Here is a 53,249-nt window from a genome sequence, read left to right as displayed (position 1 = left end):
TGCTGACGACCGGCCAAAACACTTACGATCGCTACGTCCGCCAATTCGGCAACGACTGCGACTGGCCGGAGGTGCCGGTCGCCGCCTCCGTTCCAACACGTGATGGGCAATGCCGCGTCTATTGGTGCCGGGAGCCGGTGTTCGACTTCCCGAACTGACGGAGCCAACTGCGCGCGCCAGAAAATGCACTGCGCGAGGCAATGCGGAACCCTTGCGCTCCGCGTGAATTGATTCTGCGCATGGCGCTGCGAGGTGTAGCGGTGTGATGCCCAACAAGACGGAGGAGCGGTCATGCCCAATGATACAAGGCGAAGCGGCAGCTGCCTTTGCGGCGGCATCCAGTTTTCGGTGACGGGAGATCCCTTTCGGATTGGCCTTTGCCATTGCAAGGACTGCCGCAAGGCCAGTGGGTCGACTTTTTCGGCGTTCGCGGTGTGGCCGCTCGAGGCGTTTGAAACGACGGGTATCGTCAGCAGCTATGGCGACAGAAGCTTTTGTCCAACCTGCGGCGGCCGGGTTCCGCTGGTTCGTGAGAATGAGGTGGAGGTGACAATTGGCAGCCTCGATGAGGTCCCCACCGAAGGACTGGAGCCCAATTATGAGCTCTGGGTCAACCGCCGCGAACACTGGTTGCAACCATTGCCTGGCGCCCGGCAGTTCGAGCATGACCGGGTGGAAGACGGGTCGACAAATGATGGCCTGACAGCTGAACCGGTTTCTGAAGGCGCTGAAACGCCGTTAAGCCATTTGTCGCGACGCAAATCTGCGTAGTTGTACGCACCGCAGAGCCTTAGCCAGTCGAAGCGCAAAAAGGCCCGCCTTGGCGTCGAGCCAAAGGCGGGCGGTTGATTGTCTGGCTTGTGCTGCGGTTACCGCGGAACCATTGTTGCCCATGCCTGGCTCGACGCTCGCCGTCTTTTTGTAACCGGCAATCGATTTACCGGGCAGCGGCCAGTTGGAATTCGTCTTGCGGTTGCGGAGCGGCGCTGGTTTATTTAAAAACGAGAGCTTATATCGTTACGCCAACTATGCTGTCCAAGTATGTTTGGCGTGACATAAAGAAATCTTGCCAGCTCGTACAAAAGGACGACTTGTTTGTTTCCTTTTTTGTTCCATAGTGTGGCGAATCTTGAAGCCGAATGAGGCGGTTTTCATGCAGTCAGCGCATGGGCAGGGTGGCAGTCCGCACGTGCAATATCCACCGATTGATGGGTTCTGGACCTGGGACATCAAGCGTGACCGCGTTTACGGCGACGCCAATCTTTCTGACTATTTCGGGCTGACGCTCGAAGAGTTCTCGCACGGCGCATCCATGGAAAGATGCATGCAGAGCATCGACGCCGAAGATCGGCCACGGGTGCATATCGCGATCCGCAAGGCGGTGGAGCGGAGAGCGGGGTTCAGGGAGATCTATCAGGTCCGCTCAGACAAGATGGGGCTTCGCCGGATACTGGCAGTTGGCCAATGCTATGTGGACGGCCAGGGAGAAGCAGCCTTGTACCCCGGCTGGTTCATCGATCTGACCCGCAATGTCGATTCGGGCGAGACAGCACTTCGCGAGATCCACCGCCATATCGAACAGGCCAAGGAGATCTCACAGTCTATGGGACAGGACCTGCTGTTCTATCTTCTAGAAAATGCCCAGGAAGAGGCGCAGCAACGCCTTGACGGCAGGACGATGAGGCGCAAATCGGCTTGGAGCAGACATTGTTAGCTTTTGCGGGCAATCTCACCGCGGCCGCGGAGTTCAGCCGTCACCATGCGGGCAAAATGGCTTTGAGGCGAGCGGCGCTCCAGCAAGCTGGCGCGCTCAAGAGCAGCGTCGCCGTAAAACTCGACCAACACCGTCGCTGCGCTGGCGGCGTCGACCCTGAGCCGGCCAAGGTCGGCGTGTCCGTCCCGGCTGGACGACGCGCTGCCGGCAATGACATCCAGCATGGCCTGCATCTTGTCGGGGAAACTACCCTCGTCTTCGTGCATCGTCGCGGTCCGATTGGCGGCGTAAAATATCGACATTTTTGCAAAAAGCGCAATAGGGTCGTTGATCGAAAGCTAATACAACCTGATACAGCTCCACCGTGAGCTTTTTCGCAATCTTCATGCAAGCATAGTCAGCGCAAAGTTCATGTGCAGACATTGGGGGCACCGATGGACCAGCCGAGCAAGATGGAAAACCTGCAGTTCGCGCAAGGGATACTGCGGGAACTTCGGCAGAAAGCTGAAGCCGACGGCGAGAAGCTTCTGACCTATCTCATCGATATGGCTTACCTTGAAGCCAGTGATCGCATTCGCGCGCATTGGGTCGGCAATCACGAGCCCGAAAGCCGCAGGGCCAAGGGGTAAAGCCGAAACGGAGCGATGGCGGCGCCCTCACGGGCGCGTTTTGGATCAGGCGCCGGAGGCCATCCAGACCACCGTCAGTTGTGAATACCGGCTGAAAGGCCAGCCAGCACCTCCCTCACCCGGGTTTCGCTGATCCCGCGCGTATCCTTGACCCAGCTGGGCGTCGAGAGCGGCGGCTCGATAAAGCGAACATGGCTGTTCACCGGACCGTGCACGTAGGGGCGATTTAGCCCGTAGATAAGCGCACATGGGACGTTCAGGGCAGCGGCGGCGTGCGAAATGCCGCCGTCAACCCCCAGAAACATGGTCGACGCAGCGATCTGGCACATCGCATCAGCAATCGATGGGGTCGAGGTGAAGTCGATTGCCTCAGGAATGGCGGCGCGGATTTTTACAGCACCGGCGCGCTCGCGCGGTCCGCCGACAATCCAGATTGCCCAGCCGCGAGCATGGTGGTCTCTGGCCACCGAGATGAAGCGCTCTATGGGCCACGAGCGGAAATTTTCGATGTCTGCCGTATAGAGCGCCAGCGCCGGCCGGCCGGCGTCTATCTTCTGGCGTTGGCGCCATTCGCCCAGCTCGGCCGGATCGACCACAAGCCGGGGCGCCGGCCATTCTGTCCCCGCAGCCGGCTTTTCGCCAAGAGAGGCAATCGAGCAGACCTCCTCGAAGAGCCGCGTCTTGCGCGGGCCGAAAGCCCATAGATGTGCCAGCCAGCCGGCGGGGAAGCGATTGAGGAGGCCGAATTGCAATTCCTGTGGATAGCCGATGCGCTCCTCAATGCCGGCCAAGAACGCCATTAGCGCCGCCTTGGTGCTGCTGGTCATCAGATAGGCCGTCCCGTAGTTCTCCTTTCGCAACGCGCCGACAAGGCGGCCGCGCTCTGCAAAACCGGGCCGCTGATGACGCTTGGCAAGCGCCCAGCCTTTCCTGACATGCGGCATCAGGCGCGCCAGTGGTGCCGCGACCGGCGAGGTGACGACATCGATGGGGCGACCGGGAAATCGCTCGGCAATGATCTGGATGGCGGAGTGGCAACGGACGAAGTCGCCGACCGCCGGAAAGCCGACGAGCAGGATTGGATCGGTGGTCGTCAAGGAAGCTCTTCGCCGTCAAGGATGCGGGCATAGAGATCCAGATAGCTACGCGCCGCTTTCTGAATCGGAAATCGCGTCGCAGCCGATTCCCGGCATTGCTGAGGCGTAAGGTCGGCGACGGCTTCGAAAGCGGCCGCAAATTCTTCATCGCTCTCGAAGAAGCGCCCGCTGTCGGCATCGACGGTCTCGGGCAACGCGCCTCGCGGAGTCGTCAGCACCGGAGTGCCGCACAGCATGGCTTCGACCGGTGCGTTGCCGAACGGCTCCTCCCAGGCGATCGGATTGAGGAAGGCTCGCGCCTCACCGAGAAGGCGAAGCTTGGGCTCGCCGTCAACGATGCCGTGGAAACGGTATCGGCTGCCAAGGCTCTTGAAAAACAAACCTTCGCGGCGGGTCTGACTTCGGCCCAGCAGCTTCCAACGCGAACCACCGGCGATATCGAGACCGAAATCGAACTTTTTGGCGAGATCGACGGCGCGGTTGAGGCCTTTGCTCGATCGCGCAATGCCTGCGAGAAACAGCAGGCGGTCGCCCTTTGCCGCCGACAAACGATAGTCGTCTACCGGAAAGCCATTGTAGACGAAGGTTTTGCGTCCATGCTGGCGGGCATGATTGGCGCTGATAAAACTCCAGTTCGCAACCGGCATGGGTTGATCCGGCATAAAGCCGCGCTGTGTATTCAGCGTTGGAAATGGCACCTCGACGGGCCAGCTGTGCGTGTGGACGATTTGCGTGTCGCGCGGAATGGCCGCCCGGCATTCGGCATCGGTTGACGCATGCCGGACTTCGTAGAGCGGATGGCTGGAGCCAGGGCCGGCGACCACCACGACATGATGGCCGAGACGAACCATCTCTGTGGCCAGCCATTCGACCTGACGCTGAATCCCGCCGTAGCCCCGACAGGGGATTACGCCCTTCAAAACGAGCGTCACCCGCATTGACCTGCCTCACAATCCTCTCAAAGACGGTTCAGTTGCGTCACCGGCTGGGCATTGTCAAGGTCGCGCCCAAATCGCCAAAAGCCGCGCCCACTGTCAGCGTTGCGCCTTTGTCCCGGGTTACGAAATCGTTAATCAGCGCTTGCTACTATGCCGAATGACCAAGAATCTCGGCAATGCACCCAGGATCCTCCCCACGCAACAGCCAAAGAGTTCCACTCTTGGCCGGCTGGCGCCTGCCCTGTTTCCGCTGGTCGTCGCCGCGCTTGGATATATGATCGGCCGGCAATTCTTCGGCTTCTAGGCCACCCTCTCCGGATACGCTCGCGGCGGAAACGCCGCGAACAAACGCAAAAAACGCCACACCCTTTCGGGTGCGGCGCTCTGAACCGATACCGGTATCGGCCCGTTATGGCTGTGTTACGAAACGGCCTTTTCGCGGACCGGAAGCTTCCAGCCCGGCCTGACGAAGTGGCAGGTGTAGCCGTTGGGATATTTCTCGAGATAGTCCTGATGTTCGGGCTCGGCCTCCCAGAAATCGCCCACCGGAGCAAGTTCGGTGACCACCTTGCCGGGCCACAGTCCCGAGGCATCGACATCGGCAATGGTGTCTTCGGCGACGCGCTTCTGCTCGTCACTGGTGTAGAAGATCGCCGAGCGGTAGCTCATTCCAACATCGTTGCCCTGCCGGTTCTTCGTGGTCGGATCGTGGATCTGGAAAAAGGATTCGAGCAGCGTGCGAAAGCTGATCCTGGCCGGATCGAAAATGATCTCGATGGCTTCGGCATGGGTGCCGTGGTTGCGGTAGGTGGCATTAGGCACATCGCCGCCGCTGTAGCCGACACGGGTCGAGATCACGCCGGGATAGCGCCGGATCAGATCCTGCATGCCCCAGAAACAGCCGCCGGCAAGCACTGCACGTTCGGTGGACGTCGCCATATCATACCTCCTTTGGATTGCTCCTTAAGTAGGCATTGTCGCTGGCTTCTTCCAGCACCTCAAGTGCGTCACTTGTCGACAGCCGGCCTGAACCGCCGCACGATCACCTCGAAGACGATGTCGGAAATCCACATTGCCGAGACGCCGATCAGGAAGGCGGCGGCAAGTGTCGTGGTGTCGTCGGCCGGATCTGGAATGGGCATCCCCGTCGCCTTGAACCAGGCAACGGCGGGCAGCGTCAGATAGGCCGCCGCCAGCGCCCCGCAGATCGGCGAAGCGATCATCTCGCGCAGCTTGTAGCGATGGCGCGACAGCGCCCGCAGCACGCCGCCGGCCAGTCCGGCGGCGACGACGGGACCCTTGATGCCAAGTATGTCGAAGAGGTCGTGCATCGGCTTAAAGCCTCCATCCGCAGAGCTTTTGTCCTTTGCGGTTGTGCGCCAAGAGCGCTCTCGCCTCGGCGTCCGACAGTGCATCGACGGCCCTGGCCGACAGACGCAGCGGGTTCGAAACCGCGCAGAAGCCGCCCGAAGCCGTCGTGCAACCGGCCAGCGCCACGAGCAGCGCAAGCATCAGTCCCTTGCCCATGATTTCAGCTCCTTTCGAACAGCGTCCGCCGGCAGTGCGCCGATGTCGTTCTGCACCTGGTCGGCGACCGCGCGCGCCGCGGCTTCAGCGGCCGCCTGTCTGCCGCGCTCGGCCTTGGCGCCGGCCAGGCGCTGGTGAAAACCCCAGCAAAGGGCGCCGATGGCCGATGCCAGGAAGCCCAGCAGCGCTTTGTTGGCGAGCAGGCCGGCGAGGAGCGCGCTCACAGCAGCCACCCGGCAACGAGCCCGGCCGCGAAGCCGATGGCGTAGGGTTTGGCGGCCTCGAGATAGGCGATGAGCAGTTGTTGCAACCCTTCCATGTCAGTGCGCCCAGCCGAATTTGCGGGAAAGCCAGTGCCAGGTCTCGGTGACCGACGCGATGGCAAGACCGGCGGCGACCTCCAGTCCCGCCTGGATGTCGGGATCGGAGGAAAACGCTGCAGCGTCGTCGGCGCCGAGCAGGCCACGCGCGACCAAAACGCCGGCGCCGTAACGCAGGCCGATGCGGATGAGGACGGCGATCATGTCGAACTCCTTGCGAAAATGGATTTCAGGATCTGAAGCAGCGTGGCCCAGAACGGCAGGCGTTCGACGGGAGGCGCAGCCCCGGCCGGCGCAGGCGATGGCGTAGAGCCGGGTGCGGTGGATGGCCCGGGCGGATGTCGTGGGCCTGAGGGATCCGGCGAAGGTGCGGGAGCGGGCTGAGGGGCAGACATCAACAGCGCCTGGGAACGGACCGACCGGACGCGGTCGCTCCAGCCCTTGCCAAAAACCGGCCAGGTCGGAAGCCGTCGCAGGAATGCCAGCCGGGCGTCGCAGAGGTCGTCGATGACGGCGCCCGATGGCCTGGCGCCGACGGCGCTCAGCGTGGCCGGGCCGATCCTGCCGTCCTGCACCGCGCCCACCGCCGCCTGCAGGTTTTTCGCCGCCCTGCCCGGCCCGCTGTTCACGGCAAAGTCGAATACGGCGTAATCGACACCGCCGGGAAGTTCAGCGCCGGCCACGGCGTCCCAATAGAAGCGGCGATAGACGGTCGCCACCTGGTCGTTTGTGATCGCGCGCAGATCAGCTTTTGTGGCGTCCGCCTTCACATAGCGGCGGAAGTTGGCCAGCGTCACACCCTTCATGGTGGCGCCGCCGGGATCGGCCGGATTGTCGGACCAGCCCCCTTCCGATTTGAGGACGAGCGAAAGTGCCCACGCGAAATTGCGGTCCATGGGAGTGCCTCTTTGGTTGTGGACGGAGAAGTCGCCGAAAGCGGCTAGACTTCGGATAGCGATGGGATTATTTGCCTGTTTATGTTGAAGGAAAGCTATTTGGAATTCGCGGTGCGCTGGCATCTCTATCGCAAGTGGCATATGCCACCGCGACCAAACAGGCAGGCCGAATATGACTTCCACCGCACAATGAAAACCGTCCGTGCTGGCGGTTTGTTCATCGACCTTGGTGCCAATGTCGGAGACGTTACGAGACACGCTCTCGACTACGGGATGAGAGTAATCGCTTTCGAGCCCGACCCTGTTGCTCGACAGGTTTTGACGGCACGGTTTGGCAAAAGCAGCCGCGTGACGATCATCCCCAAGGCTATCGGCGGCTCGGCCCGGACGGCTATATTTCACCAAGCATCCAAAATCGACGCGACCCGGACAGAAGCGTCATCCCTTTTCGAAACGAAACACAACGCCAAAGGGACCGCGTTTGAGGTCGAAGTGGTCGACATCGTTCAATTCCTGCGAGGGCTTCAAGAGCCCATCGCCGTGATCAAGATGGACATAGAAGGCGCGGAAGCGGAGTGCCTCGAAGCCATCATGGATGCGGGCATCCACCATTCGATCGGCAAGATTTTGGTCGAAACGCATGAGCGGTTTTCGCCAGACCTGGCGGAAAGGATCGGCAATTTGCGCGACCGGATCGAGCGAGAAGGCATCCGCAACATAAACATGGACTGGGGCTAAGGCGACAGTATCTCCGCAGGATTGAGCCGGAGCGTCTGGACAAGCCCGACCGCGTCGGGACCGTTGCCAGTATCGACCCTCATTTGCGATCAGCCCAGACCTGGCGCGCGTCGTCGGGAGCTTCTGGCACCTCGGTCGCACCGCCGGGCGGTTCGGAGCCTTCGAAACCGCCGATGTAGATGCCATTGCCGTCAACGAAATATTTTGCCATAGGATGATAATCTTTCCATCACTTCGGGAGCGATGAAATGCTGATGTTTCTTGCTGGTTTCGTGTTGGGAATAGTTGCGTGCATAGGCGGCATTCAGGCTTTTGCCTGGTGGGTGGATCGCGGCTTCGAATCCGCAGCTAAGCCCAAGCCCTGACAACTAGTCTCCAGCTGGCAGGGGTTACATTAAATAGATTTCCGGTTGTTTTGTTGAATATTGGTATGACACCAGATCCATAACGAACACCAATATTCGTAGCGTCCGGGATGAAAATTGAAAGACCATTATTGCCGCTACCTTGTTGGTTCGTATTTGGATTTATTTTAACTTCGTCACCTATGGAGTAGCCACCTTCTGCCGTTGTGCATTGAAGAACCGCCAGATAAAGTTTGGGCTTCACGCCAAGCCCATGCGCCAGCGTCAGTGCACCGCCAACAGTAATGGTTTGCTGGGTGCTTTCAAACGACTTGGCGAAAGGCACAGTTGCCCACGCTGGCTGACCGGTTGCCAGTTGAAGTAGCTGCCCATCTGATCCTTTGGCGAGGCGCCCCCAAGTTCCCACACCTGTGCCGTAGATGAGGTCTCCGGCAACGGCCGTGCCGATGCCAGCCAAAGCCGTCAAGACTGTCGACGCAGCCTGATAGACCGAAGAAAGGGCTGCAATCGCTGTCGTGACAAACCCCGTCGTCGCAAGCTGCGTCGTGTTGGTGCCGGGCGCCGCCGTGGGCGCTGCCGGCACGCCTGTAAATGTCGGGCTGGCCTTTGGCGCCAGGCTCGACACCGCAACCCCACTGTCCTTGGCCAGCTTGCCCGTCGTCCCGTTGAAGGTGGTGATGTTGTCGGCGATCGCCGAGGCCGGGCCGACGATCAGGTCGGTCACCTTGACACCACTATCCTTGCCCACCTTGCCTGTCGTGCCGGCGAACGTGACAATGTTGTCGGTCACCGAAGACGCAGGCCCCGAAAAATCCCCCGTCCCTGTCCCGTCGGCGCCCTTGTCGCCGGCGCGGTCGAACATCAGCCAGATGCCATTGGCCGTCGTCGGCAAGGTGCCGGCGCCGCTAACACAGGCGAGCGTCAGCTTGCGGTACCGTGTCGCGGCCATCAAATCGTCGCGCAGCTTGACCACCTGGCCGTCCTTGCGGTGGTAGAGCCGAAATTCCTCAAACCAGGACAGCAGCGTCGAAAACACCTTGAAGCGGCCGGATTGCATGCGGTCGAGCATCTCCATCAGCCCGGCCTCGACCGAGACCGAGCCGTCGGCAAAGCGGGCGTGGCCCGCAAGCATGTTCAGCCCGTGCGCGGCATATTGTTTGGCCAGCGCCGTGCCCGCCGCTTCCAGCGTCTCGCGGCGGCCGTCGCGCGGCCAGGCCCAGGGCAGCCATTCGCCCCAGGGTTTGAGCGCCAGCACCTGCATGGCCGGCGTCTGCTGCGAAGCGCGGGCCGCCTTGGTGACATAGACGACATCGGCCTCCGTATCCCAGGCGAGCTCGACGGCGGCCGACGGATGGTCCCAGCCGAAATCGAGTGCGCCGATACGCGGCCAGTAGCGCGGCAGCCGGAACGGCTCGCAGGCGATCAGCTCCTCGGCAAGCGGAAAGATGCGGCCGGAGCCGAGCACCGGAATGCCCTTGGCTCTGGCTTCACGTTCATGCTCGGGATAGGCGGCAATGATCGCGGCACGCTCCTGCGGCGAATAGTGTTCGGCATCGTCGATGGTCATGAAGGTGACGTGACGGGACATGCCTCACCTCGGTCATTGATGGCCAGGAAGGGTCAAATCTTGCCGGATCTGCGTCTGTCAGCCGGCGGCCAATGGTATTCTCAATGGGACGCTAATATACATAGACGCTCCAGCAAGCAGCGCCTGCCGGATGCTTGAGGAATGCCATGCGAAGATTCATCTTCACGGCGATGTGTATCGCCGCCGCGACAGCCGCCAGTGCCCACGACTGGTACCAAGACAGGGTTGACCCACAGACGAAATTCAAATGTTGCGGTGGTTCTGATTGCCGCGCCATACCTCGGTCTTCGGTGCGGTCCAGGATCGACGGTGGTTACATCTATTTGCCGCATAATTTCATCATCCCGCCGGACCGCGTGCAGGAATCCCCAGACGGCCAATACCATATCTGTGAAGGTACCTACATCATAACCAATCAGCTGTATTTGCGTTGCTTCTTTGCGCCTCGTGTAAAGATCTCCCTACTTCTTCCGCATTGAGGTAGATACCGGGCGTCGCTGCGGCAGCACCGGCTCGCCCTCCCTCTGCGGGCGGCTCTACGTCACCCCCCCGCCCTGCCCTCCACCTCCTGCGCCGACAAAAACCGCAGCACCACATCCGACATGCCCAAGAGCGGCGTGAACGTGACAATGGTGATGCCGCCGGTGGCGTTTGTGCGGGTCAGGCCCTCGGAATAGATGTCGAGCGGCGGCTCCTCGTCGAACCAGACGCCGTGCAGCGTTTCGCCCTGCCACTTTTCGCGGCCTTTCTCAAAGCTCTTGAACGACAACACCGATTCATCGGCTTGCACGTCGCCGCCACCGCCCCAGCGCACCACGATGCTGTCGAGCGCGCCCGGCGCGCCGCGACCCATGGTGGTGTGCAAAATGGCGTCGGCGGGGATCATGCCGGTGCCCCAGGCGGCCTGCTGCTGCGGCGGGCCGACCAGCACGCGCTGCGGATTGTCGCGCGTGCCCTCGCCCGTCACGCCGGCCGCCCATAGCCGCACGGCGGTCTCGAAGGTCTTGCCTTGCCACCACCGGGGATAGCGGCCGGTGAGATGCATGGCCCATTCGGCGCCGCCGGCCCTGGTCTTGCCGAGCTGGTTGCCGGCCATGAACAGCCGCTCGCGGTTTTTGGCGCCGGCGGCGTGAAACTCGGCCTGGCGTTCATACGGCGTGTACGATGCAAGAAGATTGGTCCTGCGCCTGCGGTCCAGTTCCTGCAGCAGCGCCAGATAGTGGCGGCGTGCCGTCCGGCTGGTCGCCGAACGGACCGAGGACGGCTTCGAGGCCGCGGATGCGGCGGCGGATCTCGTCATCGCTCAGGCTTTCCAGATGGTCGATGGAGACATGTAAATCCTTGGGCAGCACCGATTGCACGATCTTCAGATACTGGTCGGGCTTGTCGGCCCTGACCGCGGCAATGACGCCAGCGCCGTGGGTGCGGAAATCGGCGCGCACCGCGTCGAGAAAATCGTCGCCAAGCGTCTTCTTCGTCCGCTTAGGGGCTGCGCCGGCGGGCGCTTTGCGGCCAGGGCGCGCACGCGGCGCCGTCCGGTCAGCCATGATCCAGGATCCCGGCGGGCTCAGCGTTGCTGGCGGCAACCTGCTTTGCCGGTCTCGCCCGCTTGATTTTGCCGGCCTTGCGCCGTTTTGCCTTCACCGGTTTCCGGGTGGTCTTGCGGTTGGCCGCATCAGCGGCTGGCGCGTGGCTGTTTTCGGCAGGCGCGGCTTTCAGGCTTGCCCTGGCAAGACCGATCGCGCTTGCGTCGTGCGCTCCGCGCGGAAAGCCGAAGCCGCCGATAGCATCGACCGGGCCGCCACGAACCATGCCGATCAGCACGCCCGGCACGACCGGCTCGACGCGACCGATACGCGCCTGCGGGGCAGCGCCTTCGAACAGGCCGATGGCGCTGACGAGCTCGCGGCCGTCATCGTCGGTGATGATGGTGGCATAGCGGTTGGACATGGGCTTCTCGCGGATAGTGCAGAATGAACCGAGGATAGCGTTCCTTCGCGCCCCCCTCTGTCCTGCCGGCATTCGGTTCTCGCAACAGATTGCCTGAAAAACAAAACCCGCCTTGGCGGCGGGTTGCTGGCGCAAATCAGCACCATGGAGAAATGATACGATAGCTGCCCTCATCCGTCAATAGGAAATAAGAAACAATTCCTAATTATATACTTGACGTACCAGCCGTACTTTGCGATAACAATCCCAAGGAGTTATCGCAATGTTCGACCTCACCAACGCCATTTATCACGACGCCGGCAAGGCTCGCGAACACTTGGAAGCCATCCATTGGCCGCATGGTCCGTATTGCCCGCATTGCGGCAATGCTCGCCCTGATCGCATTACCAAGCTGGCGGGCAAATCTACTCGCCCCGGCGTCTACAAGTGCAATGAATGCCGCCAGCCCTTTTCTGTAACGGTCGGCACTGTATTCGAGCGTTCGAAGATCGGCCTTCATAAGTGGGTGCTTGCTTCGCATCTCTATGCCTCGTCCAAGAAAGGCATGAGCGCGCACCAGCTGCACCGTATGCTTGGCGTCACCTACAAGACCGCTTGGTTCATGGCTCACCGCATTCGCGAAGCCATGAAGGAAGACGTTAAGTCGGCTGGTCCGCTTGGTGGCGAAGGCAAGACCGTTGAAGCCGATGAAACCTATATTGGCCAGCGCGAGACGCCGCGCGTTTCAGAGCAGCGCAAGGGCCGTCCCTTCACCAAGAAAGGCAAGGGTGGCGGCGCGCATAAGCGCATTGTCGTCGGTCTGGTCGAGCGCGGAGGTAAGGCCCGCCTGTTCCATTTGAATGACGCTACGGCTTCAACCGTTCGCGACGTGCTTGTTCGCAATGTGTTGCGTGACACGACGCTCTATACCGACTCGTCACGCCTCTACACGCGCACGGGCGAGGAATACGCTTCGCATAAGACAACCAATCACGCCGCTGGCGAATACGTTCGCTACGAAGGCGACGAGACGATCCACTCCAATACGATTGAAGGCGTGTTTTCCGTCTTCAAGCGCGGCATGGTCGGCGTCTACCAGCATTGCGGCGAAGCTCACTTGCACCGCTACTTGGCCGAGTTCGATTTCCGATATAATCGCCGCTCTGCGCTGAAAGTCTCGGATGCAGAACGCGCCGAAGACTTGCTTCGCATGGCTCGCGACAAGCGCCTTACCTATCGGCGGATTGGTGAAACCAGTTACGCCTAAGCAGAAGGCGCGGAAATTCCTTCGCCTACGCAAGAAACGCCGACTCGACTCCGAGTAGGCGTTTCATCATTATTTCGCCGGTCTTGTGATTCGGTCGTCACCACACCTCACGGGTACACCTCTAAAGGCGGGCCACTGCCCGAGAAAGGAGGTGATACGCATGACCAAGACCTACAAGGTCGGCCAGAGTGCCGTGACGGGTCGCTTTACCACGGTGAAAACCGCCCAAAGCAAACCCACCACGCACATTGTGCGCACGATCAAAAAGTGACGTAGCCTAGGCTACTGACCTTCCGGACGGTTGTTCTTAGCGGGATGGCCGTCCGGTTTCTGTTTTGCAGGCTGCTTGGTTAATGGCCGGTTAACCGGCTTCTTTCCTGTCCTGTGGTCGGGCGGCGTCTTCAGCAGGCGGCGCAACACCTCGTCGCCCTTTTCCTGGTCTTTGTCTTTGTGAGGTTCATTCATATGCCAAAATTAGACCCTTTCGGTCCAAAGCTCAAACTAACACGGGCAAAGCGCCACATCCGCGATCTCGCATCTCTCTTTGAGTCTTTTATCAGCGACAACCCACACCGAATCGAGTTCCACGATGACGAAGATAGTTGCCGCGTAGTGGCGGTTTTCGACCGACCCCTCCCAAACGAAACCGCCCCTATCATTGGGGATGCCATACACAATCTGCGCGCATCTCTCGACCACCTCGCTGCGCAGGCCGTCAAGGCGATCGGCAATGAGCCCACGCGGAATACCGGCTTCCCAATCTACAAAGCAGAGGCCGACTTCAACGGAGGAATTGCGAGTAAATTGGCGGGAGCGCCGAACATATTCATCGACTTTGTCAAGACGCAGAAGCCTTACAAAGCTTGCGCTGATGGAACTGCCGGAAACATTGCCTTGTGGGCACTCTCCCAACTCGACAACCTCGACAAACACTTGGTTATTTTGCCCACAGTTAGTGTCATAACCGCAAGGAATGTCAGGATCACCACCGATAACAGGAATACCCTTACGATCGGCTCGCTCAGCGTGTCTGGAAACCAGACAATAGCACAGGTCGCCGGAAAGGGTGCGAAGTACGAAGCCGACCCCAACTCTTCCTTCGGTGTACGCTTCTCCAACACGGACCTTGTTGACGGCGAGGACGTTGTTGAATTGCTCTCCGCCTTTGAGAAAGTTGTCGGTGAAATAATTTCCAGCGCTGCCGCGTTGGAACTCTGAATATGCCGGCCTGTCGGCTCGAATCATAGGAACTATTCCCTTGGTACGTCAAGTATATAATTGGGAAACAATTCCTACACCAGTCAAGGACGCAGCGGAGTTAGCGCTACCATATTTGTCGTCAAGTCATATGCATATGTGCTAAAGTGCCATGACGCCGGGGAAGTTTGTCTGATAATTTGTTCTTTGGCATCAAGGGGGCACAAGAAGTCATGTCTGACGACAAAATCCGAAATATAAATTTGACCGCCGACATCGTCGCGGCCTTCGTGCGCAACAATTCGGTGCCTCCGGAAGGTTTGCCGGCGTTGATCGAGAGCGTCAACTCAGCGCTCGCGGCCGTGGACAATCCCGTTGCTCCGCCGCAACCGGCACCGGAGCCTGCCGTCAATCGCAAGCGCTCGGTGACGCCGAATTTCATTTACTGCCTCGAGGACGGCAAGAAGTTCAGGTCGCTCCGGCGCCATCTCGGCTCCGCCCATGGCATGACGCCGGAGGCCTATCGCGCCAAATGGGACCTGCCCGGCGACTATCCGATGACGGCGCCCAGCTACGCCGCCAAGCGTTCTGAGCTGGCAAAGGAATTCGGACTCGGCATCAGGACAGAGACGCCGGACGCCAAAGCACCGGCGAAGCGTAAGACCAAGGCGTAGCGCGACGCCCCTGCGACGTTTGCCTACCGGAGGACGATCATGGTGGCCGACGAGCCAATGACGTTCGTGTCGAACGCCGCCAATGGGCGGTGCTGGTTGCCGAGAACGGCACGGTGACCCAGCGCCTGTTCGAAGCCCAGGAAGCGGCCGAGGATTTTGCCGATGGCGAGCGGACAAGGCTCGGCCTGCCCGCCAGGCCGCCGGCGGTGGATCCGCTGGCCTGAGTGATATTCAACCGGCTGCGGGATATCGCCCGAAACGAAAAACCCGCCTTGGCGGCGGGTCGCTGGCGCAAATCAGCACCATAGGCAAATCATAGCATAACTGCCTTCAGCCAGCAATCGCCGCGGATCGCAAGACGTAGCCTCGCAGGCAACCACCGACTGGCCATTAGCCGGCGCTTATGGAATCATTCCGCTCCGACTCGGGGAGAATGCAGCATGGACAAACCAGCCATGGCATCCGTGTTCAGGATGCGGCATGCGCCAGCCACTGTTTCGGGCGTCCGCAGCGTCGGCCGGGGCCAGGCCGATCCGGTCATCAGCAGAAGGCCGCTCGGCGAAGCGATCCGCTTCGTCATCGACGCCGATCCCCATTACGACATCAGCGCCGTCTCGATCGCCTTTGGCGACGGCTCGGCCCCGCGCCTCGGCAGCCGGGAGGTCAAGGCGCTGTGGGCCGAATACGGCCGCCGGTGGATGGAAGAGTAGGACCGCACCGGAACCTCGGCATTCGCCTCCCCTGGATCGGAACAGCCGCTCATGCGTTGACGCTGGAGTTTTGTTGACGCAATTCCGAACGGAAAACCGCCTCGCACTTTTCCTGGAATTGCTTTAGCCAATGGGAGCAAACGCCATGAATGTCGCCAATCTGCAACTCGAAGGCCTGCTGATGGCCGTCGCCTCGATCAACCAGGTTCTGGTCCGCAAGGGCGTGCTCACGGTCGAGGAGATCGACATCGCGCTGCGCAAAGCCGAAGCCGGCGAAACCGGCGAGGAGCGATCCAGCGGCATGTCGGAGTCGAGCCGCGATGCCGTCAACTTCCCGATCCGGTTGCTGGAGCTGGCCAATCAGTGCCAGCCGGAGACGGACATGCCGTCCTTCTCGAAACTGGCGCGCATGGTCGGCCAGATGAAGGAACCCTACAACGACCAGATGTGAGACTCTCCAGATTCAGGCCCGGCCGAGCTTGGAGGCGAGCACGCTGCCCGGGCCGTGCACGGCGGCAAACAGCAGGCCGGCGGCGAAGGGGAAATGGGACATGAAAGCGCCGAACTCGGCTTGGTTGCCGGCCCAGTGCGACGGACCGTGGAAGGCAAAGCCGAGGAAGACCACGTAGACGGAGGCGACCAGGGCCGCCGGCGTGAAGAACGCGCCGGTCAGGAAGGCGATCACCAGCAGCGTTTCGAGGATCGCGGCGCACCAGGCCAGAAACAGCGGGAACGGGAAGCCAGCGGCGGCGATGTAGCCGGCGGTCATGCCCATATCCATGAACTTGAAGGCCACTCCCATCGCGAACATGGCGGCCAGGATCAGGCGAGCGATGAGGATGGCCGCGGTCTGCCACGGCGATTGAACGGTTTCCATAGTGTCCTCCAGGGTTGTAATGGGTTTCGCTCCAAGGACGAGCGGTACGCCGCCGATCCGACATCATCCGGCAAAAATTCTTGGCTGGTAAAGCGGGACGTCTTGGCGGCGCCTGGGAATCCCGCTCAGAGCTTTGCCATCAGCTCCCGTCCCAACCGCTTCGGCGGCTCGGCGCGCAGCACCACATTGGTCGTCACCGCGCCGTAGCGGCCGATGGCATCGACGATGCTTTCGAGGTCGGGCGGCGACGGGACGACGACCTTGACCAGAAAGCAGTCCTCGCCGGTCACCCGCAACACCTCGAGCACTTGCGGCATGGCGGCGAATTTCTTCAGGCAGGTCTGGATGTGCTCGTGGGTGGTGCGCAGGCGGATCATCGCCATGGTGCCGAGACCAAGCGCGGCGGGATCGATCGCCGCGCGGTAGCCGGCGATGATGCCGCGCTCCTCCAGCCGCTTCACCCGCTCCGACGTCGCGGGTTGCGACAGGCCGACGCGGCGGCCGAGTTCTGAAATGCCGATGCGGCCATCCTCCTGCATGATCTCGATGATCGCCATGTCGGTGGGGTCGAGCCGTGACCGGTAATCGCCGTTTGCCATGAGCACCTTCAATCCATCGGAATTCTTCGCTGCTTTCCGATGATCTCTCATTCCGCGGACGGGGAGAAGACCTAGAATTGGCCGGCATCGTTCACCAGGAGACAGGACATTCCATGACCGACTTCATCATCTTGCCGGGCAGCGGCGGATCGGGCGAAGCCCATTGGCAGACACGCTGGCAGCAGGCCAATCCGGCGATGCGCCGCTTCAGCCCGGCGAGCTGGGACCTGCCGGATTTCGACGACTGGATGGCAGCGCTGGAAACCGCGGTGTCCCAGGCAACAACGCCGCCGGTGCTCATCGCCCACAGCCTCAGCTGCCTGCTGGTGGCGCATTGGCAGACGGCATCGAGCCGCCAGATCGCCGGTGCGTTTCTGGTTGCGGTTCCCGATCCGGCATCGCCGGTCTATCCCGCTTACGCAATTCCCTTCGCCGACACGCCGCGCGGCCCGCTCCGCTTTCCCTCACTGATCGTCGCCAGCACCGATGATCCTTACGACCCGCATGGCTATGCCATGGCGAAGGCCGGGCAATGGGGCAGCGCGCTGCACATCGCCGGGCCGCTCGGCCACATCAACAGCGACAGCGGTCTTGGCGACTGGCCGGAGGGAATGGCGCTGCTTATGGCTTTCGTCGGAACCATCGACTTGAAGGGAGCATCGGCTGACGCCAGCGGCCGCTCGTCTGCGCACAATGTCCTGAGTTCAGCTGGCTAGAAATCTCTCACGCGAAGAGCCCTGCCCCTGCTGCTTCTCCCGCTCCTGTTGCTCCTGCTGCTCCTCCCGCCGCCGCTCGGCGTCGGCCTTGCGCTTCGGGCAATCCTCGTAGTCGTGGTCGCGCGAGCCGCAATAAGAGCAGCATTTTGCCGGCGTGTCTGGGCGAAGTATCATGGCCATGCACAAGAATGCACGAAAAGTCATCCGGTTGCAGCAGCGTCTTCGACGTCGCTTCTCGGATGCGTCACCGCCAGCCTGAGCCGCCCCTCAATAGCCGCCGACGATCGGCAGGATTTCGCCGGTGATGTAGCTCGAGCATTGCGGCGAGGCCAGGAACACATAGGCCGGTGCGATCTCTTCGGGCTGGGCCGGGCGCTTCATCGGCGTCTTGGCGCCGAATTGCGAGACGTCCTGAGCCTGTTTGTCAGATGGGTTGAGCGGCGTCCAGACCGGCCCTGGCGCCACCGCGTTGACGCGGATGCCCTTGCCGATCAGGTTGCCAGACAGCGCGCGGGTGAAGGCGTGGATGCCGCCCTTGGTCATCGAATAGTCGACCAGTTCCTTCGAGCCGTCTATGCCGGTGACCGAGCCGGTGTTGACGATGGCCGAGCCCGGCTTCATATGCGCCACCGCCTCCTGAGCCATGTGGAAATAGCCGTAGAGGTTGGTCTTCAGCGTGGTGTCGAAATGCTCCTCGGTGAGGTCGGCGAAATTGGCCGAGTGAACCTGGAAGGCGGCGTTGTTGACCAGCACGTCCAGCTTGCCGAGTTGCTTGACCGTGCGCTCCACCGCGCGGCGGCAGAAGGCGCGGCTGGCGACATCGCCACGCAGCGCCAGGCAGCGCCGGCCCTCGGCCTCGACCGCCTGCCTGGTCACTTCGGCATCCCTGTCTTCGCTGAGATAGACGATGGCGACGTCGGCGCCTTCGCGCGCAAACAAGACTGCCACGGCGCGGCCGATGCCGGAATCGCCGCCGGTGATCAGCGCCACCTTGCCGTCGAGCTTCCTCGATCCCTGCCAGAACGGCGCATCATAAAGCGGCGCCGGCTTGATCTCGCCTTCCTCGCCGGGCTTGGGATGGTGCTGCTTCGGAAAAGGCGGCTCGGGATAGAGCCGGGCGCCGGCCTGCATGGCTGCCGATGATTTGGCCTTCGGCTTGCGGCGGTCGTCGGCGTCGACCTTGCGCTGCACGCTGCGCTGCTTGCGCACCGCATTCGAGGTTTTGGTCAGCATGGGATTCTCCTTCCGTGTCGGAGGACAACGCGCTCCGAGCAAAAAGGTTGGCCGGGCAAAAAGGTTGACGGCAGGCATTGCGCGAAAGCGCGCGCATTCGTCCGGACTACATCAAAGTTAAATGCGAGGCACAGGCGTCAGGTGCTAGGTGAGTGCAAAAGGGGGGACGCTAAAACTCTAGGGAGGAGTCCATGGAGGTTCGAAATCTGGTTGCCAAACTGTCGGCCGCACTGCTGCGCCGGCGCGCCGCATCGCCGCCAATACTGTTCAGACCAATCCGCAACTCGCTCGCCGACATCCCCTTGAAGGCGCAGTCGCGACCGCCTTACCGGCCACGCCAACCGATCCGGCCGGCCAGCAACATGTAGCCTTCGCAAGCTGCAACCACTTCGCGATTTCCTCGTTTATGGCGATCCCGATTCACGGAGGCTATCCATGAGATCGATACCAACAAACAACCCCATCCTGGTTCTGGGCGCCGCTGCCTTCCTGGTCGCGCCTTTCGCCGGGCTTTTGTGGCGGACGCGCGAATGGTTCGGATGGTGAATTTCCCATGAGCCGATTTCTTCCCCTGACGATCAAATTCGTGGACGGCAGTACGATGACGGTGTCGTCGATCGCCGACGCCAACAGAGCGCTGGAGGGAAAGTGGAAGAACAAGGACGCTCAGGCCTACAAGGCGGCCGTCAGGCTGGTGGATGACGCGCTGGACGGCATTTGCCGCCCGGCCATCGCCTTTGCCGCTTTCAAGAATGCCGCCGCTCAACAGGGCTTGCTGAAGCCGGCGAAGCCAAGTGCCGCCCTTGCCATGCTCGACGAATTGGCGTCGCTGAACGGACATCATTGAAAGGCCGGCTGAGGCGAAGTCGCGTTCCTCCGGAACGCCGATGACCTATCTCGGCTCGCGGTTCATGCTGAGATAGGTCGGGTCGAACTCGGCGATCTCGACAAGCCGCTGCCAGTCCAGGATCGTCACCATGTGGTTTGCCCAGCCGATGAGGCCGAGCCTGCGCAGCGCGCCGATGACCCGGTTCATGTGAACGATCGACAGTCCCAGCACGTCGGCCAGTTCGGCCTGCGACAAAGGCAGACGGAAGCTCATGCCATTGGTCTGCTTGACCACCTGAAGCCGGACGAACAGCTCGCACACCAGATGCGCCAGATGCGAGGTCTTGGATCGCCTGCCCATGGCCACGATCCATTCACGGTGGATGGCGCCGTCGACGAGCGTGTCCAGCCACAGCAACCGGGTCAGATGCGGCGCCTGTTCGGTGATGGCGCGCAGCCGGCTGTGGTCGGCGGCGATGACCCGGCATGGCGAGAGCGCGATGATGCCATGGTCCATGGTCTTGAGCAGAAAGGCGTGCAGGTCGACAAAATCGCCAGGCACCTGCAACGAGGTGAATTGCCGGCCGCCATCCTCCAGCACCTTGTAGCGCGCGGCCAGACCTTCGATGATGAGCGTGCTGTAGCCGGGTCTCGATCCCTCAGGAACGATGTCCTGGCCGGTGGCAAAATCCATCTCGACCATCATGGCGCCGGCCAGCAGCCCCTTCTCCTCTTCAGAGAGGGCGTCGTGCTGACCAAGGTTCAGATAAAGAGATTCCAGCATTGAGGGTCTTCCGTCCGGGATCGGTTGCTGTGGCTCAACGCCGGAGATCGGGTGCGGTTGCACGCAGCCGGGCACGGCGGCATCCCGCCCCAAGCGGCAATGGCAAGAAATCTGTTTGAGAATCAGCCGGATGGAACCATGGCTGCGGACAGGGGTTTTAGCGTCTCATGCAGGATGCTTGCGCCATGGAACGGTTCTACTTCGACCTCTACAACACCGAAAACCAGATCGATGAAGAGGGGCAGCTGTTCCCAAGCCGCGAGCGTGCGGGAGCCGAGGCGCTGCGCATATTGCACGATGTCGCGCGCGACGAGATGCCGGAGGGAGAGCACCGGCAGATCACCGTCAAGATGCTGAACCAGAACAGGGAGCAGATCTTCGAAGCGTCGTTGACCATGGCGGCGCTGTGGAGTTGAGCGTCAGCGGCCCTGTCGACCACGGCATGGAACCTCTTGCCTTCCCCTCTGTTTCCTAAGGGAGGCCCAGCGGCAGGAGCTGCTGGCCAGCTAATTATCGGAGGCACGAACCCATGTCCCTGCAAAAGCTTCATCCCGAGCATGTCGACGACACGCGCAGGCTTGCCTATTCGACATTCGGTCCCGTTCTCATCAGTTCGTTGGCCAAACGACTGGCGCGCAGCCAGGGGACCAAGGAACTGAGCGACGTGGAAAAGTCGCTGATCCGGCTGATCGAAAACGCCGACGTCGATGAGCCGCAAGCCGAGGCAATGAGGGAGTTTGCCATCGAGCTGGTGGTGTCGACAATGACGGAAGCCCGCAATCACCCCGACACCAAGAGTGATGTCGAGGCCGTGGGCGAGCGCCGCACCGAGGGCCGCTCCGAGAATCCGGAGACGCTCGAGGAGCAGTTGCAATCGGGCCTCGAGGACAGCTTTCCCGCCAGCGATCCGCCGGCTGTCGTCTCGACCTCTATTTCGGGCGGGTCGAAGAATATTGTCGGCACCGACGAGGTGTTGCGGCGCAAGAGGGAAGCGGCTCAGCGCGAGCAGGAAAAGGCCGGCGCCGATTGAGCTGACCGCACCTCCCGGCGCGGTTCGGCCGTTTCAGCCGAACCGCTTGCGCGGCGCCTCGGCGCTCGCCCTTGCCACGATCGCTTCCAGCGGCTCCGGCCGGTGCAGCAGAAAACCCTGGCCGTAGGCGACTCCCATGTCGCGTAAAATGTCGAGCGCGGCCTGCTCTTCGATCTTTTCGGCCACCACCGCGCAGCCGAGGCTTTTGGCGATGCCCGTTATGGCTGAGACGATCTCGCGGTCGAAGCGGCTTTGCGCGATGTTTTCGATGAACGAGCCGTCGATCTTGATCTGATCGACAGGAAAGCGCCTGAGATATTCGAACGAGCTCATGCCGGCGCCGAAATCGTCGAGACTGACGCGGCATTGCCGCTCGCGCGCCTTGCGCACGAACTGTTCGGCGGCGTCGAAATTGGTGACGGCGGCGGTCTCGGTGATCTCGAAGCCGATGCCGGAATGCGGCGCGCCGGCCTCGGCGATGACGGCGTCGACGAAATCCCACAGCAGCGGATCGCTCAGTGTCTGCGCCGACAGGTTGAAGCCGAGCGTGATGGCGCCCGATTTCATGGCCGGGCCATGCTGCGACAGCGCGGTCCTGATGATCCAGCGGTCGAGCCGCGAGGCAATGCCGAAGCGCTCCGCGACCGGAATGAACTCGCCCGGCGGGATCAGCTTGCCATTCTTGCCCACAAGCCGCGCCAAGACTTCGACATGACGGCTCTCCCGCCAAGGTTTCCCAAGCAGATGAATCTCCTGGCCGAACAGTTTTAACCGACCGTCGTCCATGGCGTCGACGGTGTCGGCGGCGACACGCGCCGCGTTGAGGCCGCCGGAGCCCGAGGCCGAGTCAGCCGAAAACACCGCAAAGCGGTTGCGCCCCGCGGCCTTGGCCGCGTAGCAGGCGTCGTCGGCGCAGGCCAGCGCATCGGCCACTGTCGTGGTGGTGTCGTCGACAAAGGCGATGCCGATGCTGGCCGCGAGCTTGCGCGACGTGGCCGGCAGGCCGAGGTCGGCGTCGCGCACCGCCGCAAGGATTGCGTCGGCCAGCGTCTCGGCCGCGGCCGGCTGGCAATTGGGAACCAGCAGCGCGAACTCGTCGCCGCCCAGGCGCGCGGCGCGCGCCGATGCCGGCAGGCAGCCCACTATGCCGGCGGCGACGCCCTTCAGCGCCAGGTCGCCGGCGGCGTGGCCGGCAAAGTCGTTGAGCGCCTTGAAGTAGTCTAGATCGACATAAAACACCGCCAGCGGCAGAACCCGCGCGGTGGCGATGTGGACGGCCAGCAGCCGGTCGAATGCAGCGCGGTTCAGCAAACCAGTCAGCGCATCGTGGTGCGCGGCGTAGGCGAGTTCTTGCTCGCGCTTCTTGTCCTCGGTGATGTCGCGCACGGTGCCGAGAATCTGGCCCGCAGAGTCCGGAGCTGCGATGAAGCGCACCAGCGATTCGACATGACGGATTTCGCCATCTCGCCGGATGATGCGGTATTGCGAGGCAATGACTGCGTCGGTCGCAAGCGGGGCCAGATGGGCGCGCTCGGTGGTGTCCTTGTCGTCGGGGTGGAGATAGGTGTGCCAGAGATCGGCGGCCACCTCGTCAGTGTCTGCGACGAGGCCGAAAATCTCCCTGGTGCGGGCATCCCAATAACTCTTGTTGGCGTCGATATCGTGATGCCAGATGCCGGTGCCGCTGGCCGCCAACGCCAGGCGGAAGCGCACATTGACCCGCTCCAGTTCGGCTTCGGCCTCTTTCTGCCGGCTGATATCGGTCTGGACGCCCATCAGCCTGACCGGCTTGCCTGTCTCGTCACGCTCGACAATGCCGCCGCGGTCCAGCACCCAGATCCAGTGGCCGTCCTTGTGCTTCAGGCGCAGCTCGGTCTCGATCGAAGTGGTCAGGCCGGCAATGTGGCGCTCGCCGCTGGCCAGCGCCCGCTCGCGGTCGTCGGGATGCGTCAGCTTCAGCCAGAGATCGCTGGTGTCGGCAAGCTCGCCATCCTCATAGCCGAGCATGTGCGACCAGGTCGGCGAATAGAAACAGTCGCCGCTCAAAATATCCCAGTCCCATACGCCGAGATGAGCGCATTCGAGCGCCAGCGCCCAGAACTCGCCGTTGCGTATTTTCTCTTCAGCCATGCCCTGGTTTCGTCCATCCCATCTCCGGCATTGTGCACGAAAGCAGACAAGAAACCGTTACCGGATACGTGCCCGTACCGGGCGCAAAGCCTGCAATCGGGTCGTATCATGCCGTGTGGCGTGATCATGCGATCGGGGTTCCTCATGCCATCGGCGCCCTGATTGGGCCCGTCCGGCCCGGCCCGGGTTCGACAATCCTTATCGCGCGGCGGCGCGCATTGTCCTCGAGCAGGCCGCGCAGTTCCTCGCGGCCACGCGCAATGCGCGACATCAGCGTGCCGGCCGGCACGCCAAGCATCTCGGCGGCCTCGGCGTAGGAAAAGCCCTCGATGGCGACCATGGTCAGCGCGGCACGGCGGTCGGGGCTGATCGCCTGCAGCGCATCGATGATCTCGCGCGCCGCGACGTTCTCCAGCTGGTCGGCGGGAGCGGCCTGCACCTCGCCGGCTTCCAGCGGCAGCATCGAGGCCTCGCCACGCCGGTTCACCTTGCGCATCTGGTCGATGAACAGATGATGCATGATCGTGAACAGCCATTTTCGCGGGCTCTCTCCCGTCTGCCAGTTGTCCAGCCGCAGCAGCGCCCGTTCCAGGCAGTCCTGGACGAGATCGTCGGCGGAATCGCGGTCGCGCAGCAGCGAGCGCGCATAGCGCCGCAGACGCGGGATTTCGTCGAGGATGGCTCTCTGCTTTTCGTCCATGAGCTTGTTGTCTTCGTTGTCGGCTTGTCGCCGATGCAAAACCGGTGCGCCCCCGGGTCGAGCCCGAGGGCAGCTTCGGCTGGCATGAAAGTTCCTCTGTTCATGCATGTCGTTGGCTCCAAAAACGCGATGCACTTTTCGGGCAACAGGCATGATGCTCAGCGCGGCGCGGCGTCGATGGTGACCCGGTCGGGATAGAAGGCGCCGTGGTCGCGAATTTCCGTCATCTCATCGAATGGCTGCTGATAAGCCCACATCGCGTCCTTGCCGGCTCCAGCCGCCGGCAGCACGTCCCAGTAGCTGGCGTCGCCCTTGTAGGGGCACAGCGTCGACAGCGCCGTCTTCTTGAGCTTGCGAAAGTCGATGTCTTCGAACGGGATGTAGAAGGAGAAGGGATAAGGCGGCTCGGTCACTATTTTGGCTTTCGCCGACGAGGCGATGATGGCGCCATTGGCAAACACGACGACACGCCCCTTGAAGGGCTCGACGGTGATCACCTTGCCCGGATTGCGCCAAAAGCCGGGTGACGGGTTCGCATGCTGATCCATGGCCGTTCTCCTTGTCCGCGGTGGGTTTGATGCCGATCGAAGGCGTCAGCTGCCGTTCTCGACGGGGCCCGACAGGATGATCACTGCCGTGACGCGGCTCAGTTTTTCGCGCTTCTGAATCCTTGGCTTCTCGTATGTCTTCTTCATCGTTCTTCCTTTTCTTGATGTCTGCAGCCGATCCGCGCGGCTACCGGTGTGCGATCATGGCTCGAAGGGATAACAGGCGCATCTCCCGCCCGGCCGATGCGCGGCCGACGGAAATCGGGGTGAGCGTGGCAAGAATGATTCCCAAATGTTTGCCGCGATCCGACGGCGGTGGATTTATCTCAGCCGGCACGGCCATGCCTGGGCTGGGCGGAATACGGTTTTGGGGAATGCGGCCCTGGCGGCACAACCGCCAGGCTTAGGCAGGCCTGAACAGCGTTTTGGGCTATGCGGACCAGCGGCGACGGCGATGGCCGCTTGGCGTCGGCATAGCCTCGCGAAATAATCGACAATACGAGACGACAGCCAAGACTCTATCAAATCAAGGCGATTCGGCCTGAATGTTCGCCTTTTGAGCAAAATGTCTAAAATAAATTGTCGATGGACGAACTATCACTTCCAAAAAGTGTCGATTTTATCCTTATTAACCAAATCTTAACTAAAATTATCCGATACAATTGAAGCTATTCATCTGTCGTAATCCGAATCTAAGTTGTACTAATCATTACGCTGATCGCTTTTGACATTGCCGATATCGTTGATGTCTTTGCGGGGCGTATAGTGGGAGGGGCTGCAGGGTTGAAATCCGGGTAAGGACTGTTCGCGAGGAACGGCCTGCCCGACGGAGGAACATACGTATGAGATTGCTGAAATATGCGCTGCTGGCGGGAGCGTCGCTGCTTCCAACCTTGCCCGCGATCGCCGCGACCGCGACGGGCAGCATGAATGTCCGCATCACCATTACCGACGAATGCAAGGTACAGACGGCAAGCGATCTTGATTTCGGCTCGCACGGCGTCATCGATGCGAATGTCGACCAGACCAGCACCATCAACGTGCAATGCACGACCGGCAAATCCTACAATGTAGGTCTGAGCGCCGGAGCGGGCTCGGGGGCAACGGTTGCGGTTCGCAAAATGACCGGGCCACTGGCGGCGACGATCGACTACACCATCTACAGGGAAAGCACCCGGACGCAGCTTTGGGGCACCACGATCCCCACCGACACGGTCGGCGGAACCGGCAACGGCGCCATCCAGCCGCTGACGGTCTACGGGCGCGTTCCGCCGCAGACGACACCGCCGGCGGGCCTCTACACCGACACCGTTTCGATCACCATAACGTACTGACCATCGATACCAATACGAGGACGACATGCGATCCATGCTTTCATGCATCGGCGCCACGGCTGTTCTGTTGCTGTGCGCCGGTCTCTCACACGCCGCTTCGCTCAGGGTGGCGCCGACAGGTCTCGAGCTGATCGCGCCCGACGCCTCGGCGGTCCTCAACCTCAGCAACGACGACGCCAAGCGGCCGATCAATGTGCAGATCAGGGTCTTCTCCTGGAGCCAGTCCGGCGGCATCGAGACGCTGACGCCAACCACGGATGTCGTCGCCAGCCCGCCATCCACCAAGCTCGGACCCAATGCCCAATACGTGGTTCGCGTCGTGCGCGTCTCGAAGGCGCCGGTGCGGGCCGAAGAGAGCTACCGCGTCATCGTCGACGAACTGCCCGACCCCTCGCGCAAGAAGGCCGGTACGGTCGCGCTTGCGCTGCGCTATTCGGTGCCGGTGTTCTTCCGCAACGCCGACGCAGCCGCGCCGGCGATCGCGTGGAGCCTTTCGCGCAATGGCGGCAGCCTGATGCTCACCGCCAGCAACAGCGGCCAGAGCCGCTTTCGCCTGTCCAACCTGACGCTGACCCAGGGCGGCAAGAAGCTCGGCAACCGAAACGGGCTTGTCGGCTATGTGCTGGGCGGCGCGACCATGCAGTGGCCGATCGGCAGCAGCAAATCACTGTCCGCGGGCTCCGTGCTTTTAAAGGCACAGAGCGATCTTGGACCCTTCGATGCCAAAGTTGCCGTCAAGGGCCGCTAGCACCGCGATTGTCGTCGCGCTCGCGACTTTCACACCTTGCCCGGCAGTGAACTCGCAAGAGCCGCCGGCCGTGACGAACACTGAAGAGCCTGATCCCGTTTTGCCGGCCCGCCGCAGCCTCTATCTGGAGGTGTTCATCAACGACACCTCTACGAAACTGGTCGGCAATTTCACCGAAATGCCGGATGGCGGCCTGGCAGCGACGGCGCAAGAGCTGAAGGAGGTCGGGTTGAAGCCGCCGGAGGGTGCCGAAGGTGCTGGCGGCCTGGTCAGGCTCGACCAACTGGCGGACGTGTCGTTTCAGATCGACGAGGCGGCGCAGCGGCTCTACGTCACCGCCGCCAATGACAGCCGCGAGGCGCGCATCGTCGATCTCGGCTTGCGCTTGCAGGACCGGCCGGCGCCACAATCGGGCTATGGCGCGGTGCTGAACTACTCGCTGTTTGCCAGCTCAAACACACTGTTCGACGGCGACAACGAACTGTTCCAGGGCATCTCGGGCGGCTTCGACACACGTGTGTTCAGCCCTTATGGAACGCTCAGCCAATCGTTCATCGCCGGCTATTCCGACGGCAGGCTCGGCGGCTTCACGCGGCTCAACACGACCTGGAGCTATTCCGACCCCGACCGGCTGATGACCTACCGGGCCGGCGACTTCGTCTCCGGCGGACTGTCGTGGACGCGGCCCGTCTATCTCGGCGGCATCCAGGCGCAGCGCAATTTTAGCCTGCGCTCGGATCTGGTGACATTGCCCCTGCCCTCCTTCGGCGGCACGGCGGCGGTGCCGTCGACACTCGAGGTCTATACGCAAAACGTGCGCACCTATTCCGGCGACATCCAGCCCGGACCTTTCCAGGTCACCAATCTGCCGGTGTTCACCGGCGCCGGGCAAGCGCAGGTGGTGCTGCGCGACAGCCTCGGGCGCGAGACCACCGCCACCTTGCCGTTCTATGCATCCAGCATGCTGCTGCGCCAGGGACTGCTCGATTTTTCCGTCGAGGCGGGCATGGCGCGGCGCAATTTCGGCATCTCCTCCGACGACTATGACGGCCGCGTCATGGGCGTAGCCACGGCGCGCTACGGCCTGAGCGACCGGCTGACGCTGGAAGCCCATGCCGAGGGCGGCGCCGACCTGATCAATGGCGGCGTCGGCGCTGCCTTCCCGCTCGGGCCTTATGGTGCGGCGTCGGTGGCGGCGGCGGGCAGCCATCATGACGGGCGCACCGGCTCGCTGGTCGATGCCAGCGTCGAATTCGGCTATGATGGCTGGGCGATCAACGCGCACATGCAGCGGGCCTTCGGCGGCTACGAAGACATCGCCTCGGTGACGGCGCAGCCGGTTCTCGACCCCGACGATTTCACCCGTTTCAGCGCCGGCGTGCCGCGCGCGGTCGACCAGGTGACGCTCAGCGTGCCGATGCCGCTGGACTTCTCCAGCCTCAACCTCTCCTACACCCATCTCAAAAGCGCCGAGGGCGATACCAGCCAGATCGTCGGGCTGTCCTACAGCCAGGCGATCTTCAAGCGCAGCACGCTCTATGCCACCGCCTTCGCCGATCTCGACGACGACAGCAGCTATGGCGTGTTCGCCGGGCTTTCGATCCCGTTCAACGACGACATCACGGCTTCGACAGGGGTCGAGCAAGGGCCTGACGGCCTCAATGTCGTCGCCGACCTCGCCAAGTCGGAACGGGCGGAGGACTTCAGCATCGGCTGGCAGCTCCGCACGTCGGAGGGCGAGGTCCCCAACCGCTCGGCCGCCGTCAGCTATCGCGCGCCGGTTGCGCGTTTCCAGGCCGGCGCCCAGCAATTCGACAAGGATTTTCGCGTGACCGGACAGATGGACGGGGCCATCGCGGCGGCGGGCGGGGGCGTGTTCGCCACCAACCGCATCGACGATGCCTTTGCTGTCGTCGATGTCGGCACGCCTGACGTCGAGGTGCTGCATCAGAACAGGCCGGTCGGAAAGACCGACAGCAAAGGCCGCATCCTGGTCACCGGGCTCAACTCCTATGAGCTGAACACGGTCTCGATCGACCCGAAGAACCTGCCCGTCGATGCCGATGTCCCGACCACCAAGGAGATCGTCGTCCCGGCCGACCGCAACGGCGTGGTGCTGAAGTTCGGCGTGTCGGAAGCGGCGCAGGCAGCCCTTGTGACGCTGGTCGATGGGAGCGGAGCGCCGCTCGAAGCCGGACTGTCGGGGCGCGTTGACGGCGGCGCGGAAGACTTCGTCGTCGGCTATGACGGGCAGGCCTACATCAAGGGCCTCGGCAAGCAGAATGTGGTGGTGGTCGGCCTGACGGACGGCGGCTCATGCCGGGCAAGTTTCCCCTTCGAAGCGGCGCGCGGGCAGCAAGTGACGATCAAGAATGTGGTGTGCCAATGACAATGCCTGGCCGAATGCTGCGCGCTGCAATCGTTGCCATCCTGGTGGCGATGTTGCCATCGCTGGCCCGGGCGCAGAGCTGCAGCTTCAGCGTCACCAACATGAATTTCGGCCTCATCGACACGCTGTCGGGCACCGCGTCGACGTCGACGGCCACCCTCAACATGACGTGCAGCGGCAGTTTGCCATTGCTCTTGCCCATCCTGGTCTGCCCGCATTTTGCTGCCGGCACCGGCGGCGCCTCCTCGGCGGCGGCCAGGCAGATGGTGAGCGGCGCCAACAGCCTCGACTACCAGCTCTATTCGGACCCCGGAATGAGCGTCGTCTGGGGCTCCTATGCCTGGGCCTATGCCTCGCGCCCGCCGCCGATCTTGCTGAGCCCCAACCCGCTGGGCAGTTCATCGGGCACCGCGACGATCTATGGCCGGGTTCCCGGGGGCCAGGCGACCGTTCCGCCCGGCACCTATCTGTCGACATTTTCGGGCGGGCAAGTCGAGATCCGCTACCGGACGACGCTGTTGGGTAACAATTGCGACACCGGCCTGGGCACCCTGGGCGCCTCTCCGACCTTCACCATCAACGCCACGGTTCCGGCCAATTGCCTGGTCGCCACCCAGAACATCGATTTCGGCCCCAAGGGCGTGCTCGACGCCAATGTCGACGCCACCGGCCAGGTCACGGTCACCTGCACGCCGTCGACCGCCTATACGGTGTCGCTGAATGGCGGCACAACAGGCGGCACACCGACCAACCGCAAGATGTCGAAAGGCGCCGAGCGGGTCACCTACGGTCTCTACAAGGACAATGCGCGCACGCAGCCCTGGGGTGACGCCGGAACGCCGGGAAGCACGGTCGCCGGCACCGGGACCGGCGCGGCGCAACCGCTCACCGTCTACGGCCGCGTGCCGCCGCAGACCACGCCCTCGGCCGGCGTCTATACCGACACGGTGGTGGTGACCATCACCTATTGATCGCGGCCGTCGTCAGCGGGCGCCAGCCACCGCGCGTAAAGTTCGCCGACGATGCCGCGGCGCCAAGGCAGGTCGCCCAGTCGCGGTGTTCGTTGAGGAGGCCAACTAGGCCGTGAACCCGTAAATCGGCCGGGCGGACGGGCTGCCAGAGTCCGCTATCCACTGATAGCGACCAAATTCTGCAGCGCAGCTAAACGACGCGATGGGCCAACAGCACACATCCTGGGATGCTGGCAATGGCCGGCCACATCGGCAGCGATGTGGCGGATCCTGATTATTCGGGAAGACCTGAATCGCGCATTGCTTCGATAAGAGGTGTTGCGAGTACCGGCACGCAACCGATGGCGGAGCACTGACCATTGCTGCTGAAGTTGGGTTGAAGTTGTATCACGCGCTCGGCAGCCGCGTTCGCATCTTCCATTCGTCCGAGTTTAGCAAGCGCGGCTGCCAGAAACATGTACGAGACACTGAAACCTGGTTTGCTACGAATGGCCCGTTGCGCTGCCGCCGCAGCATCTTCATAGCGCCCGCGAAGAAAATGACCCATGCATATGCCATGCAGCGCTGCCGTAATCCACGGATCGAGCGGACTAAGCCGGATACCCCGCTCGCCCCATTCGATGGCACGCTCGGCTTCCCCTCCCCAGCCCAAAATCAACGCGCCCCAGGAATATGCCCACGCTGCCGATGGGGAGATTGCAAGGGCGGCCTCGAACGTTTCCTGAGCCAAGATACGGTTATGTTCGACAAGACCGATAGCGATTGCGGCGTAGACAAGTGCCGGGGCATCGTCGGGGCCAAGCGCCACTGCAGTATGCGCGTGCCGTATCGCAGCGATGCGATTGTCTTCACGCCTTCCCGCTCGGAGATATAGTATTTCATTGCAAAACGCCGTCTGGCCGTGCGCGAGCGCGTAGTTCGGCTCAATTAAAAGTGCGCGCTCAAGGAGTGGCACTGCCTGCGACGCGCCCTCCGGCATCCCAGTATCCACCAGAGGCGTCGCACGTAGCAGAAGGTCGTAGGCGTCGAGATTTTCAGGTCGCTTGCGCTTCGCTCGTTCAATTTCGGCTTGGCGCAGGCTGGGCTCGATCGCGGCGACAGTGCTCAATGTGATTTCATCCTGCAAAGCAAAGATGTCGTCGACGGCGCGGTCGTAGCGATCTGCCCAAATATGGGCCCTGGTCTCCGCGTCAATAAGCTGCGCTGTGATCCGTACTCGGTCGCTGGCCCGTCGCACGCTGCCTTCCAACACGTAACGAACACCTAGTTCCCGTCCAACCTGCCTGATGTCAACGGACCGCCCCTTATACGTGAAGGTCGAATTGCGGGCGATCACGAACAGCCATTTGAAACGGGAAAGCGCAGTGATGATGTCTTCCACCATGCCATCAGCGAAGTACTCTTGCTCCGGGTCACCGGACATATTCTGAAACGGTAGAACGGCGATTGAAGGTTTGTCGGGTAATGGCAGCGGTCGATTGCTATCCGCAATCGTTGCCTTCGGTGCGTTACCAGGTTTAACTTCATATAGTCGAACCACCCGATCAATGTTCTTTAGCGATCGTTCGCCTAGATCATCGAACTCGAACTTCGTTTTTCCCCTGACTTGTTCGAACGCACTTCCCGACAAACACACGCAGCCCGGCGAGCACTCGTTCTCAACGCGCGCGGCCACATTCACGCCATCACCAAAGATGTCGTTTTCGTCGCTAATAATGTCGCCGATGTTGATGCCAATGCGAAAGGCAATCTGCCCCTCCCGGCCGGCCATCTTCTCTTGAACAGCCATGGCGCAAGTCACCGCGTCGACAGCGCTGGCGAATTCGACCAAGAGACCGTCGCCAGTTGTCTTAACGATCCTGCCCTTGTGCTCCGCAATGGCTGGATCAACGATTTCGCGGCGGATGGCCTTAAGGACTTCGAGCGTGCCGACTTCGTCAGCGCCCATTAACCGCGCATAACCGGCAACGTCCGCTGCCAACACCGCCGCTAACCGTCTCTCAACGCGCGCCGTAACCACCGCTACCCCTGCTAGTTTGACTGAATATAGCAGGTCAAAGCCTCAGGCGGGAGACTTGGAACCCCAACAATAATCCATCACCGCCGCAGCACTACGATCCGCCGTCCCAGCCGGACGAAGGGTCGGGGTCTGGACGCCGCGCCAGGTCCGCTTTGGGTCATTCGCGACCGGGTCGAGCCAACGGAGTGTATGAACGGATGAACTTTCCAAGTGCTTCTACAATGCTATTTCGATCATATGAAAAGGGGCTAAGAGCCGCAAACTCACCGCTACTGCCCTATGTCCTTACCGCCCGCCCCAGCCACCGCGCGTAGATCTCGCCGACGATGCCGCGGCGAAAGACCAGCACGCAGATCATGAAAATCATGCCGGTGGCGATGGTCACCGGGAAGCCCGAGGTGGCGAGCGTGTTTTCCAGGCCGACGACGAGACCGGCGCCGACGACCGGGCCGACCATGGTGCCGATGCCGCCGAGCAACGTCATCAGGATCACCTCGCCCGACATCTGCCAAGTGACGTCGGTGAGCGTGGCGAACTGGAAGACGATCGCCTTGGTGGCGCCGGCAAGGCCGGCGAGCGCTGCCGACATGACGAAAGCGGCGAGCTTGTAGCGGCCGACCGAATAGCCCAGCGAAATGGCGCGGTTCTCGTTCTCGCGGATCGAACGCAGGATCATGCCGAAGGGCGAGTTGACGATGCGCCAGACGGCGAAGACGCCGATGAGGAAAACGGCGAGCACGACAAAATACATGTTCAGCGTGACGTTGAGATCGACGATGCCGAACAGCGTGCCGCGCGGCACGCCCTGTATGCCGTCCTCGCCCTCGGTGAAGGGCGCCTGGACGCAGAAAAAGTAGAACATCTGCGCCAGCGCCAGCGTGATCATCGAGAAATAGATGCCTTGCCGGCGGATGGCGAGGAAGCCCATGACCAGCCCAAGCACGGCCGCGCCGGCGGTGCCGAGCAGGATGCCGGCTTCCGGCGGCCAGCCCCAGTCCTTGACGGCGTAGGCACAGAAATAGGCGGCGGCGCCGTAGAAGGTGGCATGGCCGAAGGACAACAGCCCGGTGTAGCCGAGCAGCAGGTTGAAGGCGCAAGCAAACAGCGCGAAGCACAGCATCTTCATCAGGAAGATCGGGTAGACGAAGAAGGGCGCGGCGATGAGCGCCAGTATGGCCAATGCTATCAGCACCCGCTCAAGCCGAACGGAAGCGGCGGTACGCTGTTCGTGAAGGGTCGCCTCGCTCATCTCAGGCATCCCTTCCAAACAGGCCGGCGGGGCGCAGCAGAAGCACGATCGCCATGATGACGAAGACGACGAGGTTCGATGCCTCGGGATAAAACACCTTGGTCAGGCCTTCGGCGAGGCCGAGCATGTAGCCGGTGACGATGGCGCCGAGGATCGAGCCCATGCCGCCGACCACGACGACGGCGAAGACGACGATGATGAGATCGGAGCCCATCAGCGGGCTGACCTGGTAAACGGGTGCTGCGAGGATGCCGGCGAGCCCCGCAAGGGCCGCGCCCAGCCCGTAGGTGAGCGTGAGCAGCAGCGGCACGTTGACGCCGAATGCCTGCACCAGCTCGGGGTTTTCGGTCGCGGCGCGCAGGTAGGAGCCGAGCCTGGTCTTTTCGATCAGCAGCCAGGTGCCAATGCAGACGATGAGGGAAGCAACCACCACCCAGCCGCGATAGTTGGGCAGGAACATGAAGCCGAGATTGGTGCCGCCGGCGAGCTGGGCCGGCACTGCGTAGGGGTTGCCCGAGACACCGTAGTAGAAACGGAAGACGCCTTCGATGACCAGTGCCAGGCCAAAGGTGAAGAGCAGGCCGTAGAGCGGATCGAGCCGGTAGAGCCTGGACAGCGCCAGGCGCTCGACCGCCATGCCGAAGACGCCGACAACGAGTGGCACCAGGACCAATGCTGGCCAGTAGCCGATGCCGAGACGGACGAGCATCAGATAGCCGATGAAGGCGCCGAACATGTAGAGCGCGCCATGAGCGAAATTGATGATGCGCAGCAGGCCGAAGATGACGGCCAGCCCGAGGCTGAGCATGGCATAGAAGGAGCCGTTGATCAGGCCGACCAGCATCTGGCCGAGCAAGGCCTGGACGGGGATGCCGAAGATCATCGTCATGGCGTCATCATACCCCAAGCACCTCGTGCAGCTGCTCGGTGTGAGCAGAAAGCTCGCTTACGGCAAAACCCTCCACCACCTTGCCGTGCTCCATCAGATAGAAGCGGTCGGCGATGCGGGCGGCGAAGCGGAAGTTCTGCTCGACGACCAGGATGGTCATGCCGCGCTTTTTCAAGGTCGCCAGCAATTCGCCGATGCGCTGGACGATGACCGGCGCCAGGCCCTCGGTCGGTTCGTCGAGCAGCAGCATCTGCACGCCTGTGCGCAGAATGCGGGCGATGGCCAGCATCTGCTGTTCGCCGCCAGAGAGTTTCGTGCCGGGGCTGTTGCGGCGCTCCTTCAAATTGGGGAAGAGATCGAAGATTTCCTCGACGCTCATGCCGCCCTTGGCCACCACCGGCGGCAGGATCAGGTTCTCGTCGACGGTGAGCGTGGCGAAGATGCCGCGTTCCTCCGGCACGAAGCCGATGCCGCGATGGGCGACGCGATGCAATGGCAGGCGCATCAGGTCGCTGCCGTCGAAGGTCACACTGCCAGAGCGCTTGCGGACCAGCCCCATGATAGCGCGCAGCGTGGTGGTCTTGCCGACGCCGTTGCGGCCAAGCAGCGTCACCGTCTCGCCGCGAAAGACATCGAGGTTGACGCCATGCAGCGCATGGCCCTCGCCGTACCAGGCGTGGAGATTGCGCACGGCAAGCAGCGGCTCACTCATGCTCGGTCCCCATGTAAGCGATGCGGACACGCTCGTCCGTGCTCACCGTTGCGTAGTCGCCGGCGGCGAGCACCTGGCCGCGTTGCATGACGGTGATCCAGTCGCAAAGATCGGCGACGACGGTGAGATTGTGCTCGACCATCAGCACGGCGCGGTCTTTGGCCAGCGAACGGATGATGCCGGAGATGGCGCCGACATCCTCATGCCCCATGCCGGCCATCGGCTCGTCGAGCAGCAGCACCTTGGGGTCGAGCGCCAGCGTGGTGGCGATCTCTAGCACGCGCTTCCTGCCATAGGAGAGATCGCCGGCCAGACGATGCGCGACATCGTCGAGGCCGACGATGGCGAGAAGCTCGCGCGCCCTCGGTGTCAGCTGGTCGAGTGCGGCCAGCGAGCGCCAGAACTGGAAGCCCAGCCCGCTCGGCCGCTGCAGGGCGACGCGGACATTGTCGAGCACGCTCAGATGCGGAAAGGTCGCCGATATCTGGAACGAGCGGACGAGGCCCATGCGCGCCACCCTGGCCGGCGCGGTGCGGGTGATGTCGTGGCCCAACAATTCGATCCTGCCACTGGTCGGCTGCAGGAATTTGGTCAAAAGGTTGAAGATCGTGGTCTTGCCGGCGCCGTTCGGCCCGATCAGCGCATGGATCTGGCCGTGATGGACGTCGAGATCGACATTGTTGACGGCGACGAAACCGGCGAAATCACGCCTGAGGCCGCGGGCGGAAAGCACCACCCGCGGCGTGTCCTTTGCGCCGCCCGACTGGCCGGCCACAGCTTGCGCCACTGTCACTTGGTGACGAGCGGGCAGCCGCTGTCTTCGGCCTTGGTGAAGGCCTTTTCGCCCGGAATGGTCGCCAGATAGGTGTAGTAGTCCCAGTCCTTCTTGCTCTCCTCGGGCTTCTTGACCTGATAGAGATACATGTCGTGCACCATCGAGCCGTCGGCCTGCACCTTGCCGTTGGCGGTGAAAACGTCGTCGACCGGCAATTCATGCAGCTGCTTGGCGACCGCTTCGGTCTCGTCGGTGCCGGCCTTGTCGATGGCCTTCAGATATTGCAGCACCGCTGAATAGGTGCCGGCCTGGACCATGTTGGGCATGCGGTTGGTGCGCTTGAAGAAGCGGTCGGCGAAGTCGCGGCTCTTGTCGTCGCGGTCCCAGTAGAAACCTTCGGTCAGCACCACGCCCTGTGCGGCCTGCAGGCCGAGGCCATGCACTTCGGCAAGGGTGAAGAGAAGGGCCGCCAGCCGCTGACCGCCGGCGACGATGCCAAATTCCGCCGCCTGCTTGATCGAGTTGGAGGTGTCGAGGCCGGCATTGGCGAGGCCGACGACCTTTGCGCCCGAGGACTGCGCCTGCAGCAGGAAGGAGGAATAGTCGGTGGAGCCCAAGGGGTAGCGCACTTCGCCGAGCACCTTGCCGCCGCTGGCTTCAACCAGCTTTGCGGTCTGGTCCTTCAGCGAATAACCGAAGGCATAGTCGACGGTGATGAAATACCAGCTGTCGCCGCCCTGCTTGACGAGGTCGCCGCCGGTGCCGACGGCCTGCGAATGCGTGTCGTAGACCCAGTGGAAGCCATAGGGCGAGCACTGCTTGCCGGTCAGCTCTGTCGAAGCGGCGCCGGTGACGATGTCGATCTTCTTCTTTTCCTTGGACAGCCCCTGGACGGCGAGCGCCACCGAAGAGGTCGTCAGCTCCATGATCGCGTCGACCTGTTCGGTGTCGTACCACTGGCGGGCGATGTTGGAGGCGATGTCGGGCTTGTTCTGGTGGTCGGCGTTGATGATTTCGATCGGCGCGCCTTGCACCTTGCCGCCAAAATCCTCGACGGCCATCTTGGCGGCCTCGACCGACCATTTGCCGCCGAAATCGGCATAGACGCCCGACTGGTCGTTGAGGATGCCGATCTTGACCTTGCCGTCGGAAATTTCGGCCGCTGCCGCGGGCATGGCGGTCGCCGCAAGCAGCGCGGCGGAGACGAGATAGGATGCTTTCACAGGTGGGTTCCTCCCTTGTGGCCGACGCCGGGAAACGCGGCGGCCTTGCAATGGTTCAACAGTTCCGTCCGAATTTCACTGAAATTCGCGCCGTCGCGCCCGCCACTCCTCCTCTGCGCCCCTCCGCCTCGGGTGCGCTGGGAACGTAGCATCACATTTCGCGCGGCGAGAATGCTATTTTCGTAGCATGGCGTGCGGGCATCTCAGCGGCTTCCAGACCCAACGAGCTGGGTTTCGGCTGCTTGCTGGCTAAGGCATTGACCGGGCTGATTTTTCCACTCCTATCTCGATTTCACGTCGATCGAGTGGAAAACCCATGTTTTTCAGCGGCTTATCTTGCAAATCTCGGCTTCATTCACCACGGCAGCCTTTTGCCATCGCGGAAGAAGCCGCCGGTCGGGCCGTCGTCCGGCAACGTCGCGGCCCAGACGATGCCGGCAGCCCCTTGTGCCACGGGACGCCCGCCCGGACCGCCCATGTCGGTCGCGACCCAGCCGGGGCAGATGGCGTTGACCAGCACCCCGGCGCCGCGCAATTCGGCCGCCAGGATGCAGGTCAGCGCGTTGAGCGTCGCCTTGGTCGTCGAATAGGCCGGCGCGCCGGCGCCCATCGAGGCGAGCGAACCGCCCTCGGAGGAGACGTTGACCAGTCGGCCATGGCCGGAGGTGCTGAGCAGCGGCGCGCAGGCGGCAGCTATGCGCCAGGCGCCGAAGACATTGGTCTCGAAGGCTTCGCGGATCACCGTCCAGTCGGGCTTCAGCGCCCGCGCACGCGGGTCGTAGTGGATGGCCGCGTTGTTGACGAGCACGTCGAGGCGGCCGAAGCGGCGCTCGATATCGGCCGCGGCGAGGGCTGCCGCATCGGATGCCGCGACATCCAGCGCAATCGCTTCCACCTTGCCGCCCAGTTGCCTCGCCGCCGCCTCGCCCTTGGCCGGATCACGCGTGCCAAGCAGCACGGTGAAGCCGAGCGCCGCCAGCTGGCGGCCGGCCTCCAGGCCGATGCCGCGATTTCCGCCGGTGACGAGCGCGATCCTGCCGGAATGGGTAGGGGTGGAAGGCATGGCTGGCTCCTTGGTCCACAACGATCACCCATCGAACATGGCATGAGTAAGATCGAATGATTAGGCGTGGGAAGCGCAATCATCATGCGACGCGTTGCATGAATGGCGAGCCGGTGAGAGAGGTCGAGTTCCGTCACACCCCCCTCTGTCCTGCCGGACATCTCCCCCTCGAGGGGGGAGATCAGCAGTTTCGCCGACAGCGCCCCTTCTTGTGACGATGGTGATTGGCGAAAGCCGCGGAGCGCTTAATCTCCCCCCTTGAGGGGGAGATGTCCGGCAGGACAGAGGGGGGTGTTCAAGCGCAAACCGGAATCGATGGCGAGCCCCCTCACCGCTTCTGCGGATAAATCGTCTCGCCGCGCTTCAGCATCTCGACGAAAGCTTCGATCTTCTTCTTGCGTCCCGCCTCGGTTTTCATGTTGTGCGTTCGAAACGCCAGCGCGAAGCGGTTCTGGGCGGAGAGTTTTGCCAGCATCGCTTTCGCCTCAGGTTCGGCATCGATGGCGGCCTGCAGGTCGTCGGGGATCTTCATGTCCTTGCCACTGGCATAGGCGCGGTCCCAGCGGCCGTCGGCCTTGGCCGCCTCGACCTGCCGCAACCCGTGCTCGGTCATGCGACCCTCCTCGACCAGGCGGGCGACATTGTCGATGTTGATCTTGCTCCAGATGCTCTTTTTGCCGCGCGGCGTGTAGCGCTGCAGAAAGCTCTTGTCATCGAGCGACTTGCGCACGGCATCGATCCAGCCGAAGCACAACACCACGTCGATTGCCTGCTTGGGCGTGATCGAGGCGAGGCCGGAGCCGACCTTGTGCACCTTGATCCAGACCTCGGTCTCGTCGGCGTGGTTCTCCCGCAGCCAGGCGTAAAAACTTTCGGGATCGGGGAATTCGCGAACTTTTTCCGGATCGACCTTGATCGGCGCCATCATCACCTCGTTTGTTGCCGGACCCGGTTCTTTCGGTTGTCGATGCCAGTTTCTGTCAGCAGCGTCGATAACCCCCTAGCCTAGTTCGAAGTTGGCTTGCGCCGCAGGTGACAGCTGATCTCCCCCTCGTGGGGGAGATGGCCGGCAGGCCAGAGGGGGGCGCTGTCCCGCCAGCATATCAGCCAGTATCGGCCACGCCTAAGTCGTGTTTCTCGTCAGAAAATAGATCGAGAGGTCGCGATCCTTCGCGCCCCCCTCTGCCCTGCCGGGCGTTCGTCGCTCGGAAAGCCAAGCAATTGGCTTTCCGTCCGCTTTGCGGAGCGCTCCTCAACCCCCACAAGGGGGGAGATCGGCCTTCACTGCAAATGCGGCTTCTTCAAAAAGCTGTTGCGGTCGGCGGATTTGACCCTGAGCCAGGTTTCGCGGCCGTCACGCACCACGCGCAGCGGGATCTCGGAGCCGGCGGGGTTCTGCCAGAGCTTGCGATAGAAGTCGGCGAGGCCGTCGACCTCGCCGTCGCGCACGTCGGAGATGATGTCGCCCTGGCGCAGGCCGGCCTTGGCGGCGGGGCCGCCTTCGGCGACACTCATCACAATCACCGCGCCGTTCGACTCCGCCGAGAAGGCGCCGAGCCACGGACGCGGCGGCTTCGCCACCTGGCCGCGCGTCAGGAGATCGTCGAGGATCGGCGTCAGAAGGTTGATCGGCACGACCATGTTGATATCGGCGACCTCGCCATTGCGGCTCATCTGCAACAGCAGCGAGCCGATGCCGAGCAGGCTGCCGTCCTGGCCGATCAGCGCAGCACCCCCCCAGGACGGGTGCGCCGGCGCGATGAAGATCGCCTCGTCGAGCAGATATTCCCAATAGCCGGCGAATTCCTGCTTGGTGACGATGTGCGCCTTGACCGAGCGGCCGGTGCCGTCGGCAAACACCACGGGGTCGCCGACCTTGGCTTTCTCGGCATCACCCAAGGCCACCGCCGGCAGGCCGAGCGGCGCCAGCGCCTGCACCAGGCCGAAGCCGGTTTCCTGGTCATAGGCCAGCGCATGCGCCGGCACGACGCGGCCGTCCTGATCGGTCAGCCAGACTTCTTCCGCCTCGGTGATGAGATAGCCGATGGTGAGCACGAGCCCGTCAGCGCGGATAACGACGCCACTGCCTTCCCGGCGCGTGCCCAGGGCGTTCGCCGTGAAGGCGTCGTCGGGAACCGTGGCGCGCACGGCGACGACGGAGCGCAAGAGCGGGGACAGGGGATCTATGGGCATGCTTTCATCCTGGCAGATAGGCGTGGGCAGTATCCTCTATAGGTATGCCGCGCTGCAGAAGGCGCAAGGGGGCGAGAGACGGTTCGCCCAGCGAACGAAAAGCCAATTGCTTGGCTTTTCGAGGCTCGAGCGCCCTGAGCCATGCGAAGGGCCGGGCAACATTCGGCCTCGCGCTGCCCTCATCTACCGGCCGGGTCCCCGCTGCTTCGCAGCGTCCCGGCGTTCGCCGGCCTTTCATCGTGCCACTGGCACGATGAATTCGCTTCGCGAACCGGGTGCTCACCATTGATAATAGTTCAACGGAAGTTGAACCTTTCTGAATTGCACCTATCTCTGTCAATATCTACGTTCCGCCGACTTTTCCGCCATCAGTCTCGCGCCGTCGCGCAAGCCGTTTCCGCCCGCCAAATCCAAGGAATTCTCGCATGACCAAATACACCCCGCCGAAAGTCTGGAGCTGGAAGAAAGCCAATGGCGGCACGTTCGCCAGCATCAACCGGCCGATCGCCGGCCCGACGCACGACAAGGTCCTGCCGGTAGGCAAGCATCCGCTGCAGCTCTATTCGCTGGCGACGCCGAACGGCGTCAAGGTGACTGTCATGCTGGAGGAACTCCTGGCGCTCGGCCACAAGGGCGCCGAATACGATGCCTGGCTGATCCGCATCAACGATGGCGACCAGTTCGGTTCGGGATTCGTCGACGTCAATCCCAATTCCAAGATCCCGGCGCTGCTCGACCGGAGCGGCAAGACGCCGGTTCGCGTCTTCGAATCCGGCTCGATCCTGCTTTACCTCGCGGAAAAGTTCGGCGAGTTCCTGCCGACCGAACAGCCGGCGCGCGCGGAAACCTTGTCCTGGCTGTTCTGGCAGATGGGGTCGGCGCCCTATCTCGGCGGCGGTTTCGGCCATTTCTATGCCTACGCGCCGGAGAAATTCGAATACGCCATCGACCGCTTCGCCATGGAGACCAAGCGCCAGCTCGACGTGCTCGACCGGCGGCTGGCGGAGACAGAATATCTCGGCGGCGCCGGCTATTCGATCGCCGACATGGCGGTGTGGCCCTGGTATGGCGGCCTGGCGCTCGGCCGCATGTACAATGATTCCGCCGAGTTCCTGTCGGTGCAGGAGTACGACCACGTGCAGCGCTGGGCCAAGGCGATCGACGCCCGCCCGACGGTGCAGCGCGGCCGCATGGTCAACCGCGCCTTCGGCGATCCGGCGATGCAGCTGCACGAACGCCACGACGCCGGCGATTTCGAGACCAAGACGCAGGACAAGCTGGTGGCGGCGGGGTGACTTTTTACCCTCCCCCTTGTGGGGAGGGTCGATCCGCAAAGCGGATCGGGGTGGGGTCGGCGCCAAGCCCCCCACCCCGACCTTCGGTCCGACCTCCCCACAAGGGGGAGGTAGGGAGCCTTATCCCATCAACTTCGCCAACCTCGGAACGCCCTCACCCACAGCCCGGTTATCGGCCAGGGTAAAGCTCATCCGCATCGTGTTGCGGCCCGAACCATCGGCATGAAACGCATTGCCCGGCACGAACGCCACGCGGGCTTCCTTGACCGAGCGCGCCAGCAGCGCTGTGGCGTCCGAGCCCTCAGGCAGCGTCAGCCAGACGAACATACCGCCTTCGGGGCGGCTCCAGCTCACACCGTCGGGCATTTCAGCCTCGAGCGCGGCAAGCAGAGCATCGCGGCGACCGCGGTAGGCATCGATCAGCTTTTCCACTTGGCCGTCATACACCGCCTCGGAGACGCGGTGCATGACCAGCTGGTTGATCGACGGGCTGTGCAGGTCCGAGGCCTGCTTCATCAGCACCAGGCGCTCGACGACGCGGCGCGGCGCGCAGACCCAGCCGACGCGCATGCCCGGCGACAGGATCTTTGAGAACGAGCCGCAATAGAGCGTGCGGGCATTTTCGATACCGCCCGAGCGCTCGCAGTCGAGCGCCAGGATCGGCGGCTCGCCCTCGCCGTCATAGCGGAGCGCGCGATAGGCGGCGTCCTCGATGACGGCGATGTCGAGTTCACCGGCGAGATCGAGCACCGCCTCGCGCTGCGCGCGGTTCAGCGTCTCGCCGGTCGGGTTGGCGAAATCCGGCACCAGATAGGCGAACTTTACCTTGCCGCCCGCGGCGGCAGCCGCCGCCTGGTAAGCGGCCGGCGTCATGTTGCCGCCATCCGGCGTCAGCCGGTCGTAGCGCGGCTCATAAGCGTTGAAGGCCTGCAGCGCGCCGAGATAGGTCGGCCACGTCACCAGCGCGGTGTCGCCGGGCGACAAAAACAGCTTGCCGAGATAATCCAGCGCCTGCTGCGAGCCGGAGGTGATGAAGATGTTGTGCTCATCGCAAGCGATGCCGAGCTTGCCCATCTGGCCGGCCAGCCAGCGCCGCAGCGGCAGATAGCCTTCCGAGACCTGGTATTGCAGTGCCGTGCCCGCGTCCGGGCCGCCGAGCACCGAGGCATAGGCATCGGCGATGGCTTGCGAGGGAAACAAAGCCGGATCGGGGATGCCGCCGGCAAAGGAGATGATGTCAGGTTGGTCGAGCAGTTTCAGCAGCTCGCGGATTTCCGACGCCTTCATGCGCGAGGCGCGCGACGCCAACAGGTCCATCAAACTCATCAGCCCACCTCCCGGGATACCGCATCTGGTCAAGCATGATCGTTCCGACCATGCAAATTTAGGTCAATCTGACTGACCTATTATCAGGCTCCCTCGCCCGCTGGAATAGCCAGAAGGCCATTCCGCGTGGCCCAGGCGGAAAAGCAAAACACATTTTTACCGCTCAACGTGGAAAATTGTTGCGCGACCGAAGGCGTGGATGCAACCTCATTCCGAGCCGACCGGCATAAAAAGAAAAGCGGTCTCAAGCAGGGGGATAAAATGACGCTCGAGCTCATCGGAGCCGGATTCGGCCGCACCGGCACATGGTCGACCTTTGCCGCGCTGAACAGGCTGGGCCTCCCCAGCTACCACATGCAGGAAGTCATCCTCAACAAGGCCAACAAGGGCCATCTCGACTTCTGGCGCAAGGTGGCGAACAGCCCGCCCGGCACGCAGCACGACTGGAACCGGGTCTTTGCCAACTACAAGGCGACGGTCGACAACCCCGGCTGCTGCGTGTGGCGCGAATTGATGGCTGCCTATCCCGACGCCAAGGTTCTGCTCACCCTGCACCCGCGCGGCGCCGAAGCCTGGTACGACAGCACCATCGACACGATCTACTTCACCGAGAATGTCTGGCAGTTCAAGGTGCTGGAATGGCTGACGCCGTTCGGCCGCAAATTCGGCGACATGGCGCACAAGCTGGTCTGGGGCCGAACGCTTGCCGGCGTGATGGACGACCGCGCCAAGGCGGTGGCGCGCTACAACGCCTACACCGAAGAAGTAATAGCGGCCGTGCCGCCGGAGAAGCTGCTGGTGTTTAAGGTCAGCGACGGCTGGGCGCCGCTGTGCGCCTTCCTCGGCGTCGCGCTGCCCAACGAGCCCTTCCCCAACCTCAACGACCGCGAAAGCGTCAAGAAGATCATCCGCGACGTCATCAAGGGCAGCTACATCATGCTGGGGCTGTCGATTGCCGCCGTCGTGCTTGTACTTGCGGCGCTGTGGTGGTGGCTGGGGTAGGCAAGGAGAGCAAGAGCCTGCCTCCATCTTGAGGAGGCGGACGACTGGCTTACTTCAGCAGTCGCCGCGCCTGGCGCGTGCGAGTTCGGCGCGCCGCGACCGCCCTAGAACGGCAGCCGTATCTCATCGATCGCCTTCGACTCCGTCCAGCCAATGTCCTTCTGGATCTCCGTCGGCAACGCATTCAGTGCCCGCACGGTCTTCCTGTGCCTGCTGGCGCGCGCCAAGGCGGCGCGAATTCTGGTGAGACTTTCAAACATCGGTTCCTCCATGCAGCAGCAGAGCGCTGCCTCGAGCCCGCTCTTGCACCGCCTCTGTAACCGATCGATTGCGCGGCAACGGTGAAGCGGTTCACATAGCGTGCCCGCCTAGAAACATTTGTATGCAAATCAGTTCACGGAATGAGAGAGGCGCTACGAAGGGCCGCGCCAGAGTACATCTGGCCAGCGATGTCAGACACTTGGCCTGCTGGCCTGAAGTGTCGATTCAGCCGCTGTCGGCCAAGCCCTTATTCCGGAGCCTGCGAATCTTCGGATGGGCGGCATGCACCATTTCGGCGGCACGGCGAGCGAACAGACCGACTTCCGCCACACCGTGGCGATGAAACTCGACCATGCGAAGTTTTGCGATTTGATTGTGGATGCGCTGGAGCGGCTGGTGAAGGCCAAGGGGTGACGCGCCAGGCAACGCTTCAGCCTGCAGGGGTCCGCGAAATCTGTTTCTCTGAAGAGGTTCCCCGAGAGAACGAAAATATTAAGCTGGCCGCCAGCGTAACGTTTTTTGCCTGCCACCGAAACAACAAGGGGGAGATTCATCCCCGATCGGGAAAAGGTAGGAGAAACGTCATGCTGAAATCCATACTTGCAGCTGCTGCTTTGGCTGTGGTCGTCGCTCAACCGGCGTTCGCAGACGATGCAATGATGAAATGCGACGACGCATCGATGATGAAGTTGCAGACCGACATGGACGCCATGACCGGCGACGCCATGAAGAAGGACGCAGCCATGAAGGAAATGGACATGGCAAAGGAAGCCATGAAGGCCAACAAGGCCGACGATTGCGTGATGCACATGGACATGGCCATGAAGGCAATGAAGAAGGGCTGACCCGCCAGCCGTCAACGGGACGAGGCCCGTTCGCGGGCCTCGTTTTTTGAATAAGGTCTGCCCCTTGGGGAACCGGCCTATAGCTTCCTGAAGAAGCCGGACAGAATATTCGGACCCGCCTCGCCCGGCCGCAGCCTGATGCCGTCCTCGAAGCCATTCAGCGTCACGCATTCGAAGCCGTGATGCGCCAGAAGCGCTACCAGCGACTCCCGGTCGAAATGGTGCAAATGCTCGTTGGGCAGGCGCATGCGCCACGTCTCGAACCACGCATCACCATCGGCGCCGAGCTCACGCCAGCGGCAATAGGGAACGGCGATGGCCAGATGGCGGGCCTGAAGGCGGGCGAGAAAACTGAGGTCAGGAATGTGCTCGAGCACGTCGAACATGGCGACGAGATCCCACGAACCGGCGAGCGCCTCCTCCCAATCGACAAAGCGCACACCCTTGGGCAGCGGAAACCGGGTGATGTCGCAGCCGGCGCAGTCGGCAACCCCGGTTATCTTGGCGGCTTCGATAAACGTGCCGGTGCCATAGCCTATCTCGAGCACCGAGCGCGGTATCTCGCCGGTGATCCCCAGCACCCAGCCAAACCGCTGATAGCCGAGCTTGATGGTGCGGTCGCTCAGGTCCTCGTAATAGGACATGTATTGCTTGTCGTATTTGATCGGCGTGACGTCGATCTGGTGGATCACGCCAAACCGGTCGATCTCGTAATTGTCCAGCATCGGCGTACGGCCCCCCGGGAGTGCGAAGCCTTACATGATGGAGCTGAACGTAAAGTAAGTGGCCAGGGGTGCGTGGTTGCATTGACCGCTGCCCCAGGGGCCGAGAACGCTCGCAATCAAGGGAGTACTGGAATACGCTCGTCAGCGAGGCGTTGACCTAGGGGGGAAGACACCGCAGATGGAGCGAAGGCTTACCGCGATCCTTGCTGCCGATGTGGTTGGCTATAGCCGCCTCATGGGCGAGGACGAGGTCGGCACGCTCGAGCGTTTGAAAAGTTGCCGTCGCGAACTGGTCGACCCTGCGATCAAGGAATTCCACGGTCGCATGATCAAACTCATGGGCGACGGGGCGCTGGTCGAGTTCGCCAGCGTCGTCGATGCGGTCCAGTGCGCTGCCATGATCCAACGCCGGATGGACGATCGCAATAAAGGCACCGCCGATGCCCGGCAGATCCGGTTTCGCATCGGCGTCAATCTCGGCGACGTCATTGTCGAGGAAAATGACATCTACGGCGATGGCGTCAACATCGCCGCGCGACTGGAGTCGATGGCCGAGCCGGGGGGTGTATGTATCTCGGGCACGGCGTTCGATCACGCGCTGCACAAGGTTGATGTCGGCTTTGCCAGCCTTGGCGAGCAGCGCCTCAAGAACATCGCCGATCCGGTCCGCGCCTATCGGCTACTGCTGGATCCCGCGGCATCGGGAAAGGTCACAGCCGCGCCACACCGGCCGGGCGCGCGGGTCATGATCCTGGCGAGTGTCGCGGCTCTGGCATTGGCAATGCTTGCCGGCATTTTCGCATGGCAGAAGTTCTCGGTGCCATCGCGGCCATCGGTCGCCGTGCTGCCGTTTGCAAATCTCGGCGGCGATCCAGGCCAGGACTATTTCGCCGACGGCATCACCGAGGATCTGATCACCGACCTCACCAAGCTTTCCGGTCTGGACGTCATCGCCCGCAACTCGGTGTTCGCCTACAAGAACAAGCCTGCAGCGCTGGCGGACGTCGCGCGCGACCTTGGCGTCCGCTACGTCGTCGAGGGCAGCGTCCGCCGCACCGGCGAGCAGATCCGCCTCAACGCCCAGCTCATCGATACGGCAACGGGCGACAATCTGTGGGCCAACCGGTTCGACCGTGGCATGGCCAGCGTGTTTGCCGTCCAGGAAGAGATGAGCGGGGAGATCGCCAAGGCGCTCGGTATCCAGGCTTCGGCAGCGGAGAGCGAGCGCATGGCGCGCCCGCCGACCGAAAACCTCGAAGCCTACGACTTCTACCTTCGGGCCGAGCAGACAGCACGGACCGGCCGGCGCGACGGGCTGCGGGAGGCGCTTGCGCTCTACGACAAGGCGGAGGAGCTCGACCCCGCCTTTGCCGAAGCCTTCGCGGCGGATGCAAGCATGACAGTCTATATCTGGCGCGAATCGTTCAACGACATCATGCAGAGCGCGCCAGCGCGCAAGCGCGCCTATGAGAAGGCAAGCCGTGCGCTGCAACTCGATCCGGACCTCTCGTCGCCTTATGCAATCCTCGGCATCATGCAGGTCGTGGACCGCCGTTACGAGGAAGCCATCGCTTCGGTCGAGCGAGCCGTTGCGCTCGGCCCCGGCGATGCGGAGACGCAAATAGCTCTGGGATACGTGCAACTGTTCGCCGGCAATCATGCCGAGGCAGCCGCAGCGGTCGAGACAGCGCTCAGGCTCGATCCCAACCTTTCACCCATCAACCGGCAAATTGCCGGTCTGGTCTTTCTCATTCAAGGTAGCAACGACAAGGCGATCGAGGCGCTCGAACGCACCCGCGACGATGCGCCGTCAGTCGGAGATTTCACGGTCACGCTCGGTGCCGCCTACGCCCGCGCCGGCCGCCTGCAGGATGCCAAGGCGGCGGTCGCCGAGGGACTAGGTGCCATGTCGACACCGGGGTTCGATTCGTTGTCCGCATACCGGGTCAACGGCGCGCAATACCGTAACCCGCAGGATTTGGCTCTCATCATCGACGCGTTACAGCAGGCGGGCTTGCCCGAATGGCCGTTCGGCTTCACGGGCGACGAGCGCAATCGCTTGAAGGGCGAAGAGATCGCCTCGCTGGTGCTGGGCCATACGCTGCAGGGCCAGCTTGAACCAGGTCTCCAACAAGCCTTCCTCCAGATCGGGAGGGACGGCAAGGCAGCCTTTCGCTCCACCACGCGGCTGGTCACCGAGACCGTCCGTGTCGATGGCGACCTATTGTGCGAGCTGAGCGAGAATATGTTCGGGCGCCCCGACTGCGGACCCGTCTATAGGCGCCGTGACGATGAAGGCGGCGGCTATTCCTTCGTCAACTCAAGCAAGGTGTTCCACTTCGCGGTGATTCAGTAGATGCACGCGTCTCGGTGAAAGCGGCTGCTTACGCTCGCGTCCGACGCGGGACTGGAATAGGCTGCAGCGAAGCCGCGTGATCGACCGGGAGGGCGCAGGCAGGTATGGAGCGACGGCTCACTGCAATCCTTGCTGCCGATGTGGTTGGCTACAGCCGCCTCATGGGCGAGGACGAGGTCGGAACACTCGAGCGGTTGAAAAGTTGCCGTCGCGAACTGGTCGACCCCGCGATCAAGGAATTCCACGGTCGCATTATCAAGCTCATGGGAGACGGCGCACTCGTCGAGTTCGCCAGCGTCGTCGATGCCGTCCAGTGCGCTGCCGTGATACAGCGCCGAATGGCGGAGCGCGACCGGGGCACCACTGATGCCCGGCAGATCCGATTTCGCATCGGCGTCAATCTCGGCGACGTCATCGTCGAGGAAAATGACATCTATGGCGATGGCGTGAACATTGCCGCGCGCCTAGAGGCAATGGCGGAGCCTGGGGGTATTTGCATCTCGGGCACGGCATTCGACCACGCGCTGCACAAGGTTGATGTCGGCTTTGCCAGTCTTGGCGAGCAGCGCCTCAAGAACATCGCCGATCCGGTTCGCGCGTATCGGCTGCTGCTGGATCCCGCAGCATCGGGCAAGGTCACAGCCACGCCACACCGGCCGGGTCCGCGCGTCATGATCCTGGCAGGCGCCGCGGCTCTGGCATTGGCGGTGCTTGCCGGCTTTTTCGCATGGCAGAAGTTCTCGATGCCATCGCGGCCATCGGTTGCCGTGCTGCCGTTTGCAAATCTCGGCGGCGATCCAGGCCAGGACTATTTCGTTGACGGCATTACCGAAGATCTGATCACCGACCTCACCAAACTTTCCGGTCTCGATGTCATCGCCCGCAATTCCGTCTTCGCCTACAAGAATCGGCCTGCGGCGCTGGCCGATGTCGCGCGCGACCTTGGCGTCCGCTACGTCGTTGAGGGGAGCGTGCGCCGCACCGGCGAGCAGATCCGCCTCAATGCCCAACTCATCGATACGGCAACGGGCGACAATCTGTGGGCCAACCGGTTCGACCGTGGCATGGCCGGCGTGTTTGCCGTCCAGGAAGAGATGAGTGGGGAGATCGCCAAAGCGCTCGGCATCCGGGCTTCCGCAGCGGAGAGCGAGCGAATGGCACGCCCGCCCACCGAAAACCTCGAAGCCTACGATTACTATCTACAAGCCGAGACGGCGTCACGCAGCGTCCTGCAGGCTGGGCTGCGGGAGGCGCTTGCGCTCTATGAAAAGGCGGAGGGGCTCGACCCAGCGTTCGCGGAAGCCTTTGCGGCCGACGCGCGCACGACAGTCTATATCTGGCGCGAGGCCTTCAACGACATCATCCAGAGCGCGCCCGCGCGCAAGCGAGCCTATGAGAAGGCGAGCCGAGCTTTGGAACTCGAACCGGACCTTTCATCGCCCTATGCAATTCTCGGTATCATGCAGGTCGTGAATCGCCGCTACGAAGATGCGATTGCCTCTGCCAAGAAGGCTGTTTCAATCGGTCCGGGCGATGCAGAGGCGCAAGCAGCCCTTGGATATGTTCAGTTATGCGCCGGCAATTATGCCGAGGCAGCCGCAGCGGTCGAGACAGCGCTCAGGCTCGACCCCAACCTTTCACCCATCAACCGGGAAGCTGCCGGGCTGGTTTTTCTTCTGCAGGGGAATGTCGAGAAAGCGATCGAGACTCTCGAACGCGCACGCGACGATGCGCCCACGGTTGGCAACTTTCGGTTTACGCTCGCTGCGGCGTATGTCCGCGACGACCGTTTACCGGATGCGAAAGCCGAAATCGCAGCTGGGCTCCACCTCGTAGCAGGGTCCAGCTACGTGGACTCTTTGGCTGGGTGGCAGATGACTCATGCACATTTCCGGAACCCGCAGGATCTGGCGATCCTCGTCAGCGCACTGCGCCAGGCAGGCCTACCCCAATGGCGCTATGGCTTTACCCCGGACGAGCACGACCAGTTGAAGGGTGCTGAGATCGCGTCCCTCGTCATTGGCCATACATTGCAAGGCCAGATCGAACCCGGTCTGCAACCAGCCTTCCTTCAGATCGGGAGCGACGGCAAGGCGGCCTTCCGCACGACGACGCGGCTGGTCACCGAGACCGTCTACGTCGATGGCGATCTCTTGTGCGAGCAGAGCGAGAACCTGTTCGGGCGCCCCGACTGCGGTCCCGTCTACAGACGCAATGACGAAGCCGGCAAAGGCTACTCCTATGCCAACACAAGCAAGGTGTTTCACTTCACGGTCGTCCAGTAGGACGAACCTGGTCTCAGTGATACGTGTCGAGCTCCAAATTGGCCGCGACCTTCGGCCAGTTGGCATCGGCTTTCGGTATGTTTTCAGCCGCATGCGCGGCGAAATCGTCCGCATTGTCGACGTCGTAGATCAGGTAGAGTTTGCCGTCGATAATCTTGAACGCTTCCGGATCGACATTGACCGTGACCCCACCGCCCACGACTTCGCCAGCACAGTAGCCGCCATATTGCGGAGCGTACTTGACCGGTTCGCTCATGAACATTTCCTGGTGTTTCTTGCTAGCGAAATGCCAAGGTGTCCCCAGCCATTCATAAGTGAACTCTTCGGAGCCCTTCACGGCCTTGCCGTCAGTGAAGTAGGCGACCGTGTCGTAGCCCATGATCGCCACACCGCCGAAATAGCCGGTGTTTACCGAATCGTCGGCCCGGGCCGATCCCGCGCCGGCGACCGCAGCTACCGCGACCAGGGCCGCCCCCAGATTCCGAACCAGTCGTGACTTGATCATCGTGCTCATCTGCATCCTCCGTCAATCGTGGATCTCGGCGCACTTCGCCGCGTTCGCCTCGCCAAGGATTTTGTCTTGGCAGGTAGCGCCATGGCGTTTGAAAAGTCGTAGGATATCCGTGTTGCCCTTCCAGAATGCGCGCGTCGACGGCATGTAGCCATGAGCCTCGGGATGGTTCACATCGGCACCTTTCGCGATAAGGAATTCGGCCAGTTCAAGATGGTTTTCCTCGCCGGCCACCAATAACGGCGTAGCGCCCGCCTTGTTGGCGGCATCGTCGAGCACCGCGCCTTTCTCCAGCAGCAGCTTGGCGATCGGCAGGCTGCCCGAGAAGGCCGCCGCATGAAGCGGGGTAAAGCCGCCCGAGTTACGCGCCATGACGTCGGCGCCCTTGCCCAACAGGAATTCGGCGATTTCCGGCTGGTTGTCGAGCGCTGCAGCGATGAGGAGGGTTGCCTGGTCGCGCGCCCTGCTGTCGACGTCGGCACCGCCTGCCAGGGCTTGCTCCACAGCACCCTTGTCGCCGGCGGCGACGGAGTCGAACAATTGCTCACCTGCGGCTGCAGTTGTAGCCGCCAATACCAGCATACCAAGTGCCAGCAGTCCGCGCATGACGCAGGGATAGCATATATTAGCTTGGATTCATACAAGCTGCGTTGGGCTTATCGGGGCAGATGCTGGCGGAGTCCGTGGTGTTCAACATTACCGCCCTTGGCGTGACGTCGATCTGGTGGATCACGCCAAACCGGTCGATCTCGTAATTGTCCAGCATTGGCCGTACGGCCCCCCCGGGATTGCGAAGCCTGAACGTAAAGTAAGTGGCTAGGGGGTACGCCAAATCCACAGGGCGGCTGATGGCAGCGACGGAGCTTCAAGACCGCAGTGGTATGCCGATTGGCGCCGATCTTATCGATGAGTTCGCTTTCGGGTTGGCTGGACACTTAATCCGGCCCGCTGATGCCGAATACGACGAGGCACGCCGTATTTGGAACGCGGCAATGGTCCGGTAGTCCGGCGCCAGCCGGCGCATCAACCACAACGCTTCGAAGTCCCGAACGCAAGCGCGCTCAAGATGCCGCGATGATCGGACTTGGTTGAGATAGCCCCAAATGTAAAGGCGGAGCATGTCGCCAGGCTGGAATCCTGGCCTGCCAGTCGCCGCCGCGACTGCCCGGTTGAAGCCCAGGTCGGCCAGTTCCAGGCTGGCGACGAATGCATCGACGACACGGACGAGGGCGTCTGGCGCGACGTAGTCATCGACGCACGCTGGCAGCAGGCTGATCTGATCTCGGCTGTCGCCTTCGATGAAGCTCACCGTCCGCCTCCATCCATTTTAACATGCTGATTCTACGGTGATTTACTGGATTTGACGAAGTTCTTGGGGCGTCTCTGGGTCTCGCCACCCTTGACGGGGAGCCTCGCGAAGGTCCGGTTCGCGGAAGGGCTGCGCCCTTCGCTAACGACCCGAACCGGCCATGAGAACCCTGCCCAAAACCTGCGGCTGGGAAGTCTCTGCGTAGGCTTTGCCCACCCGGCGGCCCCCATGCACCAAGGCGTGTGAACGCGAGCCTCCTGTTGGAATGACGGAGGCTTTGCCTCCGCCTCACCGTTACAGTTCAGATTCAGCCATTCACCAGGGCTGGCCGTCGCCAAACGACCAGTCCTCTTTGTCCACGAAGACCATGTTGATCATGATGTCGTCTGCACGGATGGCCAGCTTGGTTTTCAGCTCGTCGGCGATGAACCGGTAGAAGGCGAACTTAGTGTCTCTCTCGTTTCCGACGGTGCTGGTTACCTGGATCAGCATGAAGTCGGGGGACCGACTGAAGCCGAGGAATTTGGGATCATAAATTAGGTTTTCGGTGGTGTGTTCGCCGACAACCACGAAGCGGTCACCGTCGGGCGCCTTGAGGATATCGATGATGCCCCTGTAAACGATGTCGGCTACTGCGGCGCGGTACTCGGGGGTTTTGCCTTGGATCAGATCGATGCGTGCGAACGGCATTGCAGCCTCCTTCAGGTTGGGTTTCGGATTAAGCGTCGGTCGAG

Annotated in this window: 64 protein-coding genes and 1 pseudogene (1 of these 65 cut by a window edge); 25 read left to right on the top strand and 40 right to left on the bottom strand. The window is 62.3% G+C overall.

Features of this window, described 5'->3' with window-relative positions:
• The 3 genes from AC04SH_RS24690 to AC04SH_RS24680 all read left to right on the top strand — a co-directional run.
• Positions 1–158 carry the 3' portion of a hypothetical protein gene (locus AC04SH_RS24690; RefSeq protein ID WP_488577026.1) on the top strand. The gene continues 136 nt to the left of window position 1, outside the view, so only the last 158 of its 294 coding nucleotides appear in the window; its start codon lies beyond the left edge, outside the window; its stop codon occupies positions 156–158.
• 133 nt (positions 159–291) lie between these two features.
• Positions 292–771 (top strand): GFA family protein, encoded by a 480-nt coding sequence (locus tag AC04SH_RS24685; RefSeq protein ID WP_488577025.1) that lies wholly within the window; start codon positions 292–294, stop codon positions 769–771.
• A gap of 382 nt (positions 772–1,153) precedes the next feature.
• Positions 1,154–1,714 (top strand): hypothetical protein, encoded by a 561-nt coding sequence (locus AC04SH_RS24680; protein WP_488577024.1) that lies wholly within the window; start codon positions 1,154–1,156, stop codon positions 1,712–1,714.
• Here the strand turns inward: AC04SH_RS24680 and AC04SH_RS24675 are convergent.
• Positions 1,711–1,980 carry a hypothetical protein gene (locus AC04SH_RS24675; RefSeq protein WP_488577023.1) on the bottom strand — a complete coding sequence of 90 codons (270 nt, stop codon included), beginning with the start codon at positions 1,978–1,980 and terminating at the stop codon, positions 1,711–1,713. The two genes, AC04SH_RS24680 and AC04SH_RS24675, sit on opposite strands and share 4 nt — an antisense overlap.
• 168 nt (positions 1,981–2,148) lie before the next feature.
• Here AC04SH_RS24675 and AC04SH_RS24670 point away from each other — a divergent pair, with 168 nt between their 5' ends.
• Positions 2,149–2,343 carry a hypothetical protein gene (locus AC04SH_RS24670; protein WP_112392710.1) on the top strand — a complete coding sequence of 65 codons (195 nt, stop codon included), beginning with the start codon at positions 2,149–2,151 and terminating at the stop codon, positions 2,341–2,343.
• 74 nt (positions 2,344–2,417) lie between these two features.
• On the opposite strand, the gene waaF is transcribed toward AC04SH_RS24670, so the two are convergent.
• The 8 genes from waaF to AC04SH_RS24630 form a co-directional block, all read right to left on the bottom strand.
• Entirely contained in the window at positions 2,418–3,440 is a 1,023-nt protein-coding gene (gene waaF / locus AC04SH_RS24665) for a lipopolysaccharide heptosyltransferase II (protein ID WP_488577022.1), read from the bottom strand.
• The gene (locus AC04SH_RS24660; RefSeq protein ID WP_488577021.1) at positions 3,437–4,267 is read right to left on the bottom strand and encodes a glycosyltransferase; all 831 of its coding nucleotides are present in this window, start codon (positions 4,265–4,267) and stop codon (positions 3,437–3,439) included. Before AC04SH_RS24660 ends, waaF begins: the two co-directional genes overlap by 4 nt.
• Before the next feature lie 531 nt (positions 4,268–4,798).
• On the bottom strand, positions 4,799–5,317 hold the full coding sequence (msrA, locus tag AC04SH_RS24655; protein ID WP_488577020.1) for a peptide-methionine (S)-S-oxide reductase MsrA: 519 nt from the start codon (positions 5,315–5,317) through the stop codon (positions 4,799–4,801).
• A 68-nt stretch (positions 5,318–5,385) separates the two neighbouring features.
• Positions 5,386–5,709: a hypothetical protein gene (locus AC04SH_RS24650; RefSeq protein WP_477236314.1), complete on the bottom strand. Its 324-nt coding sequence runs from the start codon at positions 5,707–5,709 to the stop codon at positions 5,386–5,388.
• A gap of 4 nt (positions 5,710–5,713) precedes the next feature.
• Positions 5,714–5,905 (bottom strand): hypothetical protein, encoded by a 192-nt coding sequence (locus AC04SH_RS24645; protein WP_488577019.1) that lies wholly within the window; start codon positions 5,903–5,905, stop codon positions 5,714–5,716.
• Positions 5,890–6,129, bottom strand: a complete 240-nt coding sequence (locus tag AC04SH_RS24640) for an ABC transporter permease (RefSeq protein ID WP_488577018.1) — start codon at positions 6,127–6,129, stop codon at positions 5,890–5,892. Before AC04SH_RS24640 ends, AC04SH_RS24645 begins: the two co-directional genes overlap by 16 nt.
• A gap of 96 nt (positions 6,130–6,225) precedes the next feature.
• On the bottom strand, positions 6,226–6,429 hold the full coding sequence (locus tag AC04SH_RS24635) for a Pam3-gp28 family putative phage holin (RefSeq protein ID WP_477236309.1): 204 nt from the start codon (positions 6,427–6,429) through the stop codon (positions 6,226–6,228).
• Positions 6,426–7,121, bottom strand: coding sequence for a glycoside hydrolase family 108 protein (locus tag AC04SH_RS24630; protein ID WP_488577017.1), 696 nt, complete (start codon positions 7,119–7,121; stop codon positions 6,426–6,428). The genes AC04SH_RS24635 and AC04SH_RS24630 overlap by 4 nt, the downstream gene beginning before the upstream one ends.
• A 99-nt stretch (positions 7,122–7,220) precedes the next feature.
• On the opposite strand from AC04SH_RS24630, the gene AC04SH_RS24625 reads away from it, so the two are divergent.
• Positions 7,221–7,859, top strand: coding sequence for an FkbM family methyltransferase (locus AC04SH_RS24625; protein ID WP_477236305.1), 639 nt, complete (start codon positions 7,221–7,223; stop codon positions 7,857–7,859).
• A 79-nt stretch (positions 7,860–7,938) separates the two neighbouring features.
• Here AC04SH_RS24625 and AC04SH_RS24620 read toward each other — a convergent pair whose 3' ends face one another.
• The 5 genes and pseudogenes from AC04SH_RS24620 to AC04SH_RS24600 all read right to left on the bottom strand — a co-directional run bounded on the left by AC04SH_RS24620 (position 7,939) and on the right by AC04SH_RS24600 (position 11,762).
• On the bottom strand, positions 7,939–8,070 hold the full coding sequence (locus AC04SH_RS24620; RefSeq protein ID WP_488577016.1) for a hypothetical protein: 132 nt from the start codon (positions 8,068–8,070) through the stop codon (positions 7,939–7,941).
• Positions 8,071–9,155: 1,085 nt separating this feature from the next.
• Positions 9,156–9,806, bottom strand: a pseudogene (locus AC04SH_RS24615) (phage terminase large subunit family protein); the annotation flags it as partial.
• A gap of 547 nt (positions 9,807–10,353) precedes the next feature.
• A complete protein-coding gene (locus AC04SH_RS24610; protein WP_488577062.1) occupies positions 10,354–11,010 on the bottom strand; it encodes a terminase large subunit domain-containing protein in 657 nt (218 codons plus the stop codon).
• A complete protein-coding gene (locus tag AC04SH_RS24605; RefSeq protein ID WP_488577015.1) occupies positions 10,961–11,359 on the bottom strand; it encodes a hypothetical protein in 399 nt (132 codons plus the stop codon). Before AC04SH_RS24605 ends, AC04SH_RS24610 begins: the two co-directional genes overlap by 50 nt.
• A complete protein-coding gene (locus tag AC04SH_RS24600; protein ID WP_488577014.1) occupies positions 11,352–11,762 on the bottom strand; it encodes a hypothetical protein in 411 nt (136 codons plus the stop codon). The genes AC04SH_RS24605 and AC04SH_RS24600 overlap by 8 nt, the downstream gene beginning before the upstream one ends.
• A 262-nt stretch (positions 11,763–12,024) precedes the next feature.
• Here AC04SH_RS24600 and AC04SH_RS24595 point away from each other — a divergent pair, with 262 nt between their 5' ends.
• Entirely contained in the window at positions 12,025–13,008 is a 984-nt protein-coding gene (locus AC04SH_RS24595; RefSeq protein ID WP_488577013.1) for an IS1595 family transposase, read from the top strand.
• Between the two features lie 282 nt (positions 13,009–13,290).
• Here AC04SH_RS24595 and AC04SH_RS24590 read toward each other — a convergent pair whose 3' ends face one another.
• On the bottom strand, positions 13,291–13,473 hold the full coding sequence (locus tag AC04SH_RS24590) for a hypothetical protein (RefSeq protein WP_488577012.1): 183 nt from the start codon (positions 13,471–13,473) through the stop codon (positions 13,291–13,293).
• A 36-nt stretch (positions 13,474–13,509) separates the two neighbouring features.
• Positions 13,510–14,253, bottom strand: a complete 744-nt coding sequence (locus AC04SH_RS24585) for a hypothetical protein (protein ID WP_488577011.1) — start codon at positions 14,251–14,253, stop codon at positions 13,510–13,512.
• A gap of 185 nt (positions 14,254–14,438) precedes the next feature.
• Here AC04SH_RS24585 and AC04SH_RS24580 point away from each other — a divergent pair, with 185 nt between their 5' ends.
• The 4 genes from AC04SH_RS24580 (at position 14,439) to AC04SH_RS24565 (ending at position 16,040) form a co-directional block, all read left to right on the top strand.
• The gene (locus tag AC04SH_RS24580) at positions 14,439–14,879 is read left to right on the top strand and encodes a Ros/MucR family transcriptional regulator (protein WP_477236279.1); all 441 of its coding nucleotides are present in this window, start codon (positions 14,439–14,441) and stop codon (positions 14,877–14,879) included.
• 89 nt (positions 14,880–14,968) lie between these two features.
• The gene (locus AC04SH_RS24575) at positions 14,969–15,103 is read left to right on the top strand and encodes a hypothetical protein (RefSeq protein ID WP_488577010.1); all 135 of its coding nucleotides are present in this window, start codon (positions 14,969–14,971) and stop codon (positions 15,101–15,103) included.
• A gap of 216 nt (positions 15,104–15,319) precedes the next feature.
• Positions 15,320–15,589: a hypothetical protein gene (locus AC04SH_RS24570; protein WP_488577009.1), complete on the top strand. Its 270-nt coding sequence runs from the start codon at positions 15,320–15,322 to the stop codon at positions 15,587–15,589.
• 145 nt (positions 15,590–15,734) lie between these two features.
• Complete coding sequence (locus AC04SH_RS24565; RefSeq protein WP_488577008.1) at positions 15,735–16,040, top strand: hypothetical protein; 306 nt, start codon at positions 15,735–15,737, stop codon at positions 16,038–16,040.
• 12 nt (positions 16,041–16,052) lie between these two features.
• On the opposite strand, the gene AC04SH_RS24560 is transcribed toward AC04SH_RS24565, so the two are convergent.
• Together AC04SH_RS24560 and AC04SH_RS24555 are read right to left on the bottom strand one after the other, a co-directional pair.
• Complete coding sequence (locus AC04SH_RS24560) at positions 16,053–16,466, bottom strand: DoxX family protein (RefSeq protein ID WP_488577007.1); 414 nt, start codon at positions 16,464–16,466, stop codon at positions 16,053–16,055.
• A gap of 125 nt (positions 16,467–16,591) precedes the next feature.
• Positions 16,592–17,065 carry an Lrp/AsnC family transcriptional regulator gene (locus AC04SH_RS24555; RefSeq protein ID WP_488577006.1) on the bottom strand — a complete coding sequence of 158 codons (474 nt, stop codon included), beginning with the start codon at positions 17,063–17,065 and terminating at the stop codon, positions 16,592–16,594.
• 113 nt (positions 17,066–17,178) lie between these two features.
• Between AC04SH_RS24555 and AC04SH_RS24550 the strand changes: the two genes are divergently transcribed.
• Positions 17,179–17,781, top strand: coding sequence for an RBBP9/YdeN family alpha/beta hydrolase (locus AC04SH_RS24550; RefSeq protein WP_488577005.1), 603 nt, complete (start codon positions 17,179–17,181; stop codon positions 17,779–17,781).
• A gap of 267 nt (positions 17,782–18,048) precedes the next feature.
• Here AC04SH_RS24550 and AC04SH_RS24545 read toward each other — a convergent pair whose 3' ends face one another.
• A complete protein-coding gene (locus tag AC04SH_RS24545; RefSeq protein ID WP_488577004.1) occupies positions 18,049–19,014 on the bottom strand; it encodes an SDR family oxidoreductase in 966 nt (321 codons plus the stop codon).
• A 191-nt stretch (positions 19,015–19,205) separates the two neighbouring features.
• On the opposite strand from AC04SH_RS24545, the gene AC04SH_RS24540 reads away from it, so the two are divergent.
• Entirely contained in the window at positions 19,206–19,382 is a 177-nt protein-coding gene (locus AC04SH_RS24540; protein ID WP_477236259.1) for a hypothetical protein, read from the top strand.
• Between the two features lie 185 nt (positions 19,383–19,567).
• Positions 19,568–19,861: a DUF982 domain-containing protein gene (locus tag AC04SH_RS24535; RefSeq protein WP_488577003.1), complete on the top strand. Its 294-nt coding sequence runs from the start codon at positions 19,568–19,570 to the stop codon at positions 19,859–19,861.
• A 45-nt stretch (positions 19,862–19,906) separates the two neighbouring features.
• Here the strand turns inward: AC04SH_RS24535 and AC04SH_RS24530 are convergent, their stop codons facing one another.
• On the bottom strand, positions 19,907–20,626 hold the full coding sequence (locus AC04SH_RS24530; protein WP_488577002.1) for a Crp/Fnr family transcriptional regulator: 720 nt from the start codon (positions 20,624–20,626) through the stop codon (positions 19,907–19,909).
• A 185-nt stretch (positions 20,627–20,811) separates the two neighbouring features.
• Here AC04SH_RS24530 and AC04SH_RS24525 point away from each other — a divergent pair, with 185 nt between their 5' ends.
• Together AC04SH_RS24525 and AC04SH_RS24520 are read left to right on the top strand one after the other, a co-directional pair.
• Complete coding sequence (locus AC04SH_RS24525; protein ID WP_488577001.1) at positions 20,812–21,042, top strand: DUF6894 family protein; 231 nt, start codon at positions 20,812–20,814, stop codon at positions 21,040–21,042.
• A gap of 113 nt (positions 21,043–21,155) precedes the next feature.
• Complete coding sequence (locus AC04SH_RS24520; protein ID WP_488577000.1) at positions 21,156–21,656, top strand: hypothetical protein; 501 nt, start codon at positions 21,156–21,158, stop codon at positions 21,654–21,656.
• A 33-nt stretch (positions 21,657–21,689) separates the two neighbouring features.
• On the opposite strand, the gene AC04SH_RS24515 is transcribed toward AC04SH_RS24520, so the two are convergent.
• The 4 genes from AC04SH_RS24515 to AC04SH_RS24500 form a co-directional block, all read right to left on the bottom strand.
• Positions 21,690–23,786 (bottom strand): EAL domain-containing protein, encoded by a 2,097-nt coding sequence (locus AC04SH_RS24515; RefSeq protein ID WP_488576999.1) that lies wholly within the window; start codon positions 23,784–23,786, stop codon positions 21,690–21,692.
• A gap of 142 nt (positions 23,787–23,928) precedes the next feature.
• The gene (locus AC04SH_RS24510; protein ID WP_488576998.1) at positions 23,929–24,486 is read right to left on the bottom strand and encodes an RNA polymerase sigma factor; all 558 of its coding nucleotides are present in this window, start codon (positions 24,484–24,486) and stop codon (positions 23,929–23,931) included.
• A 158-nt stretch (positions 24,487–24,644) separates the two neighbouring features.
• On the bottom strand, positions 24,645–25,034 hold the full coding sequence (locus AC04SH_RS24505; protein WP_488576997.1) for a DUF427 domain-containing protein: 390 nt from the start codon (positions 25,032–25,034) through the stop codon (positions 24,645–24,647).
• A gap of 45 nt (positions 25,035–25,079) precedes the next feature.
• Entirely contained in the window at positions 25,080–25,181 is a 102-nt protein-coding gene (locus tag AC04SH_RS24500) for a putative RiPP precursor (RefSeq protein ID WP_488576996.1), read from the bottom strand.
• Positions 25,182–25,876: 695 nt separating this feature from the next.
• Between AC04SH_RS24500 and AC04SH_RS24495 the strand changes: the two genes are divergently transcribed.
• The 4 genes from AC04SH_RS24495 to AC04SH_RS24480 are packed head-to-tail and all read left to right on the top strand — an operon-like array spanning position 25,877 to position 30,476.
• A complete protein-coding gene (locus tag AC04SH_RS24495; RefSeq protein ID WP_112566909.1) occupies positions 25,877–26,368 on the top strand; it encodes a Csu type fimbrial protein in 492 nt (163 codons plus the stop codon).
• Between the two features lie 25 nt (positions 26,369–26,393).
• Positions 26,394–27,116: a fimbrial biogenesis chaperone gene (locus tag AC04SH_RS24490; RefSeq protein ID WP_488576995.1), complete on the top strand. Its 723-nt coding sequence runs from the start codon at positions 26,394–26,396 to the stop codon at positions 27,114–27,116.
• On the top strand, positions 27,088–29,505 hold the full coding sequence (locus AC04SH_RS24485) for a fimbria/pilus outer membrane usher protein (protein WP_488576994.1): 2,418 nt from the start codon (positions 27,088–27,090) through the stop codon (positions 29,503–29,505). Before AC04SH_RS24490 ends, AC04SH_RS24485 begins: the two co-directional genes overlap by 29 nt.
• A gap of 14 nt (positions 29,506–29,519) precedes the next feature.
• The gene (locus AC04SH_RS24480; RefSeq protein WP_477236642.1) at positions 29,520–30,476 is read left to right on the top strand and encodes a Csu type fimbrial protein; all 957 of its coding nucleotides are present in this window, start codon (positions 29,520–29,522) and stop codon (positions 30,474–30,476) included.
• Positions 30,477–30,750: 274 nt separating this feature from the next.
• Here the strand turns inward: AC04SH_RS24480 and AC04SH_RS24475 are convergent, their stop codons facing one another.
• From AC04SH_RS24475 to AC04SH_RS24435, 9 genes are all read right to left on the bottom strand, one after another.
• On the bottom strand, positions 30,751–32,460 hold the full coding sequence (locus AC04SH_RS24475; RefSeq protein WP_488576993.1) for an adenylate/guanylate cyclase domain-containing protein: 1,710 nt from the start codon (positions 32,458–32,460) through the stop codon (positions 30,751–30,753).
• Positions 32,461–32,773: 313 nt separating this feature from the next.
• Complete coding sequence (locus AC04SH_RS24470) at positions 32,774–33,745, bottom strand: branched-chain amino acid ABC transporter permease (RefSeq protein ID WP_488576992.1); 972 nt, start codon at positions 33,743–33,745, stop codon at positions 32,774–32,776.
• A gap of 1 nt (position 33,746) precedes the next feature.
• Positions 33,747–34,634 carry a branched-chain amino acid ABC transporter permease gene (locus tag AC04SH_RS24465; protein WP_488576991.1) on the bottom strand — a complete coding sequence of 296 codons (888 nt, stop codon included), beginning with the start codon at positions 34,632–34,634 and terminating at the stop codon, positions 33,747–33,749.
• Between the two features lie 7 nt (positions 34,635–34,641).
• Positions 34,642–35,346, bottom strand: coding sequence for an ABC transporter ATP-binding protein (locus tag AC04SH_RS24460; protein ID WP_488576990.1), 705 nt, complete (start codon positions 35,344–35,346; stop codon positions 34,642–34,644).
• Entirely contained in the window at positions 35,339–36,139 is an 801-nt protein-coding gene (locus tag AC04SH_RS24455; RefSeq protein ID WP_488576989.1) for an ABC transporter ATP-binding protein, read from the bottom strand. The genes AC04SH_RS24460 and AC04SH_RS24455 overlap by 8 nt, the downstream gene beginning before the upstream one ends.
• Entirely contained in the window at positions 36,136–37,344 is a 1,209-nt protein-coding gene (locus tag AC04SH_RS24450; protein ID WP_488576988.1) for an ABC transporter substrate-binding protein, read from the bottom strand. Before AC04SH_RS24450 ends, AC04SH_RS24455 begins: the two co-directional genes overlap by 4 nt.
• 355 nt (positions 37,345–37,699) lie before the next feature.
• Entirely contained in the window at positions 37,700–38,407 is a 708-nt protein-coding gene (locus tag AC04SH_RS24445) for an SDR family NAD(P)-dependent oxidoreductase (protein ID WP_488576987.1), read from the bottom strand.
• Positions 38,408–38,735: 328 nt separating this feature from the next.
• A complete protein-coding gene (locus tag AC04SH_RS24440; protein ID WP_488576986.1) occupies positions 38,736–39,332 on the bottom strand; it encodes a YdeI/OmpD-associated family protein in 597 nt (198 codons plus the stop codon).
• 356 nt (positions 39,333–39,688) lie between these two features.
• On the bottom strand, positions 39,689–40,600 hold the full coding sequence (locus AC04SH_RS24435; protein WP_112566930.1) for a S1C family serine protease: 912 nt from the start codon (positions 40,598–40,600) through the stop codon (positions 39,689–39,691).
• 425 nt (positions 40,601–41,025) lie between these two features.
• On the opposite strand from AC04SH_RS24435, the gene yghU reads away from it, so the two are divergent.
• A complete protein-coding gene (gene yghU / locus AC04SH_RS24430) occupies positions 41,026–41,895 on the top strand; it encodes a glutathione-dependent disulfide-bond oxidoreductase (protein ID WP_488576985.1) in 870 nt (289 codons plus the stop codon).
• 120 nt (positions 41,896–42,015) lie between these two features.
• Here yghU and AC04SH_RS24425 read toward each other — a convergent pair whose 3' ends face one another.
• Positions 42,016–43,224 (bottom strand): aminotransferase-like domain-containing protein, encoded by a 1,209-nt coding sequence (locus AC04SH_RS24425; protein ID WP_488577061.1) that lies wholly within the window; start codon positions 43,222–43,224, stop codon positions 42,016–42,018.
• A 258-nt stretch (positions 43,225–43,482) separates the two neighbouring features.
• Here AC04SH_RS24425 and AC04SH_RS24420 point away from each other — a divergent pair, with 258 nt between their 5' ends.
• The gene (locus AC04SH_RS24420; RefSeq protein ID WP_488576984.1) at positions 43,483–44,223 is read left to right on the top strand and encodes a sulfotransferase family protein; all 741 of its coding nucleotides are present in this window, start codon (positions 43,483–43,485) and stop codon (positions 44,221–44,223) included.
• A 104-nt stretch (positions 44,224–44,327) separates the two neighbouring features.
• Here the strand turns inward: AC04SH_RS24420 and AC04SH_RS24415 are convergent, their stop codons facing one another.
• Positions 44,328–44,483: a DUF1127 domain-containing protein gene (locus AC04SH_RS24415; protein ID WP_142867119.1), complete on the bottom strand. Its 156-nt coding sequence runs from the start codon at positions 44,481–44,483 to the stop codon at positions 44,328–44,330.
• Between the two features lie 283 nt (positions 44,484–44,766).
• Here AC04SH_RS24415 and AC04SH_RS24410 point away from each other — a divergent pair, with 283 nt between their 5' ends.
• On the top strand, positions 44,767–44,898 hold the full coding sequence (locus AC04SH_RS24410) for a hypothetical protein (RefSeq protein WP_488576983.1): 132 nt from the start codon (positions 44,767–44,769) through the stop codon (positions 44,896–44,898).
• A complete protein-coding gene (locus AC04SH_RS24405) occupies positions 44,895–45,329 on the top strand; it encodes a hypothetical protein (RefSeq protein WP_488576982.1) in 435 nt (144 codons plus the stop codon). Before AC04SH_RS24410 ends, AC04SH_RS24405 begins: the two co-directional genes overlap by 4 nt.
• 77 nt (positions 45,330–45,406) lie before the next feature.
• On the opposite strand, the gene AC04SH_RS24400 is transcribed toward AC04SH_RS24405, so the two are convergent.
• Positions 45,407–46,054, bottom strand: coding sequence for a class I SAM-dependent methyltransferase (locus AC04SH_RS24400; RefSeq protein WP_488576981.1), 648 nt, complete (start codon positions 46,052–46,054; stop codon positions 45,407–45,409).
• Positions 46,055–46,232: 178 nt separating this feature from the next.
• Here AC04SH_RS24400 and AC04SH_RS24395 point away from each other — a divergent pair, with 178 nt between their 5' ends.
• Positions 46,233–48,410 (top strand): tetratricopeptide repeat protein, encoded by a 2,178-nt coding sequence (locus AC04SH_RS24395; RefSeq protein WP_488576980.1) that lies wholly within the window; start codon positions 46,233–46,235, stop codon positions 48,408–48,410.
• 104 nt (positions 48,411–48,514) lie between these two features.
• On the top strand, positions 48,515–50,695 hold the full coding sequence (locus tag AC04SH_RS24390) for an adenylate/guanylate cyclase domain-containing protein (RefSeq protein WP_488576979.1): 2,181 nt from the start codon (positions 48,515–48,517) through the stop codon (positions 50,693–50,695).
• Between the two features lie 13 nt (positions 50,696–50,708).
• Here AC04SH_RS24390 and AC04SH_RS24385 read toward each other — a convergent pair whose 3' ends face one another.
• The 4 genes from AC04SH_RS24385 to AC04SH_RS24370 all read right to left on the bottom strand — a co-directional run bounded on the left by AC04SH_RS24385 (position 50,709) and on the right by AC04SH_RS24370 (position 53,205).
• Positions 50,709–51,209: a YHS domain-containing (seleno)protein gene (locus AC04SH_RS24385; protein ID WP_488576978.1), complete on the bottom strand. Its 501-nt coding sequence runs from the start codon at positions 51,207–51,209 to the stop codon at positions 50,709–50,711.
• A 12-nt stretch (positions 51,210–51,221) separates the two neighbouring features.
• Positions 51,222–51,812 (bottom strand): ankyrin repeat domain-containing protein, encoded by a 591-nt coding sequence (locus AC04SH_RS24380; protein WP_488576977.1) that lies wholly within the window; start codon positions 51,810–51,812, stop codon positions 51,222–51,224.
• A gap of 259 nt (positions 51,813–52,071) precedes the next feature.
• Positions 52,072–52,515, bottom strand: coding sequence for a transposase (locus AC04SH_RS24375; RefSeq protein WP_488576976.1), 444 nt, complete (start codon positions 52,513–52,515; stop codon positions 52,072–52,074).
• Positions 52,516–52,830: 315 nt separating this feature from the next.
• Positions 52,831–53,205, bottom strand: coding sequence for a tautomerase family protein (locus AC04SH_RS24370; protein ID WP_203280660.1), 375 nt, complete (start codon positions 53,203–53,205; stop codon positions 52,831–52,833).
• Between the last annotated feature and the right edge of the window lie 44 nt (positions 53,206–53,249).

It is taken from the genome of Mesorhizobium sp. CNPSo 4688, assembly GCF_057784295.1.
The sequence above is the reverse complement of the archived record's forward strand: the minus strand, read 5'-3'. Positions and strand labels throughout refer to the sequence as shown.

Coding starts and splice junctions, on each gene's coding strand:
- AC04SH_RS24385 (WP_488576978.1), bottom strand. CDS start 51,209: ATGAGCACGATGATCAAGTCACGACTGGTTCGGAATCTGGGGGCGGCC.
- AC04SH_RS24645 (WP_488577019.1), bottom strand. CDS start 5,905: ATGGGCAAGGGACTGATGCTTGCGCTGCTCGTGGCGCTGGCCGGTTGC.
- AC04SH_RS24535 (WP_488577003.1), top strand. CDS start 19,568: ATGAGCCGATTTCTTCCCCTGACGATCAAATTCGTGGACGGCAGTACG.
- AC04SH_RS24495 (WP_112566909.1), top strand. CDS start 25,877: ATGAGATTGCTGAAATATGCGCTGCTGGCGGGAGCGTCGCTGCTTCCA.
- yghU (WP_488576985.1), top strand. CDS start 41,026: ATGACCAAATACACCCCGCCGAAAGTCTGGAGCTGGAAGAAAGCCAAT.
- AC04SH_RS24675 (WP_488577023.1), bottom strand. CDS start 1,980: ATGCACGAAGACGAGGGTAGTTTCCCCGACAAGATGCAGGCCATGCTG.
- AC04SH_RS24480 (WP_477236642.1), top strand. CDS start 29,520: ATGCTGCGCGCTGCAATCGTTGCCATCCTGGTGGCGATGTTGCCATCG.
- msrA (WP_488577020.1), bottom strand. CDS start 5,317: ATGGCGACGTCCACCGAACGTGCAGTGCTTGCCGGCGGCTGTTTCTGG.
- AC04SH_RS24600 (WP_488577014.1), bottom strand. CDS start 11,762: ATGTCCAACCGCTATGCCACCATCATCACCGACGATGACGGCCGCGAG.
- AC04SH_RS24515 (WP_488576999.1), bottom strand. CDS start 23,786: ATGGCTGAAGAGAAAATACGCAACGGCGAGTTCTGGGCGCTGGCGCTC.
- AC04SH_RS24670 (WP_112392710.1), top strand. CDS start 2,149: ATGGACCAGCCGAGCAAGATGGAAAACCTGCAGTTCGCGCAAGGGATA.
- AC04SH_RS24680 (WP_488577024.1), top strand. CDS start 1,154: ATGCAGTCAGCGCATGGGCAGGGTGGCAGTCCGCACGTGCAATATCCA.
- AC04SH_RS24510 (WP_488576998.1), bottom strand. CDS start 24,486: ATGGACGAAAAGCAGAGAGCCATCCTCGACGAAATCCCGCGTCTGCGG.
- AC04SH_RS24485 (WP_488576994.1), top strand. CDS start 27,088: ATGCCAAAGTTGCCGTCAAGGGCCGCTAGCACCGCGATTGTCGTCGCG.
- AC04SH_RS24550 (WP_488577005.1), top strand. CDS start 17,179: ATGACCGACTTCATCATCTTGCCGGGCAGCGGCGGATCGGGCGAAGCC.
- AC04SH_RS24470 (WP_488576992.1), bottom strand. CDS start 33,745: ATGAGCGAGGCGACCCTTCACGAACAGCGTACCGCCGCTTCCGTTCGG.
- AC04SH_RS24560 (WP_488577007.1), bottom strand. CDS start 16,466: ATGGAAACCGTTCAATCGCCGTGGCAGACCGCGGCCATCCTCATCGCT.
- AC04SH_RS24620 (WP_488577016.1), bottom strand. CDS start 8,070: ATGGCAAAATATTTCGTTGACGGCAATGGCATCTACATCGGCGGTTTC.
- AC04SH_RS24500 (WP_488576996.1), bottom strand. CDS start 25,181: ATGAAGAAGACATACGAGAAGCCAAGGATTCAGAAGCGCGAAAAACTG.
- AC04SH_RS24380 (WP_488576977.1), bottom strand. CDS start 51,812: ATGCGCGGACTGCTGGCACTTGGTATGCTGGTATTGGCGGCTACAACT.
- AC04SH_RS24590 (WP_488577012.1), bottom strand. CDS start 13,473: ATGAATGAACCTCACAAAGACAAAGACCAGGAAAAGGGCGACGAGGTG.
- AC04SH_RS24525 (WP_488577001.1), top strand. CDS start 20,812: ATGGAACGGTTCTACTTCGACCTCTACAACACCGAAAACCAGATCGAT.
- AC04SH_RS24410 (WP_488576983.1), top strand. CDS start 44,767: ATGCACCATTTCGGCGGCACGGCGAGCGAACAGACCGACTTCCGCCAC.
- AC04SH_RS24585 (WP_488577011.1), bottom strand. CDS start 14,253: ATGATTCGAGCCGACAGGCCGGCATATTCAGAGTTCCAACGCGGCAGC.
- AC04SH_RS24630 (WP_488577017.1), bottom strand. CDS start 7,121: ATGGACCGCAATTTCGCGTGGGCACTTTCGCTCGTCCTCAAATCGGAA.
- AC04SH_RS24565 (WP_488577008.1), top strand. CDS start 15,735: ATGAATGTCGCCAATCTGCAACTCGAAGGCCTGCTGATGGCCGTCGCC.
- AC04SH_RS24545 (WP_488577004.1), bottom strand. CDS start 19,014: ATGCTGACCAAAACCTCGAATGCGGTGCGCAAGCAGCGCAGCGTGCAG.
- AC04SH_RS24465 (WP_488576991.1), bottom strand. CDS start 34,634: ATGACGATGATCTTCGGCATCCCCGTCCAGGCCTTGCTCGGCCAGATG.
- AC04SH_RS24400 (WP_488576981.1), bottom strand. CDS start 46,054: ATGCTGGACAATTACGAGATCGACCGGTTTGGCGTGATCCACCAGATC.
- AC04SH_RS24435 (WP_112566930.1), bottom strand. CDS start 40,600: ATGCCCATAGATCCCCTGTCCCCGCTCTTGCGCTCCGTCGTCGCCGTG.
- AC04SH_RS24555 (WP_488577006.1), bottom strand. CDS start 17,065: ATGGCAAACGGCGATTACCGGTCACGGCTCGACCCCACCGACATGGCG.
- AC04SH_RS24570 (WP_488577009.1), top strand. CDS start 15,320: ATGGACAAACCAGCCATGGCATCCGTGTTCAGGATGCGGCATGCGCCA.
- AC04SH_RS24370 (WP_203280660.1), bottom strand. CDS start 53,205: ATGCCGTTCGCACGCATCGATCTGATCCAAGGCAAAACCCCCGAGTAC.
- AC04SH_RS24490 (WP_488576995.1), top strand. CDS start 26,394: ATGCGATCCATGCTTTCATGCATCGGCGCCACGGCTGTTCTGTTGCTG.
- AC04SH_RS24440 (WP_488576986.1), bottom strand. CDS start 39,332: ATGGCGCCGATCAAGGTCGATCCGGAAAAAGTTCGCGAATTCCCCGAT.
- AC04SH_RS24685 (WP_488577025.1), top strand. CDS start 292: ATGCCCAATGATACAAGGCGAAGCGGCAGCTGCCTTTGCGGCGGCATC.
- AC04SH_RS24420 (WP_488576984.1), top strand. CDS start 43,483: ATGACGCTCGAGCTCATCGGAGCCGGATTCGGCCGCACCGGCACATGG.
- AC04SH_RS24530 (WP_488577002.1), bottom strand. CDS start 20,626: ATGCTGGAATCTCTTTATCTGAACCTTGGTCAGCACGACGCCCTCTCT.
- AC04SH_RS24635 (WP_477236309.1), bottom strand. CDS start 6,429: ATGATCGCCGTCCTCATCCGCATCGGCCTGCGTTACGGCGCCGGCGTT.
- AC04SH_RS24605 (WP_488577015.1), bottom strand. CDS start 11,359: ATGGCTGACCGGACGGCGCCGCGTGCGCGCCCTGGCCGCAAAGCGCCC.
- AC04SH_RS24595 (WP_488577013.1), top strand. CDS start 12,025: ATGTTCGACCTCACCAACGCCATTTATCACGACGCCGGCAAGGCTCGC.
- AC04SH_RS24580 (WP_477236279.1), top strand. CDS start 14,439: ATGTCTGACGACAAAATCCGAAATATAAATTTGACCGCCGACATCGTC.
- AC04SH_RS24390 (WP_488576979.1), top strand. CDS start 48,515: ATGGAGCGACGGCTCACTGCAATCCTTGCTGCCGATGTGGTTGGCTAC.
- AC04SH_RS24505 (WP_488576997.1), bottom strand. CDS start 25,034: ATGGATCAGCATGCGAACCCGTCACCCGGCTTTTGGCGCAATCCGGGC.
- AC04SH_RS24520 (WP_488577000.1), top strand. CDS start 21,156: ATGTCCCTGCAAAAGCTTCATCCCGAGCATGTCGACGACACGCGCAGG.
- AC04SH_RS24540 (WP_477236259.1), top strand. CDS start 19,206: ATGGAGGTTCGAAATCTGGTTGCCAAACTGTCGGCCGCACTGCTGCGC.
- AC04SH_RS24415 (WP_142867119.1), bottom strand. CDS start 44,483: ATGTTTGAAAGTCTCACCAGAATTCGCGCCGCCTTGGCGCGCGCCAGC.
- AC04SH_RS24650 (WP_477236314.1), bottom strand. CDS start 5,709: ATGCACGACCTCTTCGACATACTTGGCATCAAGGGTCCCGTCGTCGCC.
- AC04SH_RS24460 (WP_488576990.1), bottom strand. CDS start 35,346: ATGAGTGAGCCGCTGCTTGCCGTGCGCAATCTCCACGCCTGGTACGGC.
- AC04SH_RS24445 (WP_488576987.1), bottom strand. CDS start 38,407: ATGCCTTCCACCCCTACCCATTCCGGCAGGATCGCGCTCGTCACCGGC.
- AC04SH_RS24395 (WP_488576980.1), top strand. CDS start 46,233: ATGGAGCGAAGGCTTACCGCGATCCTTGCTGCCGATGTGGTTGGCTAT.